The organism is uncultured Polaribacter sp., assembly GCF_947503855.1.
Lineage (GTDB): Bacteria > Bacteroidota > Bacteroidia > Flavobacteriales > Flavobacteriaceae > Polaribacter.
Window position 1 is genome coordinate 1 of the sequence record NZ_CANNFF010000012.1, and the last position, 57,671, is coordinate 57,671.

At 34.5% G+C, this 57,671-nt stretch carries 39 protein-coding genes and 1 pseudogene (1 of these 40 running past the window's edge); 15 read left to right on the plus strand and 25 right to left on the minus strand.

Features of this window, described 5'->3' with window-relative positions; all coding sequences use genetic code 11:
• Positions 1 to 75: 75 nt before the first annotated feature.
• On the minus strand, positions 76 to 459 hold the full coding sequence (locus Q0662_RS10735) for a hypothetical protein (RefSeq protein WP_298949599.1): 384 nt from the start codon (positions 457 to 459) through the stop codon (positions 76 to 78).
• Positions 460 to 929: 470 nt separating this feature from the next.
• Here Q0662_RS10735 and Q0662_RS10740 point away from each other — a divergent pair, with 470 nt between their 5' ends.
• A complete protein-coding gene (locus Q0662_RS10740) occupies positions 930 to 2,219 on the plus strand; it encodes a site-specific integrase (RefSeq protein WP_298949601.1) in 1,290 nt (429 codons plus the stop codon).
• Between the two features lie 37 nt (positions 2,220 to 2,256).
• On the opposite strand, the gene Q0662_RS10745 is transcribed toward Q0662_RS10740, so the two are convergent.
• Both Q0662_RS10745 and Q0662_RS10750 read right to left on the minus strand, forming a co-directional pair.
• On the minus strand, positions 2,257 to 2,790 hold the full coding sequence (locus tag Q0662_RS10745; protein WP_069674113.1) for a hypothetical protein: 534 nt from the start codon (positions 2,788 to 2,790) through the stop codon (positions 2,257 to 2,259).
• A gap of 111 nt (positions 2,791 to 2,901) precedes the next feature.
• Positions 2,902 to 3,126 carry a DUF2892 domain-containing protein gene (locus Q0662_RS10750; protein ID WP_224476890.1) on the minus strand — a complete coding sequence of 75 codons (225 nt, stop codon included), beginning with the start codon at positions 3,124 to 3,126 and terminating at the stop codon, positions 2,902 to 2,904.
• A gap of 363 nt (positions 3,127 to 3,489) precedes the next feature.
• On the opposite strand from Q0662_RS10750, the gene Q0662_RS10755 reads away from it, so the two are divergent.
• Positions 3,490 to 3,693: a hypothetical protein gene (locus Q0662_RS10755; protein WP_298949605.1), complete on the plus strand. Its 204-nt coding sequence runs from the start codon at positions 3,490 to 3,492 to the stop codon at positions 3,691 to 3,693.
• 344 nt (positions 3,694 to 4,037) lie between these two features.
• Here the strand turns inward: Q0662_RS10755 and Q0662_RS10760 are convergent, their stop codons facing one another.
• The 15 genes from Q0662_RS10760 to Q0662_RS10830 all read right to left on the minus strand — a co-directional run bounded on the left by Q0662_RS10760 (position 4,038) and on the right by Q0662_RS10830 (position 23,037).
• Positions 4,038 to 4,493 (minus strand): heme-binding domain-containing protein, encoded by a 456-nt coding sequence (locus Q0662_RS10760; RefSeq protein WP_069674109.1) that lies wholly within the window; start codon positions 4,491 to 4,493, stop codon positions 4,038 to 4,040.
• On the minus strand, positions 4,494 to 5,108 hold the full coding sequence (locus Q0662_RS10765; protein ID WP_069674108.1) for a DUF3347 domain-containing protein: 615 nt from the start codon (positions 5,106 to 5,108) through the stop codon (positions 4,494 to 4,496). It lies immediately after the preceding gene.
• A 32-nt stretch (positions 5,109 to 5,140) separates the two neighbouring features.
• Positions 5,141 to 6,913: an efflux RND transporter periplasmic adaptor subunit gene (locus Q0662_RS10770; protein WP_298949608.1), complete on the minus strand. Its 1,773-nt coding sequence runs from the start codon at positions 6,911 to 6,913 to the stop codon at positions 5,141 to 5,143.
• Complete coding sequence (locus tag Q0662_RS10775) at positions 6,910 to 7,626, minus strand: PepSY domain-containing protein (RefSeq protein ID WP_298949610.1); 717 nt, start codon at positions 7,624 to 7,626, stop codon at positions 6,910 to 6,912. Before Q0662_RS10775 ends, Q0662_RS10770 begins: the two co-directional genes overlap by 4 nt.
• A gap of 6 nt (positions 7,627 to 7,632) precedes the next feature.
• The gene (locus Q0662_RS10780; RefSeq protein ID WP_298949612.1) at positions 7,633 to 8,364 is read right to left on the minus strand and encodes a MauE/DoxX family redox-associated membrane protein; all 732 of its coding nucleotides are present in this window, start codon (positions 8,362 to 8,364) and stop codon (positions 7,633 to 7,635) included.
• The gene (locus Q0662_RS10785; RefSeq protein WP_298949614.1) at positions 8,364 to 9,602 is read right to left on the minus strand and encodes a TolC family protein; all 1,239 of its coding nucleotides are present in this window, start codon (positions 9,600 to 9,602) and stop codon (positions 8,364 to 8,366) included. The genes Q0662_RS10780 and Q0662_RS10785 overlap by 1 nt, the downstream gene beginning before the upstream one ends.
• Positions 9,592 to 13,305, minus strand: coding sequence for an efflux RND transporter permease subunit (locus tag Q0662_RS10790; RefSeq protein ID WP_298949616.1), 3,714 nt, complete (start codon positions 13,303 to 13,305; stop codon positions 9,592 to 9,594). Before Q0662_RS10790 ends, Q0662_RS10785 begins: the two co-directional genes overlap by 11 nt.
• A gap of 109 nt (positions 13,306 to 13,414) precedes the next feature.
• Positions 13,415 to 13,828 carry a hypothetical protein gene (locus Q0662_RS10795; protein ID WP_298949618.1) on the minus strand — a complete coding sequence of 138 codons (414 nt, stop codon included), beginning with the start codon at positions 13,826 to 13,828 and terminating at the stop codon, positions 13,415 to 13,417.
• Positions 13,829 to 13,899: 71 nt separating this feature from the next.
• Positions 13,900 to 15,852 carry a heavy metal translocating P-type ATPase gene (locus tag Q0662_RS10800; RefSeq protein WP_298949620.1) on the minus strand — a complete coding sequence of 651 codons (1,953 nt, stop codon included), beginning with the start codon at positions 15,850 to 15,852 and terminating at the stop codon, positions 13,900 to 13,902.
• The gene (locus tag Q0662_RS10805) at positions 15,849 to 16,211 is read right to left on the minus strand and encodes a DUF3703 domain-containing protein (protein ID WP_249997234.1); all 363 of its coding nucleotides are present in this window, start codon (positions 16,209 to 16,211) and stop codon (positions 15,849 to 15,851) included. Before Q0662_RS10805 ends, Q0662_RS10800 begins: the two co-directional genes overlap by 4 nt.
• 55 nt (positions 16,212 to 16,266) lie before the next feature.
• Positions 16,267 to 16,683, minus strand: coding sequence for a Fur family transcriptional regulator (locus Q0662_RS10810; protein ID WP_249997235.1), 417 nt, complete (start codon positions 16,681 to 16,683; stop codon positions 16,267 to 16,269).
• 2 nt (positions 16,684 to 16,685) lie between these two features.
• The gene (locus Q0662_RS10815; protein WP_298949631.1) at positions 16,686 to 17,891 is read right to left on the minus strand and encodes an efflux RND transporter periplasmic adaptor subunit; all 1,206 of its coding nucleotides are present in this window, start codon (positions 17,889 to 17,891) and stop codon (positions 16,686 to 16,688) included.
• A 4-nt stretch (positions 17,892 to 17,895) separates the two neighbouring features.
• Entirely contained in the window at positions 17,896 to 22,230 is a 4,335-nt protein-coding gene (locus tag Q0662_RS10820) for a CusA/CzcA family heavy metal efflux RND transporter (RefSeq protein ID WP_298949633.1), read from the minus strand.
• A 119-nt stretch (positions 22,231 to 22,349) separates the two neighbouring features.
• Positions 22,350 to 22,682 (minus strand): hypothetical protein, encoded by a 333-nt coding sequence (locus Q0662_RS10825; RefSeq protein ID WP_298949634.1) that lies wholly within the window; start codon positions 22,680 to 22,682, stop codon positions 22,350 to 22,352.
• 127 nt (positions 22,683 to 22,809) lie between these two features.
• On the minus strand, positions 22,810 to 23,037 hold the full coding sequence (locus Q0662_RS10830; RefSeq protein WP_298949636.1) for a hypothetical protein: 228 nt from the start codon (positions 23,035 to 23,037) through the stop codon (positions 22,810 to 22,812).
• 110 nt (positions 23,038 to 23,147) lie between these two features.
• Between Q0662_RS10830 and Q0662_RS10835 the strand changes: the two genes are divergently transcribed.
• Positions 23,148 to 23,537: a hypothetical protein gene (locus tag Q0662_RS10835; protein WP_298949638.1), complete on the plus strand. Its 390-nt coding sequence runs from the start codon at positions 23,148 to 23,150 to the stop codon at positions 23,535 to 23,537.
• 290 nt (positions 23,538 to 23,827) lie between these two features.
• Entirely contained in the window at positions 23,828 to 24,433 is a 606-nt protein-coding gene (locus tag Q0662_RS10840) for a recombinase family protein (RefSeq protein WP_298949640.1), read from the plus strand.
• 776 nt (positions 24,434 to 25,209) lie between these two features.
• Here the strand turns inward: Q0662_RS10840 and Q0662_RS10845 are convergent.
• A complete protein-coding gene (locus Q0662_RS10845) occupies positions 25,210 to 25,386 on the minus strand; it encodes a hypothetical protein (RefSeq protein ID WP_298949642.1) in 177 nt (58 codons plus the stop codon).
• Between the two features lie 106 nt (positions 25,387 to 25,492).
• Here Q0662_RS10845 and Q0662_RS10850 point away from each other — a divergent pair, with 106 nt between their 5' ends.
• The 10 genes and pseudogenes from Q0662_RS10850 (at position 25,493) to Q0662_RS12050 (ending at position 51,992) form a co-directional block, all read left to right on the plus strand.
• Positions 25,493 to 26,581, plus strand: coding sequence for a hypothetical protein (locus Q0662_RS10850; protein WP_298949644.1), 1,089 nt, complete (start codon positions 25,493 to 25,495; stop codon positions 26,579 to 26,581).
• Positions 26,582 to 26,668: 87 nt separating this feature from the next.
• The gene (locus Q0662_RS10855; RefSeq protein WP_298949646.1) at positions 26,669 to 28,294 is read left to right on the plus strand and encodes a DNA modification methylase; all 1,626 of its coding nucleotides are present in this window, start codon (positions 26,669 to 26,671) and stop codon (positions 28,292 to 28,294) included.
• Between the two features lie 4 nt (positions 28,295 to 28,298).
• On the plus strand, positions 28,299 to 29,786 hold the full coding sequence (locus Q0662_RS10860; protein WP_298949648.1) for a hypothetical protein: 1,488 nt from the start codon (positions 28,299 to 28,301) through the stop codon (positions 29,784 to 29,786).
• A 12-nt stretch (positions 29,787 to 29,798) separates the two neighbouring features.
• On the plus strand, positions 29,799 to 30,089 hold the full coding sequence (locus Q0662_RS10865) for a helix-turn-helix domain-containing protein (RefSeq protein ID WP_297814587.1): 291 nt from the start codon (positions 29,799 to 29,801) through the stop codon (positions 30,087 to 30,089).
• 390 nt (positions 30,090 to 30,479) lie between these two features.
• Positions 30,480 to 31,715: a site-specific integrase gene (locus Q0662_RS10870; protein WP_298949650.1), complete on the plus strand. Its 1,236-nt coding sequence runs from the start codon at positions 30,480 to 30,482 to the stop codon at positions 31,713 to 31,715.
• A gap of 656 nt (positions 31,716 to 32,371) precedes the next feature.
• Entirely contained in the window at positions 32,372 to 33,250 is an 879-nt protein-coding gene (locus Q0662_RS10875) for an IS982 family transposase (protein WP_298949652.1), read from the plus strand.
• A gap of 1 nt (position 33,251) precedes the next feature.
• Positions 33,252 to 48,356: an MBG domain-containing protein gene (locus Q0662_RS10880; RefSeq protein ID WP_298949654.1), complete on the plus strand. Its 15,105-nt coding sequence runs from the start codon at positions 33,252 to 33,254 to the stop codon at positions 48,354 to 48,356.
• A gap of 42 nt (positions 48,357 to 48,398) precedes the next feature.
• Positions 48,399 to 49,319: a type IX secretion system membrane protein PorP/SprF gene (locus Q0662_RS10885; RefSeq protein ID WP_298949656.1), complete on the plus strand. Its 921-nt coding sequence runs from the start codon at positions 48,399 to 48,401 to the stop codon at positions 49,317 to 49,319.
• Positions 49,320 to 49,348: 29 nt separating this feature from the next.
• On the plus strand, positions 49,349 to 51,259 hold the full coding sequence (locus Q0662_RS10890) for an OmpA family protein (RefSeq protein WP_298949658.1): 1,911 nt from the start codon (positions 49,349 to 49,351) through the stop codon (positions 51,257 to 51,259).
• 205 nt (positions 51,260 to 51,464) lie between these two features.
• Positions 51,465 to 51,992, plus strand: a pseudogene (locus tag Q0662_RS12050) (DUF2779 domain-containing protein).
• A 419-nt stretch (positions 51,993 to 52,411) separates the two neighbouring features.
• Here the strand turns inward: Q0662_RS12050 and Q0662_RS10900 are convergent.
• Both Q0662_RS10900 and Q0662_RS10905 read right to left on the minus strand, forming a co-directional pair.
• Positions 52,412 to 53,035, minus strand: coding sequence for a tyrosine-type recombinase/integrase (locus Q0662_RS10900; protein ID WP_298949661.1), 624 nt, complete (start codon positions 53,033 to 53,035; stop codon positions 52,412 to 52,414).
• 810 nt (positions 53,036 to 53,845) lie between these two features.
• Complete coding sequence (locus Q0662_RS10905) at positions 53,846 to 55,225, minus strand: winged helix-turn-helix transcriptional regulator (RefSeq protein WP_298949663.1); 1,380 nt, start codon at positions 55,223 to 55,225, stop codon at positions 53,846 to 53,848.
• Positions 55,226 to 55,697: 472 nt separating this feature from the next.
• Between Q0662_RS10905 and Q0662_RS10910 the strand changes: the two genes are divergently transcribed.
• Entirely contained in the window at positions 55,698 to 56,000 is a 303-nt protein-coding gene (locus tag Q0662_RS10910; protein WP_298949665.1) for a helix-turn-helix domain-containing protein, read from the plus strand.
• Between the two features lie 186 nt (positions 56,001 to 56,186).
• Here the strand turns inward: Q0662_RS10910 and Q0662_RS10915 are convergent, their stop codons facing one another.
• The 4 genes in view from Q0662_RS10915 to Q0662_RS10930 are tightly spaced (each overlapping or abutting the next) and all read right to left on the minus strand, a layout consistent with a single transcriptional unit that may run on beyond the window.
• Positions 56,187 to 56,864, minus strand: a complete 678-nt coding sequence (locus Q0662_RS10915; RefSeq protein ID WP_298949667.1) for a GNA1162 family protein — start codon at positions 56,862 to 56,864, stop codon at positions 56,187 to 56,189.
• Positions 56,861 to 57,199, minus strand: a complete 339-nt coding sequence (locus Q0662_RS10920) for a DUF4810 domain-containing protein (protein ID WP_298949669.1) — start codon at positions 57,197 to 57,199, stop codon at positions 56,861 to 56,863. Before Q0662_RS10920 ends, Q0662_RS10915 begins: the two co-directional genes overlap by 4 nt.
• Positions 57,196 to 57,525 carry a hypothetical protein gene (locus Q0662_RS10925; protein ID WP_298949671.1) on the minus strand — a complete coding sequence of 110 codons (330 nt, stop codon included), beginning with the start codon at positions 57,523 to 57,525 and terminating at the stop codon, positions 57,196 to 57,198. Before Q0662_RS10925 ends, Q0662_RS10920 begins: the two co-directional genes overlap by 4 nt.
• Positions 57,522 to 57,671: the end of a CsgG/HfaB family protein gene (locus Q0662_RS10930; protein WP_298949673.1), read on the minus strand. The gene runs 813 nt beyond the window's last position; the window shows 150 of its 963 coding nt (coding positions 814-963); its start codon lies beyond the right edge, outside the window — the gene reads right to left on this strand; the stop codon is at positions 57,522 to 57,524. The genes Q0662_RS10925 and Q0662_RS10930 overlap by 4 nt, the downstream gene beginning before the upstream one ends.

Consider the following 57,671-nt stretch of genomic DNA (forward strand, 5'->3'; position numbering starts at 1 on the left):
AGAAAAAGGCAACTGGATATTAGAGTAATGTTATGAAAGAATTTCATTCTTTTGTTTAAAACTATGGATTTCAAATCAATAGTGGTTTATTTGATAAGAAATTTTAAAATTACCTGTAATTTGTGAATTCCCGAAGTTGCCCACAAAAAGCGAAAGTGTTTCGCTTGAAGTTAGATCTCCTGTTTTATGGTTAGTAATAGAACGTATTCCAATATCAATAGAATCATTAGAGGATGTTTTAAAACTCCTTTTAATTGCTGATTTTTTTTTAGTTAAACGTTTAGCACCAGTATTGGGTTTAAAAGTCCATTGCGCCAAAACATCTATTTCTTTGCTTGGAAAATCTACTTTTACATTGGGAATCTCTATTTCAATTATTTCGTCCTGAGGAAGATTTTCAGGATCTGAACAGGAAATGAAAAATACCAACAAAATAAGTAATAAATTAAAATTTTTCATTAATTTTTTTTAAAATAATTAAATCAAATATAATCTTTTTTCAGTTATTTTTTTTTCTAAAAAACTTTTGGAGCAAACTGTTTTGTTAACAATCAGTCGTGAAGATTTCGAGTACCAAAATCGTTGTTTCATACTTTACTAAAGTAACCAGTAACTTAACTTTTAAGATATAATATAACCACTTTATAATTATCTTTTTATACGTCCCGAGCAACCTCTCGAGCAACCCCAAAAACCAAAAAAACCCGTAAATCATTGTTTATAAATGAGTTACGGGGTAATTTTGTGGTACCTCCAGGAAGAAATTACTTTATTTCATTTAATCTCAAAAACACCTAAATCATTAAAAATTAATGATATAACATCATTTTTATTATAAAGACATAAAATGAAATAAAGACAAATAAACTACAAATAACTAAACTGCGCACACCTTTGAGCACACCCTTTATGCGCTGTATATTAGCCGTATGAAGAAAATAATTAAACCACAATTAGGAACTGTAAGGTACAATTTGAAGGAGTCCAAAGAGACATTAAAACAAAGTAGAAAAGAAAGTCCAATTTCATTGTGGTTTTCCTATGGGAAACGACAAAGATTAAGATATTCAATTGGAATATCAGGAGGTTATGCAGATTGGGATTTTGAAAGACAAAGGGTTAGAAGAAATCGAAGTCTTATAATTAATTCAGCAACAGTTAATAGGTACCTTGACAAGTTACAGAATGAACTCATTCGTGATCATTCGGAATTAGTATTGGAGGGAAAAGAAGTCAATAATGAAGTTTTAAGATCTATTCTCGATAGGTTGACAAATCGAAATATTGAATCAGAAGTAAAAGTAATTCAAGATGATTTTTTTGTTTTTGCAGATGAGTTCATCGAGGAGAAGAGGGGTAGTATTGAAAATGTTACTTTACTACTATATAAACAGTCCTTAAAGAAACTTAAATTGTTTTCAGATTCCACAACATCAATTGATTTCACATCTTTCACAAGACCTATTTTAAACGACTTTAAGAGGTTTTTGGAGGTTGAACAAGGGTTTAAATTAAACACCATTTCAAAACATTTCAAATCAATAAAAACAATTGTGTTGGAGGGGAAGAGGAGAGGTTTAATTGGAGATGTAGATTTCAGGTTGTTTTCAATTCCAACGGAGGAGCCAACAAAGATTTATTTAAGTGAGAATGAAATATGTAAGATGAAGGATTTAGATCTTTCAAATGACAAGACTATGGAGTTGGCAAGAGATATTTTCTTAGTGGGTTGTTATACTGGACAACGAATTAGTGACTACAATAGATTATCTGGTATTGATATTGTAGAAAAGGATGGGGTCCATTTTTTTGAAATTCTTCAAAAGAAAAGTGGTGTTAAGGTTAACTGTCCAATCACACAGGAACTAAAAGAAATTATGCACAGATATAATAACCAACCCCCTCCAAAACTATCAGACCAAAAGATAAACAAGTATCTCAAGTTGATTGGTAGAAGATTAGATATGAATGAAGATGTTTTATGTCATGATACAAAGGGAGGAGTAAAAAGAACCTATATTCGTCCAAAGTGGGAAATGTTGGAGTCACATACTGCACGTAGAAGTTTCTGTACCAATATGTACTTAAAAGGAATGTCAATTCAAGATATCATGCATTTTTCGGGTCATAAAACTGAAAAGGAATTTCTTAAGTATATTAGAATCACATCAGATGAGCGCACCCGACATATACTGAGACAGGGATTTTTTAATGTGTAAATTATAAAGTTATAAGGTGCTTTAGTTACCAGTAACGTTAGTCAACTTCTCTAAAACCTTTAAAAAATCCAATTGTAAAATCTACAATCCATTTAATGGATAAAAAACTAAACCACAAAATAGAGATGAAAATGTGCCAAAATACTTTAATGAAATTAACAAAGAGAATGATCAACATGTAGATCATTTGAAAAGTAGCAGCGTTTTTCCCTCTTACTTGAACACCTCCTAATTTGAAACTGGAGTAATTCGGTTTTAGGATGTTATAAGAACCTCTTTTATTTTTGAGGGAGGTACTAATCCCATTTTTTGAAACATTAAAGTTAAAAGGACCACTATTGTATCTTCCAATGAACTGAAAGTTTCCGTTTTGGAAACCCATTCTTGCTCCCTTAAATAATCGTTTGTGAAGACGAAGTCCGTGTTTAGTGTTTATAGTAGCGCCAACTCCATCTCCTTTAAATGTTTTCGTTGCAGAAACACCACCAGTTCTTGAAACTCGGACATTTTTTCCTCTGTATTCTATTCTTTTTGAAGGGTTGTCTTTATCTTTTGAATTAGTGCTTGACATGAGTCAAAATTAAGAAATTAAAATAAGGAGATTGAGATGTTTGAATTTTGATTTCCCCTCCCCCTATTAATCAAAGTTGCAGCAAAAGTAAATCTATTTGTGACTTAAGTTTTACTTACCATTCTGAATAGGGTCAGTATTTGGCATTAGTTTATTAAGGATGAAATAAACCGGGCAGAATTTTGTCATTGGACTTATAAGTTGAAGTCCGCCAACTGCTACCGCGATCCACACAAAGTTCAAGTTGGATGTGTATAGCGTTAAGCCTGCACTTATTAAATACAAGACTCCTACAATTGCATCATGTGCTCTTACTTTAGAAACATTTTTTTCCATATTGATTTATTTTATTGGTTTAGAGCAAGATAATAATTTTAAAGTAAAAAAACCGCTATACTACAATAGTATAACGGTTTTATCATTATAAGTTGCTCCCCCTATTATTCAAAGATGCAGCCAAGAATTTCTTAATTCACCTTCCTCGCTACATAGAAACCATACCCAAAGTAATCCTTAAACCTTTTGTATAGCTCTATTTCATCTTTGTAAGATTGAACAACTTCTTTTGTCTCTTCGTCTTTGGAAAGATCTTTCTTAAGAGTTGCGAGCTCCTTTTCTAAAGGACTATAGTAATTGCTGAGCCAACTTTCTTCAGATAGAATGAAATGATCAAGGAGTTGGTATCCGGATTTTATAACTATGGGATTGCTTTTAATGCGCAATTTCAAATGGGGAACAACCTTTGTAAATTTTGAAAACTTTACAGACAGAAGACAAAGTAGGTTTTCACCTTTGGTTTTGCCACCACACGACAATCCAGAATTTCCAGAAATTTATGCGCCTACGGACGGTTTTATTTTTAGTGTAGGAGTAATTATTAAACCTTTTGGTCAAAAAAGATGAAAGGTTTGCATTGTCCTGATTTTCGATTTTTTTTATGAGCGCAATTTTTATTTCCTCTATCAAAATTTCTGTTTCATCCTTTATGATTTCAAAACCGTGTTTGCTCAGCACTTTTTCTAATTCTAATGTTTGGATGCCTGTCTTTTTGTTTAGAACAATTTGTCCAAGCTCAACCGTTTTTATGTCACAACCCAATTCTTCCAACTCCCTTAATACAGTTGATTTGCATCTGTCACATACCATATTCTTTATGTTAAGGGTTTGTTTCATAATACTTTTTATAGTGCCTGAAATGGGAAGGGCTATTAACCAACCAACCAGTATTTCCTTCCCATATCAGGGCATTATTTTAATGTTTCTTTTAGGTTCTTCATATAATCAATAATCAAGGTCTTTTCAGAATTGGACAACTTAGCATCCTTGTGAATCAAGGTGTAAGATGCTAGTGGCATCTCATCATCTTTAACCTGACTAATTATTGACTTTAGTTTGCTGTTTTTTCTTCGGTTGGAATACGCATCCCATTCATTGAAATTCAATTCTTCCTTTCCTTCATTAATGTGGTCTTCTAAAAACCAAGCAACAGGTTGTACCTTATTGTACCAAGGGTATTCTGTGTTATTACTATGACAATCATAGCAGGACTCTTGTAATAATGCGCTTATGTTTTCTTGGGTGTTGTTTACCAACAAGAAGTCAGTTTTTGGCACAGTATCACTTTGATTGAGGTCTGTGGGCACAAACTGTATGCCCACAAATCCAACCAATAAAATCAGTGCTATGATTTTTACAATTTTCATTTAGTTAATTTCTCGCTGTACTTTACCACATTTCAACATCTGGCTTCCATAATATGGATTGCGTATTTCTTCCTTTGTACTCAACCAAGCTGTACCGCCATCATACATTGGACAAAATTGCTCGTATAGTTTCACTTGTGTTCCCGTAATAGCTACCATATCAGTAACATCTTTGCTCAAAACTTTAAAATGTTCGCGTTGGTGTTTAATATCACTTTCACTGATATGTTCTGCGTGCTCGATAGCATCTTCCATAATGTCCTTTAATTCTGATTGCTGAGCATCCGTATATTTTGAAATGTCAAGCTTTCCTAATGATGTTGCGAGGGTTGCACCCAATTCTTTAGCTTTGGCATTATCATCTGCCACTAAGGCATCCTTTAAGTTGAAATAGTCATTTAATATTGTTTGGGAATTTCCATCTCCGTTCATTGCCATTTCCTTTTTATCCACATCGTGGTGACCATCGGAATTATCGTGGTTCATTTTTGAATGGTCTTCCTCAGTAATCATTTCAGAATTGGTACTGTTTTCTGTTTTCGCATCTTTACAAGACATTGCTGATAAGCTTATAAATGCCATTACCATAATTGTTGTTAATCTTACTTTTTTCATTGTTTAAAATTTAATTGTTATTACTTGATTTATTATTCTATTACTTGTTTTACTTCTCCACAGGTTAGCATTGCGCTGCCAAAATATGGATTGATTACTTTTTCTTCTTTGCTCAACCAATATGCACCATTGTTGTTATCTGCCATAGGGCAAAATTCCACATAAACCTTTTCATTAACACCAAACAATTGAACAGCATTGATTAGATGTGATGATAAATATTTAAAATGGTCTCTTTGTGCTTTTATATCGGATGTTTCAGAAATTGAGGTCGCTGAAGGTTTTATTTCCTTTTCTAATGACATCCAATGATTATGCGCCTTATTGTTTGATAACAATTTCATATCTACTCTGGTTAAATTGTTTAGTAAACTTATTACACTTTCAGAAGCGCCTTTTGAGTCTTCTTTCACTAAAGCATCTTTTAAATTGATATACGCATTGAAAACAGCTTTTAACTGCTCTTGAAATTTCGCTGATACTTTCAGACGCTCATTCATAATAGTGTGGTCACTTTCTGTGTTGGGTGAATTGTTATCCATACCTAAATGACCCTCGTGACCTGTCATTACTTTACCACCATCTTTATTCATCAAAGACTTTTTGCCTTGTAATTGTGCTGCTGCATCAACCGTAAATGTACCGTTAGTCACTATTTCATTTCCAACAAATAATCCTTCTAAAACTTCATATTCATTACCAATTTGATTGCCTAATTTAATTTCACGCATTTCAAAAATAGTTTGGTCTGGATTTGTTTTAAGGTACACCACAGAACGTTCACCTGTCCATAACACAGAAGATGAAGGAATTGTTAATACTTCGTCATTTTTAGCTGTACTGTCTTCAATATTTGCGATTACAAACATTCCTGGTTTAAATACATCGTCCTTATTGTTTAAAACAACACGCAAGGTAACAGTTCTTGTTTTGGTGTTTAAAACTGGGTCAATGAAATCAACTTTACCTTTAAATTCTTTATTAGGATAGGCATTGGTTGTTATCATCACTTCCTGTCCTTTTTTAAAGCGGTTAATCTGATTTTCATACACATCAAAATTTCCCCAAACTGTGTTGAGATTGGCAATTTTTAATATGGGTTGACCTTGTTTAATGTAATCGCCTTGCTCTACTAATTTTTCTGTAACAGTACCCGAAAAGGTTGCATACACAGGAAAGTTTTCTTTCACTTTTCCTGTTTCTTCAATCTTATTAATTTGATTTTCAGAGAGCTTCCATAATTTCAATTTATTACGGACTGCTTTGTATAAAGCAGGTTGTGATTCTTTTAAAGATGCTGCTGTAATTAATTCTTGTTGTGCTGCATAGAGTTCTGGCGAATAAATGGTTGCCAATAATTGACCTTTACGAACTTCTTCGCCTGTAAAACTCACATTCAAACGTTCAATTCTTCCAGCGAAATAACTTACCTGTACTGCATTTGCTTCTTCGTTTTCAGCAATTTTACCAGATAATTTGATAGTATTGCCTTCAACATTGCCTTTACCAACAATAGATGTTTGAATATTAGCTAAAGCAATTGCGTTTTCAGTCAATTTGAATTGGTCTGCTAATAAACCATCACTTACACCATCAGCAGGAATTAAATCCATACCACAAATAGGGCAATCTCCTGCTTCTGGTTGCATAATCTGTGGATGCATTGAACAGGTCCACATTTGATTGGTTTCTGTAACTGCATCGTGATTATGGTCTGTTTCTTCTTTTGGTGAGCCACCAAACAGTATCCACCCTAAAAGTAGACCAACAGCTAATATTCCGAGATAAACTATATACTTTTTCATTTCTTTATTTTTTTTCGTTTTAATAATTTCCTAATTGAAGGTGACGAGGTGTACCACAACAAAAACCCACTTAAAACGGTTATCAATCCTAAAAGTGAAAAGGCTCTCAAAACAATGGTATTAAAATTGTCTCTGCCTTCATAGTCCATGGTATGTGTCATCCATAAAAAATCAAACCAACGCCAAGAACGATGTCTTACGGTTTGAAATTTTCCGTCGCTTACAGAAACGTATGCTTTTAGTGCTTCATCTGTTTTATATGAGATAACATAAGCAGGTAGTAGTTTTTCTCGATACTCGTGGTGTTTTCCAGTTTCCGTAATTTGCTCAACAGATTCTACCTCTAAACCACTTTTCATATGGTTTTTGGCAATATAGAGTGCCTCTTTCTGCGTAATACTATTTTTTGGCATTCCATCTAAAGCATTATACAATTGCTCTTTATTTATCCAATAGTACGGTGCATTATCAATATCTCTTAATTCAATAGTCTTTATACCATTTGGAACATCCATTTCTGAAGGACTTATTAAACTATTAAATGCTTTGGGTTGATACTTCAAGTTTTTAAATTGGTCTCCGTGTATTTCATCGATGTTCGTCCAACTAAAGTATAAACCACTAATAGTCCAAAACAGGAATTGAATCCCTAAAAAGAGACCCAAATACCTGTGGGTTTTTCTAATTTTTAACGCAGTATGCCTATTTACCATAACAATTTAATTTATAAGCATTAATGTCGCCATTACAATCATAATAGCATTTTCAATAAAAGTGGCTTCTGTCATAGGTAATTTTAAAGCAGTACCTAAACACGCACATCGTATTGATTTTTTGTCCAATAATGTTTTTGTTACTCCAATTGTTGTTATCCCTAATACTATAAGTGTAATTATTAAAGCTATATTAATTTCAAACCGCAATAAAAACATCAGTCCTAAAGCTGTTTCAATAAATGGATAAACTTTCCCATAAAAAGGAACACGTTTAGCTAAAGGGTCGTACATACGAAAGGATTCAGGAAAGCCTTTTAAATCTAACATCTTGAAAAAACTAAACACGATGTAAAATAACCCCATAAAGTCGAGCATAAAAGCGCTCCAAGTCCAATTTTTATAATGTAATAATACACTTGCAGTTGCTATATAAAAAATGATAAGCAATAAAGGTTTTAGCTGTTGTAATTTACTTTTTTCTTCTTCCATAGGCATTGCCGACATACTTGAAGATGCAAACACATTCTTCTCTTTCTTTTCAGATAAAGTATACTTTTCTGGTAATGCTTTTTGTAGTATATCAGTTGAAATATGTTTATTCATTTTCACTTCTGCCTCACCTTTTTCAAGATTAACAGACACCTCTGATACGTGGTCTATTTTACTTAAATATTTCTCGACGGAAGCCTTACAGTTATTGCAAGTCATTCCCGCAATCTTATATGTGTGTTTCATTATTGCTGTGTTAAATAATTAATAATCGTTGATTGAACATAATAAGTTCTAATTGATTCTATTTGGTTCATTTGAAACTTTAGTTGTAGTTCTTGAATATCCAAAACATCATTAAAATCTATCGTTCCTGTTTCGTAGCTTTTGATTAAAATGTCTTCTGCATCTTTAGCTTGCTTTAAGTTTTTTGTTTGAGTAGCATAACTTATTCTTGCAGAAATGCTTTCGTTATTTGCTTTGTCTAAAAGCGTTTCCAATGCATTTAAACGTTCCTGTTTTTGAGCAGTAATTTCCTGCTGCTGCAAATCATTTTGTTTGGTTTGGGATTTATATTTCTTATTGAAAATTGGGATAGATACCGAAACCATTGGCATTACAATATCCTTTCCGTTATCGCTGAAATCCATATTTGGTCTTTCAGCAACATTGATATAATCTAATCCAAAACCAATCATTGGACTGCTTTCTTTTTGATTTAATAATTCTGATTGCTCTATGGATTTATAAAGTTTATCATATTTTAGTAATTCGGGATGTAATGCTAAATTTTCAGAAGTAATATCAAAGTCTTCAGAAGGTATCAGTAAACTATCTACCACATTCACGGTAACATCATTATCTCTATTCAATAGATTATTGAAGTTAGTTTGTTCTGCTAAAAATTGTTGTTGCAATACGTCTTTTAATTGTTGCATTTCGTTCTGACGCATTTGCAATCGCAACACATCTACTGCGGATGCTTTACCAACCTCAACAGATGTTAGTGCTAATGTTTCGTAAGTTTCTAATAGTTTGATGTTTTCAGTTAACACCTCTTGCTTTGCTTTGTTGGCGTATAGATTAAAATAGGATTGTGATACCGAAGCCATTAGTTTTCGCTTTGCGATAACAATGTCCTCGTATTTAGCATCTGCCAATGAACTTACATAGTTTTCTCTCGATGTAATGGTTCCGAACCACGGTAACATTTGTTTAGCAGATACTTTAAAGCGTTGTGCACCTGTTCTGGTTTCCGGTTCACTTACAAAGTAACCAACACCAAATTCGGTATTAGGAATGGTGTTAACCTCGTTTACTTTTTCAGAAGCTCTTTTGTATTGTAACTCAAACTTTTGAATTTCTGGATTTTTTGTTAAAGCTTCATCAATAAATATTTCTAATTGTTGAGCGTTTGTAAAGAAACTCAAGAAGCAAGAAACAAGAATCAAGACGAGTTTAATATTTATTATTTTATTTTTCATTTGATGTTCTTTTAAGTTGAACTTCTGCCTTCCAGCTATACAATACTGGTACAACAAACAAAGTGATTAAGGCAATGAGCATTCCGCCAAAACTTGGAATTGCCATCGGAATCATTATGTCGCTTCCTCGACCTACAGAGGTTAATACTGGTAATAATGCTAAAATGGTTGTAGCTGTAGTCATTAAACACGGTCTGATTCTTTTTTCACCAGCTTCTACAATAGATGCTCTAATTTCCTTTTTATTCTCTGGTATATTTCTATCAAAAGTTTGCGTTAAATAGGTTGCCATTACTACACCATCGTCTGTTGCTATACCGAAGAGTGCAATAAACCCAACCCAAACTGCTACACTTAAATTAATGGGATGCATCTGGAATAAGTCTCGCATATTTTCGCCAGCGACATTGAAGTTTAAAAACCAATCTTGACCATAGAGCCAAATCATTATAAAACCACCTGCAAAGGCTACTGCGATACCTGTGAATACCATTAAGGACGTACCAACCGAACGGAACTGAAAATACAGAATTAAGAAAATGATTGCCAATGCTAACGGTACAACAACCGATAAGGTTTTTTCTGCTCGTAACTGATTTTCATACGTTCCTGTGAATGCATAGTTGATTCCTTTTGGAACTATCAATTCACCAGAATCTATCTTTTCTTGAATTAATGCTTGTGCATTTTTAACAACGCTTACTTCTGCAAAGCCATCTAATTTATCAAACAATACATAGCCAACTAAAAAAGTATCTTCACTTTTAATGACTTGTGGACCTTGTTCGTATCTTATCGTTGCTAATTCGCTTAATGGCAAAGGACTGCCTTTTTCAACTGGCACATAAATCTGTTGTAAGTCTGTTGGGTTTGCTCGTAATTCTCTTGGGTATCGTACTCGAACACCATAGCGTTCTCGACCTTCAACGGTTTGGGTTAATACCATTCCGCCAACTGCTACTTTTAATACATCTTGAACATCTTGTATCGAAATGCCATAACGTGCAATTTTCTCTCTATCAATATCAATTAACAAATAGGGTTTACCAACAATACGGTCTGCAAAAACAGCTTCTTTTTTAACACCTTCAGCTTCCTTGATGATGTTTTCTAATTGCACACCAAACGCTTCAATCTGCTTTAAGTCTTGACCTTTTACTTTAATTCCCATAGGTGCTCGCATTCCTGTTTGAAGCATCACTAATCGGGTTTCAATAGGTTGTAGTTTTGGTGCTGAAGTAACACCTGGTAACTTTGTAACTCTTACGATTTCATTCCAAATATCGTCTGGTGACTGTATTTCTGGTCGCCAATTACGATAGTACTCGCCATCATCATCTTCAATTAATTGAGACCTTTTTATAGTGCTAAAAATGACGTTTTCGGAATTATTAGGATTAGAAACCAAACGACCATCCTTCAATTCAAAGAAGCCATCATCATTTACTTTGTAGCGTTGGCGTACTCCGTTTTCATTCAGCATATATTCTGGTTTATACTGAATCATATTCTCGTACATTGATAGTGGTGCTGGGTCTAAAGCTGATTCTGTTCTTCCTGCCTTACCAACTACGGTTTCAATCTCTGGAATACTGGCTACTGCCATATCTAATTGCTGTAAAACACGTTTGTTTTCTTCTACGCCAGAATGTGGCATCGAGGTTGGCATTAGTAGAAATGAGCCTTCATTTAATGAGGGCATAAACTCTTTGCCTGTATTTTTCATAATGAAAAATCCTGCGATGACAATAGCAGTTGGAACAGATAAAAACAATAGCTTGTTATCTAAACACCACCTTAAAATACGTGTGTAGTATTTTATAAATAATGAGAAAACACCTAATAAACCAAAGCAAATAACACTCACAAAAATGAGATTCCAAAAAATGCTTTTATCAACGCCTAATGGTCTCCAGTATTCGGCTAACAAGAACACAATAGCTGATACGGAAATAATAATATTGATAAGATTAGCTTGTTTCTCTGTTATCTTATTTTGAAGATTGAGAAGTGCTGTAATTCCAAACGCTATCAAAATCAATCCTAACCAATACCCATAAATTATGGCAGCGATTCCTAATGCCATTAAGACACCATTTAAAACATATTTAAAAGTGTTTTTAATGTTTTTCTTTCTGAATAAAAATGCAGCAAACGGTGGAATTAAAAATAACGCCACGATTATAGAAGCTGTTAGTGCAAAAGTCTTTGTGAAGGCTAATGGTCTGAATAGTTTTCCTTCCGCTCCAATCATTGTAAATACAGGAATGAAACTGATAATAGTTGTCATAACTGCGGTCACGATTGCGCCAGATACTTCAGCTGTTGCGTTATAAACTACCGTATTAATGGATTGTGTTCCATCATCTTCATCTAAATGCCGAATGATATTTTCTGATAGTATGACACCAACATCGACCATTGTACCGATAGCAATAGCAATACCTGATAAAGCGACAATGTTGGCATCTACACCAAAGAGTTTCATTGCAATAAATACCATTAAAACTGCAACAGGTAATAGTCCAGAAATTAGTACGGAAGCTCGAAGATTAAACACCATAATAATTATTACTAAAATGGTAATCAATATTTCAAGAGTTAAGGCTTCGTTAAGTGTGCCTAATGTTTCTTGTATCAATTCTGTTCTATCGTAAAAAGGCACTATGGTTACTTGTGAGGTTCTACCATCCGCTAATACTTTTGAAGGTAATCCTGCACTTAATTCATTAATTTTTTCCTTTACGTTATTAATGACTTCCATTGGGTTTGCGCCATAACGAGCCACCACAACAGCACCAACAACCTCTGCACCTTCTTTATCTAATAATCCACGTCTTGTTGCAGGACCTAATGAAACTTTACCAATATCCTTTATCCTAATTGAAGTATAATCTTCTGAAGTGACTACTGCATTTTCGATGTCTGAAATGGATTTCACATAACCCAAACCACGAACTAAATATTCGGCTTGGTTAATTTCCAAAGTCTGTGCACCAATATCCTTATTACTTTCTTTAACTGCTTTTACAACGTGATGTAATCCAATATTATACTGACGCATTAGTTCTGGATTCACGTCCACTTGATATTCTTGAACATAGCCACCAATAGAAGCAACCTCTGAAACACCACTTGCAGAGGACAGCGCATACTTTACATAGTAATCCTGAATACTGCGTAACTCTTGCAAATCCCAACCACCAGTTACATTTCCGTTTTCGTCACGACCTTCAAGCGTGTACCAAAATATTTGTCCTAATCCTGTAGCATCTGGACCCAATGCAGGATTAACACCTTCGGGCAATAAACCACTTGGTAAGGAATTAAGTTTTTCGAGAATACGACTTCTACTCCAGTAAAATTCTATGTCTTCTTCAAAAATGATATAGATACTTGAAAAACCGAACATAGAGGAACTACGAATGGTTTTTACACCTGGAATACCGAGTAAAGATGTTGTGAGTGGATAGGTGATTTGGTCTTCTATATCTTGTGGTGAGCGACCATCCCATTTTGTAAAAACGATTTGTTGGTTTTCGCCTATATCTGGTATGGCATCTACAGCAACTGGATTACTTGGTAAGAAACCTGTATCCCAATTAAAAGGTGCATTAACCGTTCCCCATCCTACAAAAAGGACGAGTAGCAGAACTGCAACGAGTTTGTTTTCTATTAAAAATTTGATGCTTTTATTGAGCATTGGCTTTGATTATTAAACAGTTAGAAATTGATGTTACGACAACACCGAATACAACAAATTATCCTTACGACATTGCAGTCATAGGATAAAAAAGTCTATTGTTTAAAAATCAAATTAAATAAGTCTCGTCAATCTTGTAGAGTTGCCTTATGACGAGTGGTGGTTTGTATTCTTCAAAAGAAGATACATTGTTATCTAAACCTTCAAAAAGGTTACTATAAGTGTAAACAAGTGAAGCTATAAATACTTGTTGCTCAAACGTGATTTTGTCAACTTGCAATTGCAATTCGTCTTGACCTTCAATTGCTAATTGTTTATCATCACAACAATTTTTCTTGGTAATAGAACATCCTTCGGTTGAAGGCTTTTCCATTTCCATTCCGCACCCTTTGGCTTTTTGAAAGATAGCAGTTTCTACTAACGTATCTCCACAATAATGCATATTCAAAGTAAATGACATTGTAGAGAATAACACTACAAAAGCCATTGTTAAAGACATTATTTTATGGAAAAATTGCTTCATATTGATTGCGAAGTTACGAAATTTTAACAACTATTGATTCTGTTTAACAGAAGTTTAATTGACTAATCTGCTTAATCCCAAGTCATTTTCTGCAAGCGAACCGCATTTAATATTGCTAAAAGTGCAACACCAACATCTGCAAAAACTGCTTCCCACATTGTTGCCAAACCTCCTGCTCCTAAAATCAAAACAATCACTTTAACACCAAAAGCTAAAATGATATTCTGCCAAACAATTTTTCGTGTGGAACGACTTATTTTAATCGCCTTTACCACTTTTGAAGGTTGGTCTGTTTGTATGATAACATCTGCTGTTTCAATAGCTACATCACTTCCTAAACCACCCATTGCGATCCCTACATCACTTGCTGCTAAAACTGGTGCGTCATTAATACCATCACCTATAAAAGCTATTTTGTTTGCTGGATTTTGCTTTAAAATTTCAACTTCATTTAATTTATCCTCTGGTAGTAAACCACCTTTAGCCTTTTCAATATTTAATTCTTTTGCGACTTGTTGGGTAATGGAATCTTTATCTCCAGAAAGCATCATTATATTATTAATACCAACTTTATGTAAGGCTGTAATTGTTTCTTTGGCATCTTCTTTTAATTCGTCTGCTATTACCACATAACCAGCGAACTTATTATCTATTGCTACTAAAACTATGGATTCTACAATAGTTTCCGTTTCAGATGGAACACCAATATTATTGGCAGTCATTAAGGCTTTATTTCCTACTAAAACTGTTTTACCATTTACAATGCCTCTTAAACCTTTTCCTGCAATTTCAGAAACGTCTTGTGCTTCAAAATCTTCTCCTTCTGCTTTATACTCTAAAATTGCTTTAGCAATTGGATGCGTGGATTGCTCTTCCATCGCCATTAAATATTGCATAAATTCGGTTTCTTTCCAATCAATTGCTTTTACTTCTTTGATTTTGAAAACTCCTTTGGTAACCGTTCCTGTTTTGTCCATTACCAAGGTGTTTATTTTGGTCATTGCATCTAAAAACGAAGCTCCTTTAAATAAAATTCCGTTTTTTGAAGCTGCTCCCAATCCTCCGAAATAACCCAATGGAATAGAAATTACCAAAGCACAAGGACAAGAAATCACAAGAAAAATTAAAGCTCTGTATAACCAATCTCTAAAGACATAATCATCTACAAAAAAGTATGGTAGAAACGTAACACCTATTGCTAAAAACACAACTATTGGTGTGTAAATTCGAGCAAATTGTCTGATGAATAATTCTGTTTTAGATTTTCGAGCTGTGGCGTTCTGTACCATATCCAAAATTCTTGCAATGGAACTGTCTTTAAATTCTTTGGTGGTTTCTATTTCAATTACACCGTCCAAATTAATGCTGCCTGCAAAAACTTTTTCACCTTTTGCAATCGTATCAGGTTTACTTTCTCCTGTTAATGCAGCTGTGTTGAATGAACCTTTTTTGGAAAGTAGAATACCATCTAAAGGAATTTTTTCTCCCACACGCACTTGCACTTTTTCGCCAATTTCAACCGTTTCTGGACTCACAGACACATAATCATTGTTGCGATATACCAGAGCTTCATTTGGTCTTACATCAAGTAAGGCTTTTATATTTCCTTTTGCTCTGTTAACAGCTGCATTTTGAAATAGTTCCCCAACTGCGTAAAACAACATTACTGCAACACCTTCAGGATATTCGCCAATAATAAACGCACCAATAGTAGCAATGGACATTAAAAAGAACTCTGTAAACACATCTCCTTTTTTAATACTTTCCCATCCTTCTTTTACTACAGGAAGACCTACTGGCAAATATGCTATACCATACCATACAATACGCAACCAATCTTTAAAAAATGCAACATCAAAATAATCTAAAGCAATGCCAATAATTAGCATTGTAAAACTTATGATTGCTGGAATATAGGCTTTAATTTGACTTGAATTGCCACTATGATCGTTACCATCATCGTGACTATGTTGTTCTTCTGAATCTGGTTTTAAATCTCTTAAATTGACTTTCTTTTTTTTCATTTTGAATTGAATAAATTTTTAATATCATTAGGAATAGGCATACGTTTTAATGGTGGTACATTTGCACCTCCTGTATTGCCGATTGGTATGTGATTAATGAACGATTTCCAACCTCCAACAATTAATCTTATTATTTGTCCAAATACTTCTTTGGTATTTTTTTGCATTAAGCCAAACTTTAGCATTAACCAATGTGAATAGGTATGCTCAATAGGATAAGATTGACCTATAATGTGACTTCTTTCTAAATGATACCACGCATTAGTAAAATCACTGTTAGCCAAAGCAACTTCATATAAACCAAGTTCTTTATTATAAGCATCTTTTAAATACTTTGGTATTTTATAATTCAGTTTCATTATTATCTCATTTGATTGTAAAAATATAATACCAATACGTGCAATGGAAGTGCAATTATTGTCCACTACATTTATCACAAATACCTTTTACCACCAAGTTTACGTTTTCTGACACAAAACCATCTGGTACTTTTATTAGAGGGATTTTATGTTCTGTTAAGCAAATAGTTTCATTACAGTTATTGCAATGAAAATGCAAATGCAAATCAGTTTCAATTTCACAATTACATCCGTTTTCACACAGAGCATATTTAGTAATTCCTGTGCCATCGTCTATTTGATGCACTATCGCTTTTTCCTCAAATGTTTTAATAGTTCTGTACAATGTGGTTCTATCTGCTTTTTCAAAAGCATTTTCTATATCACTTAATGTTACTGCTATTTGTTTATTTGCAAGAAACTTATAAATCAATAAACGCATTGCCGTAACCCGTATATCTTTTGACTCTAAAAATTGTTCTATTGTTTGCATAATTAATGTTCGTGTTCTGTTTCGCCTTTTTTCATTTCAGCTATTAAATAATACGCATTATTATAAGCAAATTTTGTGGTTTTATCTTGTTCTTCAGTAAATTGAACTGCTATCCAATTACCCTCTTTTGCCCCTAATAGCACTTCTATAGGTTTAAAACTCCAGTCTTCATTTTCTTTTTCCGCTGAAAACACGAAAAATCTATCGCCTTCTTTTACTATGGCACTTTCGGGTAACGCCATAGTTTTCGTATTTTCTGTTTGGATTTTTCCTTGAATATACATTCCAGGAATAAGAATCCCTTTTTTATTCTCAATTTCTGCGTGTACGTGTACCGCTTTAGGATTGTCTTCGAAAGTTTTACTTACCGAATAAATTTCAGCTGTTAATTCTTCATCTTGCATTGTTTGTACATTAAAGGTTACTTTTTGACCTTTCTTAACTTTATATACATCTTTTTCAAACACCATTAAATCAGCGTGAACGTGATGTGTATTTACTATTTCAAAGAGTTCGGTTTGAGGTTCAACATATTGTCCTGTTTTTACTTCTACCTTTTGCACATAGCCTTCAATAGGACTGCGTAGTGAAATACGTTGTGCAATACTACCATTGCGAACCGACGTTGCACTAATATTTAATAATTGTAATTGAGCTGCCATTCCTTGAACCATTGCCTTTGAGGCTTCATATTCTGCTTCAGCTTTTTGGTAATTTGCACCAGATCCTACACCTGCATCGTACAATTTTTGTTGACGCTCATAATTCTTCTTTAAAAAATTACTATCACTATAGGCATTTAAATAATTGGTTTGCATTTGAATAATATTTGGATGTGAAAGATATGCCACTACTTGACCTTTATTCACTTTGTCCCCTTCAATCACTTCAATAGAAACTACATTAGCACCAATTACTGTTGTTATGGCTGCCTCGTTTTGTGGTGGCACTTCTAAAGTTCCATTGGCTTCCACATAACCACTCATATTGCGTGAAGCAATGGTGTCTATTTTCATTTTTAAGGCTTCAAACTGTTGTTGTGAAAGCATCACTTCTTCGTCTTCGCTATGGTCATCGTTTTCTTCAGTATTTTGTTCTTCGTTATGCGAATTGCCATTGTCTTCTTTGTGGCTTTCTTTATTTCCGCAAGCAGAAACAAAAATGGATAACATTATTATGGCTAAAAATTTATATAATCTATTTTTCATTTTCTTATTGATTAAAATATTGTAATTGAAATGTACTTTCTAAATAGTTTGCTAACGCTGTTTGTGCTTCCAGTTCCGATTGAATAGCTTCTTTTATAAGTTGTGTAAACGCTGTGTAATCAATCTCTCCTTCTCTATAGGCAAACAAAGCTCCTGTTTTTTGTTCTTTAATAAGTGGTAATACTTCATTCTTATAAAACAGCCAAGACGTTTTCCATTTTTGGTAATTTTCTTTAGTTTGATTAAATTTAGATTGTACTTCCTTTTGTTTGAACTGCATTTTTGATTCGGCAATTTGTCTATCAATTTTTGCTGTTCTAACTTGTGCTTTTGTTGTACCAGATAAAAACGGTATGGAAATACCAGCTTGATAGGTGTAAAATCCAGAATTTCCATTTACTTTTTGCAAGCCACCTTGAAGGTTGAATTTTGGTAAATTTTCAGCTTTAGCAGCTCTATAGTTTGCTTCTGCTTCTGTGACTTGAAGTTGAGAAATAGTATACAACGGATGTGCTTCTAAACTAAAGGATTCTACATTTATTTCGCTCTCTATATCAATTTCATCTGAAACTGTATAATATTCATCAGAAACTAACCATAGATTTAATTGTTGTAATGCAATAGCATATTCACTTTTTGATTGCATAAATTTATTCTGAATTTGTAAGGCTTGATTTTTGGCAGCCGAATATTCTAACCGCGAAATAGCTTCTACTTCATAATTTAATGCAACTGCTTTTTCAAAATTGGCATAAATAGAATCTAACTCTTTGTATAAATTATACTTCCTTTTACTTTGTAAGGCATTTGCCCACGCCTTTTTAACTTCCAATTCTAAATCTAATTCTGAAAGCTGAAAGGCTTTTTGGGCTAACTGAATACGTTGCTCCTGTAATTTTCTCTTTGGGGAAATACCAAACACGTCTATATTTGATTGACCAACACCTATAGTTGTATAAATACCTGTGCCATTGTTAATTTCTTCGCCAACAGTAAAAATTTGAGTAGTACCAAAATCGAAAGCAGTTCCTTTTAATTGTTGTTGCTTATCAATTTCAAGCTGTCGTTGTTTTAGACTTGGATAGTTTTCTTTAGCCAATTTCACTGCTTCTTGCATTGAAATAAATGGTAACGAATCTTTTATTTGTTGTGCGTTACCTGTTATTGGCAACAAAAACATAAAAGCTACCATAGCAGTAACTGTTATTACTTTTTTGTCAGTTCTAAGATTGAATGATTTGTTTTCTACCCAATGATATAATATAGGTAAAACGAATAATGTTAATAATGTAGAGGTTAATAAACCACCAATTACAACAGTTGCTAAAGGTCGCTGAACTTCTGCACCAGCTGATGCTGAAATTGCCATAGGTAAAAAGCCTAAAACATCTGTAAAAGCTGTTAACATAATAGGTCTAATTCTTCGCTTTGTACCTTCTATTATTCTATCTTTTAGATTGGTTACTCCTTCTTCTTTTAATTCGTTAAGTCCACTAATCATTACTAATCCGTTTAAAACAGCAACACCAAACAGTACAATAAAACCAACACCTGCCGAAATACTAAAAGGCATATCTCGTAACCATAATGCTACAACACCACCAATGGTTGCCATTGGGATAGCGATGTAAATCATTAAGGTTTGTGGTAACGATTTTAGTGCAAAATATATCAGTATAAAAATGAGCAACAAGGCAATAGGTACAACCGTTTGCAAACGGTTACTGGCACGTTCTAAATTTTCAAAAGCACCACCATAACGAATAAAATAACCAGAAGGTAGTTCTAATTGTGCATCTAATTTAGTTTTAATTTCGCCTACCAACGATTTTACATCACGACCTCTTACATTAATACCTACATAAGTTCTTCTATTGGTGTTATCTCTACTTATTTGCATTGGACCTGCTTTGTAACTTACATCAGCTACTTCGCGAAGTGGAATCTGTGCACCAGAAGGTAAGTTGATAAACAAATTTTGCACATCTGTTATGTCTTTACGATTATGAGAACTTAACCTAACCACCAAATCAAATCGTTTTTCTCCTTCAAAAATAGTTCCTGCTATTCCTCCTGCAAAAGCTGATTGCACAATTTGATTTAACGTGTTTATTTGAAGTCCGTATTGTGCCAATTTACTTCTGTTATAAGTAATTGTCATTTGCGGTAAACCAGTTGTAGCTTCCGCTTTCATATCGCCAATACCTTCTGTACCTGCAATAATTTTAGATATTTCTTCTGCTTTTTGAGACAATACATTTATATCTTCTCCATAAAGTTTAATAGCTATATCTTCTCTAACACCTTCAAGCAATTCGTTAAAACGCATTTCAATTGGTTGCGTAAACTCATAATTCACACCAGGAATTATTTCCACTGCTTCTTTCATTTTTTCGATGAGTTCATCTTTTGTCTCAACGGTTGTCCATTCACCTTTTGGTTTCAGTATTACAAATACATCTGCTAAATCCATTGGCATTGGATCGGTTGGAATTTCGGCAACACCAATTCGACTTACAATTTTTTCAACTTCTGGAAACTTTGCTTTTACAATTTGTTCAATTTTTGTGGTTGTTTCAATCGTTTCTGTAAGTGAGCTTCCGGGTTTTAAAATGGCGTGAAATGCAATGTCACCTTCATCGAGTTGTGGAATAAATTCGCCACCCATTCTTGTAAACATAAAAACTGCAATACCAAATAAGACAACAGAAACGCCAATTATTAATTTTCCTTTCTTTAAAGCTTTTTCTAATAGTGGTTGGTATTTACGTTCTACCCAATGCACGAATTTATCGCCATAAGATTTTTTGTCTGACTTTGGCGCTCTTAAAATAAGTGCAGACATCATTGGAACGTAGGTTAAACAAAGTACCATTGCACCAATCATTGCGAAAATAAAGGTCAATGCCATTGGTTTGAACATTTTTCCTTCAATACCTTCTAATGCCAGTATTGGCAGAAATACAATTAAAATAATCAGCTGACCGAAGAAGGCAGCATTCATCATTTTTTTTGAGGCATCTGCCGCAACACCATCACGTTCTTTAGATGTCAATTTCCTTTTCTTTAGGACTTGCGAAGCAATTAGAAAAACGGTACTTTCTACAATAATCACAGCACCATCGACAATAATTCCGAAATCTATTGCTCCTAAACTCATTAGGTTAGCCCAAACATCAAAAACATTCATTAGTATAAATGCGAATAATAGAGATAATGGAATTGTTGAAGCTACTATTAAACCACCACGCCAGTTACCTAATAAGAAAATAAGAACAAATATCACTATTAATGCCCCTTCAATTAGATTGGTAGCAACCGTTGAGGTCGTTTCTGCTATTAATTTACTTCGGTCTAATAAAGGTTCGATAATGACACCTTCTGGTAATGACTCTTCAATTTGAGCCATTCGCACTTTTACATTCTCAATGACATCGTTTGAATTAGCGCCTTTAAGCATCATAACCAAACCACCAACTACTTCGCCTTCTCCATCTTGGGTTAAAGCTCCATAACGAATAGCGGCACCAAATTGTACCGTAGCAATGTCGCCAACGGTAATTGGAATATTGTTAGTGTTTTTAACCGTAATCTTTTTAATATCCTCTAAACTACGCACCAAACCTTCTCCACGAATAAAATTGGCTTGATGGTTCTTTTCAATATATGCTCCACCTGTATTTTGATTGTTAGCTTCAAGAGCTTCAAAAACATCGGTAATTGTTAAACCAATAGCTTTTAATTCGTTTGGGTCTACAGCTACTTCGTATTGCTTAATTTTTCCACCTATGGCGTTTACCTCAACTACACCTTCTACCATAGCCATTTGACGCTGTACAATCCAATCTTGCATTGTGCGCAAATCAATAACCGAATATTTGTCTTTATACTCTGGTTTTACTTTAAGTGTGTATTGATAAATTTCTCCTAAACCTGAAGAAATAGGACCCATAGTTGGCTCGCCAAAACCACTCGGAATTTGATCTTTGACTTCGTTTAGTTTTTCTGCTACTAATTGACGTGGTAGATACGTTCCCATATCATCGTCAAAAACTATAGTAACCACAGATAAACCAAAACGAGAAATGGAACGGATTTCCTTTACATCAGGCAGGTTGCTCATTGCAACTTCCACAGGGTAGGTTACAAATTGTTCAATATCCTCTGTACCTAAATTGGGGGCTTGCGTAATGACTTGAACTTGGTTATTGGTAATATCTGGAACAGCATCTATTGGTACTTGGGTCATACTCCAAATACCTGCTCCAACAATGGTAAGCGTTAGCAAACCAATAATGAATTTGTTATTGATTGAAAAATCAATGATTTTATTAATCATAGAAAATGTATTAATTCAGTTGAAAACTTGCGGTGCGAATAGGTGCAACGCTTTTATAGAGCAATGCTTACTTTGAGAAGCATCACGTTAGGATATAGCTATCCTTAAAAAAAACTGAATTATACTTTTGGGGGTTGGAAAAGTGATTCCAAATATCTAGAAGTGAAGTTTACTTGATGTAAATTATACTGTTTTTTCTCTTCAAATTTTAGTCGATTGGTTAAAGCCAAATTATTGTTCGCAATAATTAATACCAAAGGGTGACAACACTGATTATGTGAATGGACTGGTGTATTCTCCTTATCTGGGTTATGATGATGCTCTTCATTTTTAGCATCGCTGCCAATGTAGTCTTCAGCTACATATTCAAAGAAAGAGTCTCCATTAACTTTATGGTCTTGATAATGGGTAATAACGTTTGAAATTTCTTTAATTGCGCCACAAAAGTCCATATCTATGCTTATCCCTTGAAAAAAGAATAAAATAGACATTGATATGGAAACGAATATTTTCATATAATTTAGACAAATATACAAATTATTGAATGCAATGGTTGTGCAAAAGATAATGAGTTATTTTTTACAAAAACCATAATTTGTTTTTTGCATCCTCTTGCCCCAAAAACCTATTATCTGTAAATAGCACTTGAAATACTGCTGTTTTAACCTCTTTACGGTTAACAAAGGTTTCACCTAATTCCACACCAAAACGGTGCTCTAAAAACTCATAAAGAGTACCACTCACCACAAGATTTATATACTGGCTAAACTCATTATTCATAAGGATTTTATCAATATCTCCTAACATAATGTAAGAATCAGTATCGTGTACTTTGATATGTGATATATTCAATCTATCATCAATCCTACCATCAACCTCATAATAATTATCATTTATATTATTAAAAGAAGAAATTAATGGGGGGTGAACCTTTAACAAAAGATCAGTTAAGAAAATATGTTTCAGATGGTGATAAATGGATAAAAACATTAGGACGGTTAAATCCAGAATTTTCAAATAGCTATGATGATGCTTTATTAATTGGTAAGAATTTAAATGAAAAAGATGTTCAAAATTTATATTTTGGACAACTAGAACACACTACATATATTGATATAACTGAATGGTTTATTGAGTTTGTAGAGTTATGTTATAAAGTAGCAGATAAAAATATTAAAAACGACTTTGATGAACAGTTTATCGAAGATGTTTTGGATTTTGTGGATAATATAAAAAACAATGGTAGAGAAACTACTTCAGGTGTAAAACTGATTTTTAGAGAAAATTCTGGAAAATTTATTTTTTAAAAAACTTGAGTTTTTACAAAAAATCCAGAAAAATATTCGCTCAGGTCATTGCCCCCCTCTACAGATACCAAAAAAAGAGGTATTTAAGGGGGGATACGGCAGGGAGTGCTGCAGGGAGGTCCCCCACGGTATGATCCTTCACCAATTTTAGTCGGCAAAATCCATTAATCACAATAATAGCGTACACTTTAATTTATGAGTGTTTTGATAGCGATAAAATATAGGTTTTATGCTGCATGAGGGGTGTGGCTGCTATAATTTTAGGGTATAGATAGGTAAACCTTAAAATTATGAGTATTTCAATATTATATACAAGAGTTTCGAGTGTAGATCAGAAAACGGATCGACAAAGAGTAAAAGAGGATGAATTTGATAAAGTTATCGAAGATAAATGTTCGGGAGCCATTCCAATTTTTGAAAGACCCGAGGGTTCAACCCTAAAAACCCTTATAGATCGACAATTGATCAAGTCAATTTCTGTTTGGCAAATTGATCGTTGCGGTCGTGACCTTAGAGATATTATAAATTTTATTCATTACACCACTGAGAGAGGAATCCCTGTAAATTTTTTATCGCAAGGTCTATGCACACTCAATGAAGACAAAGAGGAAAATCCGATCTCTAAAATGATAATCTCAATTCTTGGAGTGGTTGCTGAAATGGAACGAAAACTTTCAAAAGAACGTCAACGTGAGGGTATTGAGTTGGCTAAATTAGATCCAACAAAATATCTTGGAAGAAAACCAGGTTCTAACGAAGATCCAATTAAGTTTTTATCAAAACCACAAAATAAAAAGGCGTTAGACTTACTAAGAAAGGGATATAAAAACATTGAGGTTGCTAAGATCACGGAGCTTCATGTGAATACCATCACTAAAGTTAAACGACATTTATAATGGATACCTTTTTTACTATTTACTTTATTGTTGTTGGGGTATTATTCACTCTAAACCTGATATCTGTGCTAATTAAATTCTTCATTACTGAAGGTGAAGACTGGCAATTTCAGTTGGCAGAGGATGTATTGAACTGGTGCCTTCATCTTTATCCAATACGTAAACAAAAACCACTACTGACTTTAGTTGAGGGTAAATCTCATCTTGCGGGAGAGTATTGTTTCTACAATAACACAATTACCATCTACAGGAACAACAATGTAATACGCAGAGAACTAATCAATACTGTTATCCATGAGTATTTCCATTATTACCTAATTACATCGGAGTCGAAATCTAAACTCTATCATGATCAACTGGATCAATTCTCATTGGAGCAACACCCGCAGGAAATTCTTTGCAATACTATGGGTGAAACTCTTACAAAGGTCTATTTGAAAAATAAATAAAAACGGACGTTATTTCACAAGGAGGACAATAACCCAAGAGATTATACCAATCATATTTAGTGTAATACAATGATCAAATTCACGGATTAAACAGATATAATCGAGAATTAGTTTCAATATCAGTTGGTATTTTATTAGTTCGAACTGTCAAATTTTTCACGACAAAAAAATCCAAATTCGTTCAATAAAATCAACTTTTCAGGATCTAATTCGTGTTCTTTTAGAATATGTAATCGTTCTTCAAAGAAATCATTTAACAACTCCATATTAGATGGATTATTAAACCCACAATTGATCAAATATCGATTGAAATATTCGTAATCTAAATTATTTTTTTCTTTTAGCATCGTCTTTTATTTTTTTTAATTTTTCGATTACAGACTCTCTGATTAGATCTGATGTTGTGTATTTTTTGTTATTTTCTTCAATAACACAATCTATCAAATCTTTGAATTGACTTTCTGTTATTCTTACGATTACCCTTTTTGATTTTTTCTCTTTCATGATTTTGTTTCTATATAAATATCATGAAATTCAAAATTTGTCAGACAAAAAAAAGTAATCTTGCACATCGCTTTTGAGTTTGCTATTTTTACATAAATCTAAGTAAGTGAAAGTTAAAATCTCATATCTAAATTCACAGGGACGTGACAACATAGCTGAAGTTGTTGATATGTTTTCAAAGGATAGAGGTCCATTGACTTTTGAATTACTTGAGAATAATTATTCTTCGGATCACTTTCAATATCATCGAGATTTAACAAAAATATCCATTGATGATTTGAAGGAATTGTCCAGGTTAATTAGGTTAGATCACTCGATAGGAAGTGATGACTTCGTTGTTGTAATCTCTCAAAAAACTATTGATGCCTCAGTAATTAATATTACATCATTAAAAGATTGGTATAGTTTCTATTACGAACAGAATATACTTGTTAAGTCAGGTGGTTGGAGTAATATAACAGAGGGTAAACCATATCTTGCTATTGCTCATCAAATCATTGAAAATATATTTCAATACCTCGGTAAACTGGATTTAAATTCTATTCGTTTACAAGATTCTATTCATATGGAAACAGAAGTTTGTATTAATGATTTTTGTGAAAAACCAAATGAAACTAAGGGGAAAATTAGATCGGGTTACATTTGTAGGAGCTGTATACAATCAGCATTAAATTATACCTCCAATGATTATGTTATTCAAATTAAAAACATCTTAAGTAGAATTAGTAATCGGTTAAGAGAGAACTATGACTTTAACTTTTCCGATAATGAATTGAAAATTCAGGTAACTGAAAATTATAAAATTGAAATTGGTGGGCAACCTTTGGATTTTGGTCATAAAGGTAAATTATCTCATGTTGTTTATCTCTTTTACTTAATCAATCACAAGTCTAAGTTTGGACGTAAGGATCTTTCAATAGGTGGTGTGGCTCACGAAAAATTCATGTTATTATATAATCATATATATAGTAAAATATATGAAGATGAGGTTAATCGGTACGTGAAGAGTATAACATCAGTTCATTCACGGATTTCCACCCGTATAAAAAATCAATTGAATATTGAGGCGTTGGCTCATAAGTATGGTTTTAACTCTTCAAATACAAAACAAGATGTTACAGTGTATTACATTGATATCTCCCCAGAACACCTAAGTATTCCCTCAGATCTTTTGAGTTTTAAAGTGAATTACTGATATCCTAAATTTCAATCGCAGCGCTGCGATTGAGGTATACCTTTTCCTTTCGTGATTTCTTTGTGGTATAATTTAAAACTTTATATCATGAAAAATTCAATGGAACAATTCGAAGTTGTAAAAATCGATCAAATCGTAAAAGTTGAAGAATTTAAAAACTTCTATGAATCACAAACCGATGATTCAGAAAATCAATTAAAATCTTCTTTGGAAAAGGAACAATTATTACCTTTAATTACCTCGAGAGATTTTCAATTAATTGACGGTTATCGTCGACTTAAGTTACTAAGTGCTTTAGGTAAGGAAGATGTAAAAGTCCAATTTGTAGATGTAGAACCATCTATTGGCCTTCGTTTATCCTTTAATATGTATCGACTAAAGACCGCTAACGACCTTACCAAAGAGGTTTTACAAGTTTTTAAATCGGTTGAAAAACGACAAGGTCAAGGGAATAATGGTAAACCTTACGATCGTTACGCGATTATCAGAGAAAAAATTAACTACCGATGGAAATCTCCCAAGGCAATCCGCCAGTTTGATAAAATTATCGAAAATGACTTTGAGAATAATCTGTTATTAAACGGAGTTGTGAACAAAGGGTGGAGTTTATCTGACTGTGAAAAATATCTAAGTGAATTAAAAGAGATTGATTTAACCAAAAATCATGGATTCACAGAACAGTTAACAAAAGGAGACCTAACTATTAATCAAGTCAATAAATTCATCGAAGAGAAAGAAAACCTTCAAAACAATTACAAAGACACTTTTGTAATTCCTAACAAGGCAACCACTTTTAAAATGAATTGTGTTGATATAGTTGATGTGCCGTCGTATACAAAAAGTATAGCAACTTTATTTACTTCCATTCCGTATTATATGTTACGTGGTTACGATAAGAAAAACTTGTCATCAGAATTGGGTCACGAAAAGACCCCCGAGGAGTTTGCGGATATCATTGGGGAGATTTTTGGGAAGGTTGAAGGAGTTCTTAATGAAACTTCCAATGTTTTTGTAAATATTGGTGACACCTACATTAATGGCTGTGCCATGGATATACCGGGTTTGGTGAAAGCAGCGATCTTAAAACATACAAAACTAAAATACAAAGAGTGTATCATCTGGTCCAAACCCAATCCTCATCCACAGGGAGAACAAGTAAAAAGACCGATAAATCAGATTGAATATATTTTATGGTTCGTTGTAGATCCTTCAAAATCGAAGTACAACTTACTAAAATATACGGATCATGAAAAAGAGGTAAGGATTACGACTGGTGCTAAAGATGTTGATAAAAACGGGAATGTATCCAAGAAAACAAAATCACTTTCAAAACCCTATAAGAAGATTTACAACCACATTGCAGCTCAAGATGTGGCTCATATGATTAAGTGTGCCACTGGTAAAAACAAACCTGCGTTCGATGCCTTCCCAACAGGTCATCCTGCATTGATGGCAGAACTTCTTCCTGTAATCCCAATTTTAATGACAACAGACGAGACTGATTTGGTTTACGATCCTTTTGGGGGTGCTAATACCACTGGTAGAATTTCTTTACTACTCAACAGACAATACTTAGGTACCGAACTTTCAACTCACTATCACAGGGTGGGTTGTAAGGTTCTTGAAAATACAATTGAAGAGATCAATCAGAATGATTTAGAGATTATCAATAGTGAGTATAAGGAAGTAGAAGAATTAACTGTAGCAGCATAAAATAATGAAAGTTTTAGTACCAACTAATTTAAACGTACCTGAATTGATTGAAGAATTGAATCTCTCTAATCGAAGACAGAAATATGTTAAAGAGAAAATATATCATTTGATATCCAGAGTTGTAGCAACACATAAAAATATTAAAAAGTTTGATAAAAATGGATACACCGGATTGTGTTCTAAAGAACTCAATATGATCTTAAATAGAGATTATAAATTGATTTTAGATCTATTAAAAGATAAAAATGTGATTGAGTTAGATCTCAATTATTTAAAAGGTGTGAGGTGTAATAAAATCAAGTTAAACGATCAATATCAAAAGACAGATAAGGTATTAAAAACCATAAGAAGAGAACATAAAACAGCACCCTCTAAAAACCAGTTATTAGATAGTTATTTCAACCACAACTTAGAAATACAAAAAGGGTACAAGAATCATGTAAAACACATATACGATACCCTGCGTCAAGAATTAACAAACGACAGTCAGCTACTGGTTCTTAAAAATAAAATTGGAATTTGGTTATTAACAATAAATGATGTTGAAAACAATCAGTATTGGTATAATAAATCTACAGCCAATTGGAGATATAGTTCCACATTAACGAATCTTTCCAAAACACTTAAGAAGTATTTAATTTATGAACAACAATCATTAGTTCAAGTAGATCTTAAATGTAGTCAGGTATATCTATTATCAAGTATATTAAACTATGATTTCTTTAAATCTAATGATGAGTTATCATTTCATCAAATTATGAATTCTTTATTATCTGATAAAATTATAAAAGATGTTATATCATATTTATTTTCTCCATTAATGTTTGCGCACTTTGAGCAAAGAAAGTATTTGGGGAAAGATGAGATAATTATTAGAGATCATCACGAATTCCAAAAATTTAGAGACGCACCATTTCAAGAAGATTTCTATTCACATTTATTTGAATTGGAACATGGAGATCCTCCCACGAATGCTCAACGTAAATCAATCAAAAAGGATATCATGTATGTATTGTTTCAAAACAATAGAAAACATCGAGAATTGGTGGAAGGAGTTCGGTTATTAGAAAAATTTTATCCCTATGTAAATCAATTTATTCTAAAGATTATGGACAGAATAGGTAAAAGGAATTTCTCCCTACTTCTACAGCGTGTGGAGAGTTATCTAATATTGGATTGTGTGGTTCCTGAATTTCATAGACGCTGTTCTGTAGCACCAGTTTTTACAATCCATGATTGTATCATTACAACGGAACAACATAAGTTAGAACTAACGAATGTGATGTTTGAAGTACTTCACGAAAAAACACGAATTAAACCCGGTTTATCGGTTGAAAAGTTAGATCCCTCAGATCTACTTGATGATAATTTTATAAAGGAAATAAGAGATGATATCTATAAGAAATCAACCAAGAGTAGATTTAAAAAAAAGAGTTGGTCGATACTCGACAAACATATTGAGACAACAAATGAATTTCTAAAAAACAACTAAAAAATGAAAATCATGAGAGAAGAAATGATCCAAATATTGAATGTAACAAAAGACGAACTAATCCAAATCGTTAAAGAAGGTGTCAAATTAGAATTGAACCGACAGAAGGCAATAGGTCAGACTACTTTTAATAACTCAGATGAAAAGTATTTAAGTAGAAGTGAAACTGCAAAATTACTTCATGTAACAGAAGTAACTCTTAATAACTGGGAGAAGAAAAATATACTTGTTCCGAGTAGAATAGGTAGACGTGTCTTATATAAAGAGGCTGAAGTTTTGGATAGATTGGACCATGCTGCATAATTAAGGTATAACAGTATAAATGTTATGTAATGTTACAAACTGCGCACACCTTTGAGCACACCCCAAAAACCAAAAAACCCGTAAATCATTGTTTATAAATGAGTTACGGGGTAATTTTGTGGTACCTCCAGGTGAATTTTAGGTTTACCTCATTTTACTACAATTTAATATAAGTAATTGTTAATCAGTAGTATAATGGTTATAATATTATAATAAAGTAAAAAGAAATCAAAAGAAATAACAATGATTTAAACCTGCCGAGCAACCTCTCGAGCAACCCGTATTCTTGCCTTATCTTAGCCAAGATCACTAATTTAGAGAAAGATGTATAAGGTGTTAAGGTCAACAAAATCGGCGGTTCGATTTAGTTTAAAAAAATCAAAGAAGTATTTGTCAGAAAATAGATACCAAGAAAGTTTAATTTTATTGTGGTTCTCTTTTGGAGGTGCAGACAAACGAGTAAGTTATTCAACTGGTTATACCGTTTCTTATGCGGACTGGGATTATCAAAAACAACGCGTTAAAACCAATAAATCAAGAGTTATCAATTCCCATACGGTCAATAACTATTTAAATAAGTTAGAAACTGAATTGATGAACACTTATAGTCGATATATAGATGAAGAAAGAGTAATAACAAAAGAACTTATAAGGGAAACATTAGATATCATAACAGGTAAAATAGAACCTGTAGAGAGAGAAGAAATAGTTCCTGTTGATTTTTTTAAGTTTTCTGAAAATTATTTGAATCAAAAAAAAGATCAAATTGCACAATTATCCTATACATTGTACAAAGGATCCTTAACGAAATTAAAGAAATATAAACGGTCAAGAAATGTTAGAGTTGACTTTAGTTCATTTGACAAACCCTTTTTAGATGATTTTAGAAAGTTTTTAGAGGTTCATGAGAACTTGGCTCTAAACACAATATCAAAACACTTTAAAAACCTTAAAATGTTTGTGATTGAAGCCAAGAATCAAGGATTGATATCGAATCCTCCACTAAAATATTTTAAAGTATCCACAGAAGAAACCACAGCAATTTATTTGAACGATTCTGAAATTGAGAAAATATTGAAATTGGACTTGTCCTTTAATAAAAGGATGGAATTGGCAAGAGATAAATTTTTAATGGGATGTTATACCGGTCAACGAGTTAGTGATTATAATGGAATTACCTCAGAAAATATTATTGATATAAATGGGTTGGAATGTTTTAGAATCAAACAACGTAAAACCAAGAATATTGTGGATTGTCCAATCACATTGGAAATACGAGAGATTATGACAAGGTACAACAATCAACCCCCACCATATCTTCATGACACGGATATTAATGAAAACATTAAGATTGTAGGAAGGATATTAGGATTTAACGAGGTTATAAAAACAGAAATTACCAAAGGAGGGAGGTTAGTAAAAAGAAATAAACTAAAATGGGAGATGATAGAGACACACACTGGTAGAAGAAGTTTCTGTACCAATAATTACAAAAAGGGAATGTCATCATTGTATATCATGCATTTTTCTGGTCATAAATCTGAACGTGAGTTCTTGAAATATATTAGAGATAGAGGAGAGGATAGAACCAAACACATTGTCGATCAAGGGTATTTTAATGTGTAGACTAAAGTTACGAGTAACGTTATTAAATTTCTCTAAAACCACTGAAAAATCCAATTATAAAATCTACAATCCATTTCATACTTTAGAAACCGAACCATAAAATGGAAATAGAAGTATACCAAAGAAACTTGATGAAATTAACAAATAGAATGACCAACATGTAGATTATTTGAAAGGTAGCAGCGTTTTTACCTCTAACTTGTATACCACCTAACTTAAAATTTGAGTAATTGGGTTTAAAGATGTTAAAGGAACCTGGTTTGTTTTTGAGGGAAGTACAAACCAAATTGAAAAATATTTTTTTGACTTTAACCCTTTGTAAAAAAGGGTAGTCTTCAAGGACTCTATGAAGTGCCTCAATTATTTCAGTTCGTTTACAATTATTCCAGAAAAAGATAAATATCGAAATACTTTCAAAAAAAATTAAATTGGCGACTATTATTGTAAAAGAAATTCATATCCATGTATCAAAAATTATTATTTTTGTTTAATTAATTCGGTAAAATAAATGGTCCTTATTTAATCATCAGAAAAATTATTTTGAAAACCAGAAAAATTTTTATTAAACAATACCCGTTGTGCATTATGATTTACAAGAAAAAAGTTGTTCATCTTACTGATAATCAGTAGATTGTTTTAATCAAAAAACATTAACAATGAACAACTTAAATGCAATTTACGAAAGAATATTGAAAGTTTTATCACAAATATCAGAACAACAATTATTGCCTTACCAAAGGCGTCAGCCTAGATTTAGCGATTTGGAATTGATATGTCTTAACCTTACGGCAGAATATTTGGGTATGGATAGTGAAAATGATCTGTTTAGAAAGTTGCCCAAAACATTGTTTTCAAAAATAGAGCGTAGTGTTTATAACATAATGCGTCGAAGGTTAGCAAGCCATATTGATGCCATAAGATTACAATTAGCGTCCTGTTTTAATGAATTTGAAGATTGCTTCATTGTAGATAGTATGCCATTGGAAGTATGCAAACTCTCTCGAAGCAGTCGCTCAAAAATTTGTAAGGAAAACAACTATGCTTATCCTGATAAAGGTTATTGTGCTGCACAGAACTCAACTTACTATGGTTATAAATTACACGCCGTTTGTTCTGTAAAGGGTGTTTTCCAAGCCATTGATTTGTCACCAGCATCGGTACACGATATACACTATTTAAAAGATATCAGAACCCAAATTAAAGATTGTACTTTAATTGGTGATAAAGGCTATCTATCTGCAAAGGTTCCACTTAATCTTTTTGAGAGTTGTAACATACGATTAAATACACCTATGAGAACTAACCAAAATAATTACATAAAGCAACCTTATGTATTCAGAAAATCAAGGAAGCGAATAGAAACGTTGTTCTCGCAGTTGTGTGACCAATTTATGATAAGACGCAACTATGCTAAGTCATTTGAGGGATTTAAAACAAGAATATTATCTAAGATAACTGCTCTAACTGTAGTACAATACATTAACAAGTTTGTCTTTGATAGAAACATAAACAACATTAAAATCAAAATTATTTAAAATGCACAACGGGTTAAACAATATAAAAATGAAATTTTTTAATATTCTTTTTTGTCTATCATTAACATTTATTACATTTAATTCTTTTTCACAAGAAATTGTTGATTTAAGCACCTGGGAGCAAAGAGGGGATCTTAATAATGGTAATTGGGTTTATGACAGCAATGCAAATAGTGTTAAACAAACCACCAATAGTAATCCAACTTTTTATGTAAGTGATCAAAATTTCATAAATAAAACAATCACTGGTGAGATTTATGTTAATACAAGTAGTGATGATGATTTTATAGGTTTTGTTCTTGGATTTGAAGAGCCGACAGCTAGTCTGTTGAATCGCTACAAATTTTTGTTGGTTGATTGGAAACAGCTAGATCAGGATCCTAGTAATAATACTCTTGCCAAGGCAGAGATCAGATTAATTTATTATGATAAAGCAGCAAATGATCCTGGTAATATTTTTTGGTCAACACCTACTCAAACTTCAACTTGGGGAGTAATTGACACTTATGATCCATCTCCAAGTTTTCCTGATGTCAACTCACAAGGTGGCTGGGAAGAGTTTAAAACTATTGAATTTAAAACAGTCTATTCTGAAAATAATGTCAAGATTTTCTTTGATTTTGGAGACGGAAACTTTACGAAGGTTTTTGACGTTGATGCCTCCAGTGTTCCTTTTTTCGAATCGTTTCCTGAGGGTAGAGTAGGGTTTTATAATTACTCTCAGAATGAAGTGATTTATAAAAACTTTACTGTACCTAATGGGAATTTTGAAATTGTGTCAACTGGTGGAGGAATTGAAGGTGTTGATTGGATGCTTTCAGGAAGTACATTAATCCCACTTTCGAGTAATGCAAAAATTAATTCGTCTGATTTTGAAAGCTTGCAAACAGGCGTGTCTACTATTAAAATTTCTGCAGAAAGTGCTTTTACTTTATCCGATGAAATTGACATTACCATCCCGCTAACCATTGAAAGTGAGACAATTACTTTAAATTCCGATATTATTTCTTCTGTTGATATTGGAGAGGCATTGGCTTTAAAATCAGAGAAGTCTATTTCCACAAACACTTCAGGCGTAACAATAATTACCCAAGGGGGTAATGTATTACTAAATTCCAATACAGATGATTCTGAGGGTGGTTCGATTGCTATGGATATTGCAACCATCAATACAAATGGAGGGAATATTACTTTATCAGGCGGTTCAGACCCTTTTACGGGTTATGCGGAAGGTTTAAACGAGCCTAGCATCACAGGATATTCGCTTCAGACTCCATTTAAAGGAATTTTCTTGAATGGAACTACCCTAAATGCTGCAGGAGGAGATATCATACTCCGTGGAAAAGGTGGTGACGTAACTGGTGTTGCCGGTAGTTATTTTGCAATTGGTATTGATATGGTGGGTTATCAGTCAGATGCGCAAGGGAACGCCAATACTCTTGGCACTATTATTACTACTTCGGGGAGCGGTTCAATTTCATTGAATGGTCTAGGAGGAGTGAATAATAATGCTAACACTCATGCAGTAGGAATTAATTTCTTCGAGAATAACGGAGGAGTTAATTCGATTATTACCACAGATGGTTCTATTAGTCTTCATGGATCTGATGGTTCAGGTAATGCGATTGAGCACGTTGGGGTTCTGAACGATGGAGGAGATGTATCGATATATTCTAATTCAGGCTCAATTAAGATTTCTGGTGCGGGAGATACCGCAGCATATGGTTTTAAAGTAGATGGTCCGACAAATATTGGATGGGACGGCGCTAATGCATTTACATCAGGAGATATTGCTATAGATGTTGATAATTTTAGTTTTACATCTTTAGCCAACTTCAAAACTGCAGGTGGCCTTAGCTTTCAACCATATGGAAATTCATTTGTTAGTGGAGGGATCAGTTTCCCTACTTCAAACGGCACTCTTGCAAATACGATTTCGTCACTCACAATAGGGAAATCAACCAACACGGCTGATGTGACTATTTCAGCAGCAATCAGCATGGCTGGACCTATTACGGTGTATGGTGGTAATATCAATATCAACCAAAACCTTAGCTCCACGGCTAATGGGGCGCCTATTTTGTTTAAGGCCTCTGGTAGCATTACTGTGGCTTCTGACAAGTCCATTCAAACGAATAATGGCGATATTATCTATTGGGCCGATAGTGATATAGATAACGAAGGGGCGATTAGCCTTGGAGATAATGTCACCCTAAATTCAGCCAACGGATCTACAACATCAAACCTTTCAGGCGGCGGTAAGATTGTCTTAGCAGGAGGTGCAGATGATGGTGCTAATGATGGAACTGCCTCAGATGGCATTCCAGATGGGTTTGCATCGAGTTCAACTGGAAATGGAATAAAGCTTAGTGCTTCAACTGAAAATCATACACAAATGTATTCTGGAGGAGGCAACATAATTATTAGAGGTCTTAGTAATCATGACTCACCATCTGACAATAGAGATGAGATCGGTATTCAGCATCAAGGTAGTTGGACAGCAAACTCAGGAAACGGATCTATTGATATAATTGGTATAAGTGATAAATTTTATGGTGTTAATTTTGTACGCGTATTGTCTTACAGTATAACAGGTCCTAAACTTTTGTCTCTCATATCAAATAAAGCTGTAGGTGCTGCAATAACTATTTCTGGAACCTCAAGTACTAGTCATGGTGTTGTGTTTAACTATGATAACCCAAAAGAAATATTAGCTACGGGTGGTGGTGATATTGTGATCACAGGTGCTGGTGCAGGTAGTGGTTATGGCATCTTTTTACAAAATCAAGATATTCTAGCTACTACGGGTGCTATTATTTTAAATGCTGGTGCAAAAGGAATCTATACTGCAAATGCCGGAATGAACCTTGGTCGTAAAGTAGGAAGCCCCATTACTATAAGCTCTTCTGATATTCGTTTGATAGCTGATCGCCTTGAATTTGTTAACACAGCTAATCTAAGCACTTCGGGTAAAGTAACTATTGAATCTAATGCAGACAGCTTTACAGGCGTGCTTACTTTTCCAGTCGACAATCTTACGCTTAGCAACGATGTAAGCGGATTGACCCTTGGGAAGGCAACTAATACAGTTGATATAACAGTTTCAAATGCTACTACCATTGCTGGTCCTATAACTATATATGGTAGCGATCTTACTTTTAATGCTGCCCTTACAGCTACAGATGACAACATAAACCTTCATGCAACAGGCAATGTAACACAAAGTGCAGCACTCACAGCCAATGGTTTAGGTTTACACGGCACGGGAACCTTTACTCTTACCAACACTTCAAATAATGTAGCTACCATAGCAGGTGGTGATAACACCACCAAACTGGGAAGCCTAAGCTTTGTAGATGCCACCGGTGGCTTGACCATCGGTACGGTTAACCCAACAGGTATCGCAGCCACAGGAGATGTACTTATCGAAACACTCTCTGGAGATATCTTGCTCAAAGAACCTATTTTTACCACTTCGAGCACGACCACCGCTGCAGGCTACACAGGTGCCATTGTCCTTAATGCAGGAAAGAACAGTGCGATCGGGACGACCACAGGAGGTGATATCATCGTTTCGGATGATGGTGCGGTGAGTGCACCAAATGGTATCACCAAACTATACAGCGGAAAAGAATCCACTAGCACAGGCTTGACTACTTTGGCCGGCGGTACTGCCAACAACAGAAATTCTGTCGATGAGACCACGACAACCTTCTCTCCTGTACTCAATGCGACAGGAGGTAACAACTATGCACTTTATCGAGAAGCTGGAAACAACTCACTCTACACCGATGGTTCAAATGATTTTGTCCAGCTGGCGAGTAGTCCGATTGCAGATGGAGCGACAGATTTTACCATTGAGCTCTGGATTAAGCCAGATGCCAGTAATTTCGATGATACCGAATACCATGGCTTCATTGGCTATTATACCGGTATTACTAATACTCGAAGCCCTTCCTTATGGCTGAAGGAAGGTAAAGTCCATCTGGATTCGTATCGAAACTCAGATAAACAGAGATTTGATTTTCTAACCGATCGTGCACTGATTACTCAGGATGAATGGACTCATGTGGCCTTTGTCAAAGACGCAGAGATATTCCGAGTCTATTTGGATGGGGAATTGGCGATTACCACTGTGGCTCCTGATCAGGTCAACATTGAAGGTGATAGTTATTATATCGGCCGGGTTAACAATTATTTTTCAGGTCAACTTGACGAGGTTCGATTCTGGAATGACGCCCGAACAGAAGCTGAAATCTTGGACTTGATGAATGTGGAGGCTACTGGAACGGAGACAGGCTTGGTAGCTTATTATGACTTCAATCATGGAGTACCTGGTGGCACCAATGCCGGATTGACAACGCTAGAGGATAGAACCATAGGTGTGAATGATGGAATTTTGAATAATGCGGCCTTAAGTGGTTCGAGCAGTAACTGGGTCAGCGGATTCTTCCCTAAGATCTCAGGGGAGGGTTTTGTGTACAAAGGTGAGACGAGCCAGTTAATTCATTTTGCTTCTGGGGGTACTTGGTCTGTTGATAATCCCTCGATTGGTACTATTACCTCTGGTGGTCTCCTCACCGGAGTTACTAGCGGTCAGGTCGTAGTAACCTATACCCAAGGAGGCAACACCAGCTCTAAAACAATTGATGTGGTTGATCCGAATAACTTAGGAGGATTGACCGTTGTGACTTCTGGCGGAACTGCTGCTGGCAACGGCTGGACTTACAGCAATGGTGTAATTCGTCCAACCTCATCCAATGCAGTGAATGTGAATGCTTCGGATGTGTTGGCAAAATTGAATCTAAACCACCTGACCATTGAAGCGAGTACTATTACGATCAATGCTGATGTACTTTCTTCATACAGTAATGATCTAACCTTAAAGGCTACAGGTAATATTACCGTCAACGAAGACCATACCATTCAAACCAATGGTGGTGATATCATACTTTGGTCTAATAATGATGATGAGACTATTAATGGTGGATATATCTATCTTCAAGATAATACAACAATCGATACAAGAACTTCAAGTGATAGAACATCAGCTAATGGTTCTAATGATGATGAAAATGGTGGAGCTATAATCTTAGGTGGAGGAACTGGAACTACAGTACCTGCAGGATATGCCTTAAATAATGCGAATACGCTAAGAGGGGGTATTAGCTTAGGAACTGAGAGTGGTGGCCAAAGACATGATAGTAATATTACATTGATTTCAGGAGGAGGAGATATTTCCCTTAAAGGGAAACAGACATCCTTACTTAATGGAGATGCTGCAGGTATTAATGCCTATGAAGGTTTTGTTCTTGATGCAGGTAAAACCGGAAATATAACTTTAGAGGGTGATGTTAGTGATTCTAACGCTTCATATTCAGACGGTATGAATCTTGGGAATTATGCTACTACTGCTGGTGGTGCAGCTTCACACATAAAAACAGTAGATGGAGACATCGCTTTAATGGGAAGCGCATCAGATGCATCAGTTCATAGCAGAGGGTTAACCTTAGCAGGAGGAGGTGCAGGATTGTTTATTCAAAGTACAGGTACAGGTAGTATCAGTCTTTCAGGTACGCCTGGAGGCACGGGAGTTCAGTATAATATTTTACTGATTGGCGCAAACATTCTAGCCAGTAGTGGTGATATAGATTTAGTTGGAGGCAGTACAGGAAAGATTTTTAATACTTCATTTGCTTCAACCATTGGTTACAAATTAGGTAGTGATGTTTTAAGTTCTACTAGCGACATAACAGTTACTGGAGATGACTTTGATTTAAGTTCTGGATTTAACTTCAATACCGCAGGAACTTTAAAGGTAGAATCATTTGGGAACTCATTTACAAATGCATTTAACACCTCTCAATTGACCTATTCTTCAGATTTGACAGGTCTTACCATTGGTAAATCAACAAATACCTCAAACGTAACGGTAGCTTCTGATATAGATATCAATGGCCCGGTAAGTATTTATGGTGGAAATATCTATGTAAATGAAAACATTGACACCCAAGGAGGTGCCACAAATGGAGATGTATTACTAAAAGTATCGGCAGATATAGTACTTGCTGAATCTAAAACAATTACTACTGATGGAGGTGATGTAATTCTTTGGTCAAATAGTGATAATGAAACTACATCAGGGTCATTAATAACAAGAAAAGGCTCATCAATTACGACAAATAGTGGACATTTATGGATTGGAGGAGGTGCTGAATCAGGTTCTCTTTGGAATGGTCTAACAGTAGGGGATGGTTATGCTGTTGCCGGAACTAGTTTGAATGATTTAGATAGACCAAATACTAATACGGATGCATCTTGGAGAGGTGCTGGTATTTTCTTAGATGGAACTACAATTAATACTTCAGGAGGGCATATTGCTATGTATGGAAAATCAGTTGGAAATTATGATGGGCTTGTAACATATGGCATCAATACTATTAATTCAGGTACTGGAAAAATTTCAATAAATGCTGACGCAAATGATAATTACGCATCACTTTTTGGGGTTCATAATAGTGTTACTCCATCAATAACAAATATCACATCAACAAATAGTGATGCTGACGCCATTACTTTTAATCTAGGCTCTGGCACGGGAACACAAAATTATGGTGCTTGGGTAGAGGGTGATGTAATTGTTTTGGCCGCCAATGGTGGAGGCATAACTTATAATGCTTTATCGAATGTTTCTAATGTTGGACTTAATTTAGGTTATAGTACAACGAGTTCTGGTTATCTGTATTTATTAGCAGATGTTGGTGATATTAATTTAAATACAGGGCTTGGTGGGATTACCTTACAAAATCAATTCACCGATATTTATTTAGGTAAAAATGCTGATAAAGGGGTAAGTAGTTCATCAAGCGACATCACATTTACATCGGATAAAATCAGTTCAAATGGAATATTACATTTTAGTACATCGGGAGCTATAACTATCGAATCTTTAGGCAATTCATTTACCTCTGCATTCGATACAAGTACTTTAGATTATTCTTCTGATGTTACTGGTTTAATAATAGGTAAAGCTACAAATAATCAAGATGTTACAATTGGTGCGGTTGTTATTGATGGTCCGTTAACAGTATATGGGAAAAATATTGCAGTAAGCGGTGCGGTAAACGTCGGAAATAATACAGTTAAACTATCGGGTTCAGGCAATGTAACAGATGGAGTAAATGGATATATAATTGCTGAAAGTTTAGCGCTTTTAGACGGTAATGTAACTTTAGACAATACTTCCAACAATGTATCTTCGATAGCCGGAGGCGATAACGCCACCAAACTAGGTAGCCTTAACTATATAAATTCAGTAAGCTTAACGGTAGGCAGTGTAAATCCTACGGGGATTACTTCCTCAGGAACGATTGAGCTGGCTACGCTTACGGGAGATCTAACGATCACTGAGCCGATAGTTTCTACAAAATCTACGGGTGATGCGGTAAAGTTGTATGCGGACAAGGATGCCACTGCAGGTAATGCAGGCGACGGCAATATCAAAATAACCGATAATGGTTCAATAACCGTTGAATCAGGCGCAAGAGCCTTATTGTATTCGGGTAAGGAATCAGAGAGTACGGGAGTTCAGACAGAGGTAGGTGGAGAGAGCAACACACGTACAAGTGTTGATGCAACTACAGATTTAAGTACAGTTGACCCGGTATTGTCAGCGACAGGCAAGTATGGTTTGTTCCGCATGAAAAATGTGAATGACAATGCTAATCTTGTGAGTTTAACGACATCTTCAGGCGCGTTAAGTCCGGTGTTTGCTTCAGCGACTACGGATTATACGGTGGTTCTTCCGCAGGGGACAACAAGTGTAAACTTCACCCCGACAACCGACGATGGGTCAGCGACGCTAAAGATCAATGAAACAGCTCATACTAGCGGGGTTGCATATACTGCTAGTAATTTGAAGGCTTATCAGCTCTATGAGATAGAGGTAACAGCAAGTGATGGTGTAGCGAAGAAGACCTATAAGCTAGCGGTATTGGTTACCCAAGCTACTGTCCCATCACCTACGGGTGTATGGCGTAATTTATTTGCTGGGGAGAATTTTGATCCGAACGATGATCAGCAGGCAACTGCTGATACGGATTTGGTTGGTAATTCGACCGATGCGATGATGCAAGCACAGCAAGAGACGTATAGTTTTTCAGATGGTCAGGATAAGGTTTATTACTTCCGTGTTCGATTGGGTAATGAGAATGCGCCTAATACGAGTTTTTACTATGGTATGGATGTGGACTCTGATTACAAGATAGACTTTGTGATAGAGGCGAACTTGAAGGACAAGACTCCATATGTGGCTTACCACGCTCATGATCCTAGTAAGGATGGTAGTGGTCCATCACAGACGGCCTGGTTAAACAGCAAGAAAGACAATAATATAGAGCGTCAGTTAGGTGCACGTGATGCACGCATTGTGAGTTATGTTACACAGGGAGAGTCAACGACCAATGTAGATATTGATGGACCCGTAGGTGGTCAGAACAATGGAGATGATACGTGGTTGGAATTTGCCTTTACTGAGTCAAGCTTTAAGTCATGGACTAATGATTATTTAGGCAATGAATTAACTGGTTCAGATGTAAACGGTTTAGTAGCTTTTACATCGACTTCACAGACGGCCAATGGAGACATTGGAGGAATCAATGATAAGACGGCAGACCTTAGTTTGACTTGGCAGGAGTTAGGTAACTTTATAGAGTCTAATCTGGATGATGTGACGACATATTCATTGTTTACCCCGACTGTAGCGAGCCAATTATCAAGAACAACAACACCTACAGTAACTGGTAGTTGGGGAGGTTCAAATGAAGGTGATGATACACTAACAGTAACTATTGACGGAGTCACCTATACGGTAGGAAACGGTTTAACAACAGATGGTTCGTCATGGTCAGTAGAGGTAAGTACACCATTAGCAGAAGGTATTTATGATGTAACAGCTACAGCGAGCAGGGCATCAGATGGATCTAGTAAGACAGACAGCACTGCAGAAGAGCTAGAGGTTAAATTGACTATCCTATTAACAAGTGAGACAATTACAGTTGCTTCTATATCCGACTTAGTGTATACGGGCTCAGGTCAAACTCCAAGCCCAGAGGTTAAGGATGGCACTACGGCTCTTGTACAAGACACGGATTACACGCTATCATATCAAGATAATATCAATGTAGGAGAAGCAACGGTTACCATTACAGGGATCAATGCCTACGAGGGCAGTAGAACAGTAACCTTTAATATTACCCCAGCACCACTGACTATTGTAGCAGAAGATAAGAGTAAGGTATTTGGAGAGGTAGATCCTGAGTTAACGGTAAGTTATGCAGGATTTGTGAACGGCGAGGATAAGGACGACCTAACAGGAACTTTATCTATCAGTAGAGTATCTGGAGAGGCGGTATCAACGTATGCTATTACAGCTTCAGGATTAACATCGACAAACTACGATATAACGTATACTCCAGGAACATTTGCCATTACAAGTAGGCTTATTACTCAGTCTGCTATTACGGTATTACCGATAACGGACTTAGTGTATACGGGCTCAGTTCAAATTCCAAGCCCAGAGGTGAAGGATGGAGCTACGGTTCTTGTAGAAGACACGGATTACACGCTATCATATCAAGATAATATCAATGTAGGTACAGCAACAGTTACTGTTACAGGTACGGGTAATTACAATGGAACAAAAGATGTAACATTTGCAATCACTCCAGCACCACTGACTATTACAGCAGAAGATAAGAGTAAGGTATTTGGAGAAGTAGATCCATCGTTAACGGTAAGCTACACAGGTTTTGTAAACGCAGAAGATCAAGAAGACCTAACAGGTGCCTTATCAATAAGTAGAGTATCTGGAGAGGCGGTATCAACGTATGCTATTACAGCTTCAGGATTAACATCGACAAACTACGATATAACGTATACTCCAGGAACATTTGCCATTACAAGTAGGCTAATTAGTCAGTCTGCTATCACGGTATCTTCGATAACGGACTTAGTGTATACGGGCTTAGGTCAAACTCCAAGCCCAGAGGTGAAGGATGGAGCAATTACTTTGGTACAAGACACGGATTACACGCTGTCTTACCAGGACAACCTCAATGTAGGACAAGCTACAGTTACTGTTACAGGTAAGGGTAATTACAATGGAACAAGAACAGTAACCTTTAACATTCTGAAGAAGACGTTAACCATTAGTGGTCTTAGTGCCGATGATAAGGAATACGATGGTACAACCGAAGCTACTTTATCTGGAACAGCAAGTTTGGTAGGTTTAGTAGATGGTGACGATGTGGTATTATCGGGTACCCCAGAGAGTACTTTTACATCACCTAATGTATCCACAGCGATTACGGTAACAGTAGTTGGCTATGAGCTAACAGGAGCGGCAAAAGACAATTACAGTTTGAGTCAGCCAACGGGGCTTAGTGCAGATATCACTTACCGTGTGATAAGTGTTATCCCTACAAATGGTTTAACAAAGCAATACGGGGAAGTAGATCCTGAGTTTACTTACACCTTCAGTGGATCGATAAGTGGGCAGATGGCAGCTTTTAGAGGTAGCTTAAGCAGAGAGCAAGGAGAAGATGTAGATAGCTACCAGATAACTCAGGGCAGCTTAAGCCTAATAGACAACGGCAACTTCAAAGCGTCGAATTATACGATTACTCTGACAACAAATATTGATTTTGAGATTACAAAAGCACCATTAATAGTCACGGTAAACAATGATGCTAAGTTTGTGACTCAGGCTGATAGACAAGGTTATGCAGGGGTAAGCTACAGTGGCTTTAAGTTTGGTGAGGATCTCACATCACTGAATACCACAAACCTGACTATCACTCGAAGCAATTCGGGAGTTGAAGCAGCAGGTATATATACCGATGTACTAGAAGCTTCAGGTATAACATCACAGAACTATTCGATTAGTTATGAGCCAGCAGATTATCAGATTGTAGCGGCAGATCAGTTATATGTGAAGTTAGCAGATACAGAGGTTGTATATGGAGAGGATCCAGTCTACCGTGTAGAGTTGTCAGGATATTACAGTTCAGACAATACACAAGTAGTTGATTTAACTTCTAGTACGAGTGTAACAGGCAATAAAGTAACGGTAGTAGATGGAGTATCAGGAAGCGCAGAGTTTTTGATAGTTCCAGAGACGCCATTGTATAGTACATCAAATCATCTTTCTGTAGGTGCTTATAATTTAGTTTCAGACCAAGCGGTATTTACTAGTTCAAACTTTAACAACACGTTAATTGAGCAAGGAGTTTTAAGGGTAAATCCTAAGGAATTAGTTGTCAGTTTATCAAGTACAAAGTCAAAGGTTTATGATGGCAACGCGCTATTACCATCGATGATATTTGATTTGAGTACACCTTTTACGGGAGATAAGGTATCAGCATTAGGTACAGGTATTTATGAAAGTGCAAATGCAGGAGAGACAGATTATAGGGTATCAGGCTTATCACTAAGTGGCTCTGATGCGAACAATTATTACATTCAAGGAGGAGCGAATACTCAGATTACAGGGACAGATGGTCAAATTAGCAAACGAACAATTAGCGTTGTTCCAAGAGTTGGACAATCAAAGATATTTGGTACATCGGATCCAATTTTGACTTATGATTACAACGGAGAGGTTAATGGTGAGACACCTGTATTTAATGGTTCTTTAGAGCGTGAAGTAGGAGAATCTCGAGGGCTGTATGCTATTAGCCAAGGGTCTCTTTTATTGACAGATAAAGATAGTTTCATAGCCTCTAATTATGAATTAGCCTTTACAAGCGGGATTGACTTTACAATTACAAATAAGTTACTATCAGATCAGGATATTAATATATTACCGATATCAGAGGTAATTTACAACGGGCAGGCACAGGAGCCTACTCCAGTGGTAAAAGATGGCGGAGTTACACTAACAGAGGGGGTTGATTATGAGTTATCTTATGATAATAATACCGATGTAGGCAAGGCAACTATTACCATTACAGGCTTAGGTAATTATGGAGGAGTCAGAACGGTTACTTTTAACATTCTACCAAGAGTAATTACTGTGACGCCAGATTCAGATCAGAGTAAGGAGTATGGTGAATCGGATCCGTTACTGACTTATACCTTTAGTGGCGAAGTGAGTGGAGAGACCCCAGACTTTGACAACACACTAAGCAGGGAGCTTGGAGAGGATGTAGACAGCTACCAGATTACACAGGGTAGTTTAACCCTTGCAGACAATGGATTGTTCAAGGCCTCTAATTATGAGATTGACTTTACAGCCAATATAGACTTTACGATTAGTAAGGCTTCACTTACAATTACTGTAAATAATGATTCTAAGTTTGTAACACAGGCTGATGTAGCGGGTTATGCAGGAGTGAGCTATAGTGGCTTTAAGTTTGGAGAAGACCAAACAGCTATAGATACTACAAACCTGAGTATTACCCGAAGTAATTTAGGAGTAGAAGCTGTAGGGATTTATCCATCTGTTTTGGAAGCCTCAGGAGTGATATCTCAGAACTATGATATTGTTTATCAGAAAGGAGATTATACAATAATAGGAGCAGATCAGTTGTTAGTTAAGCTAAAAGACAGTGAGGTTGTTTATGCAGATGTTCCAGTCTTTGAGGTTTTAGAAGCGGGATATTATAATTCAAGTAATGAATTGATAGAAGACTTAACATCAAGTGTACAGGTTATTGGAACAGAGGTAACGGTAACTGATGGTACTTCTGGCACGGCAGTCTTTGATATAGTAGTAGTATCACCACAGTTGAGTAGTTCAGGTACTTTACAATCAGGAAGCTATGTATTGGAGTCGGGTAATATTAGTAAGACGAGTCCGAACTTTAGTGATACGATAATACTTCAGGGTAACCTTAATGTAACACCAAAAGAGTTAACAGTCTCCTTGATTAGTAGTGTGATTAAGGAGTATGATGGTAATGATAATCTGTTGAATTTAGAGTTATCTTTAACTACACCTATTGATACAGATATTGTATTGGCAAGTGGGGCTGGTGTTTATGAGAGTAAGGATGTTGGAGTAAGAAATTATACGGTATCAGGGATAACTTTAAGCGGAGCAGATGCAGGGAACTACTTTATCCAGGGAGGTGTAAATGCAAGTATCACGGGTACGGATGGAGAGATTACTAAGCGTGTGCTTACAGTGACTCCTGATGCAAACCAAGGTAAGACTTTTGGAGAGTCAGATCCTAGTTTGACTTATAGTTATAGTGGATTGATAAATGGAGAGATACCACTCTTTAGTGGTACACTTGGCAGAGATCAAGGAGAGGCTGTTGGATCTTATCAGATCACACAAGGAAGTCTTGTATCACAAGACAATGGAGTTTTCTTGAAGGGTAACTACGAGCTTGTGTTTACTGAAGGAGAGTTTACGATCACTGCTAAGTCAATTACGGATGCAGACATCAGTGTAGCACCTATTGAGGACTTTGTTTACACGGGTCAAGGGATTACTCCTCCGTTAACGGTGAAGGATGGAGCAACTACTTTGGTACAGGGAACTGATTATGGATTAGATTACAGTAATAATATCAATGTTGGTATAGCTACAGTTACGATTGTTAGCTATGGCAATTACACTGGTAACAAGGTAGTAACCTTTAACATTACCCGAGCTCCACTGACTATTACGGCAGAAGATAAGACAAAGGAGTTTGGAGAGGATGATCCTGAGTTAACGGTAAGTTATACTGGTTTTGTGAATGGCGAGGATGCTGAAGACCTTACAGGTAGCTTAGCAATCAGCAGAGCTACTGGCGAGTCAGCAGGCACTTATGCGATTACAGCTTCAGGTTTAACGTCAACGAATTATGCGCTTACTTATACAGAAGGAGATTTTACGATCACTAGTAAGTCAATTACGGATACTGACATTACAGTATCTCCGATAACAGATTTGGTATACAACGGATCATTACAAAGACCAAAGCCTATGGTAGAAGATGATTCAAACCTATTAGATGAAGGAATCGATTATAGATTAAGTTATAGTGATAATACCAATGTAGGGCAAGCGAGAGTAACCATTACAGGAATTGGTAATTATAATGGTAGTAGAACCGTAAGGTTTATGATTTTACCAAAGGTTATAGAAATTTTAATACCAGATCAAGAGAAAGATTATGGTGCTCAAGATCCTGTATTGGTATTTACAGCAGATCCTGTACTTTTTGGTTCGGACGAATTTACAGGGGTGTTATCACGAGAATCAGGTGAGGCTGTAGGAGAGTATTTAATATCCTCTGGGACTTTAAGTGCAGGAGATAATTATACTTTAAATATTCAGTCAGATGCTATTTTTAGGATTATTAGAATTGATAGTGACGGAGACGGTGTTGCGGATGATATAGAAGAGACAGATGGAACAGACCCGTTAGATACTTGTGATTTTGTATTGGCAAGTCAAACATTTCCACCGAGTATAGCTTGGGACACAGCAGACTGTGATATTGATGGAGTAACCAATGCCGAAGAATTGATAGATGGTACTGATCCATTGAATTCAGATAGTGATGGAGATGGAGTTGTAGATGGTTATGAGAAAACAGATGGTACAGATCCATTAGATTTTTGTTCATCAGTACCATCTAGAATTACAGAGTCATTATCTGATGAATTTTTGTTTAGTGACTGTGACGGTGATGGTTTGAGTAATGGAGATGAGATTGGATTAGATCCAAAAAATCCAATTGACTCAAATGGTAATGGTGTTTTTGATTATTTAGAGTTCAATAATTATAGACCTTCGGCAGAGGATAATTTAGAGATTTTTAATTTATTGACACCAAATGGAGATGGCCAGAATGATGTATTTGTGATCCGTAATATTGAGTTGTATCCGGAGAATATTTTAGAGATTTACAATCGTTGGGGATCTAAGGTTTATAATGTATCGGGATATGGGCAAAATGGAAATTATTTCACAGGTGTTTCCAATGGAAGAGGAGTAATTTCACCATCATCATTATTACCAACAGGGACATACTTTTATATTTTAAAATATAAATCAAGTTCAGGAGATTTTAAAGAGCGCAAGGGTTATTTATATTTAACTAGATAGATTGTTTTAAGATATAAGATAAATTGTAAAAATTAAAAATAAATGAAAAAAATAGTCACACTTGTTATTATACTTATAAGCGGATTGAGTTACTCTCAGCAAGATGCTCAGTTTAGTAACTATATGTATAACACGCTGAGTTTTAATCCGGCGTATGCTGGTTCCCGTGGTACGACAAGTATTTATTTATCACAACGTTCTCAGTGGATTGGTTTGGATGGAGCACCGACAACGAATGCTCTTTCGTATCATTCCCCTTTAGGTTCTTCTAATTTAGGTATTGGGTTGAGTTTTTTAAATGACGCGATAGGGCCTGTTGAAGAGAATTTAGTTTCTTTAGATATGAGTTATACGATCCAAACGTCATATGATTATAAATTAGCCTTTGGATTACGAGCGAGTGCTCATATGCTGAATGTAGATTTCAACCAGTTAAATATATTTAACCCAGGGGATGTATTGGCGCAGAATAACATTAATAATCGTATTTCTCCGAACTTTGGTTTTGGAGTGTTTTGGTATTCAGATAAGAGTTATTTAGGATTTTCAATTCCTAATTTATTACAGACCAAACATATTAATAAAAACTTAGGAGCATCTGTAAGTTCGATATCTAAGGAGCGTTTGCATTATCATTTTACAGCGGGTTATGTATTTGATTTAAGTCAAGATGTATTATTTAAGCCTGCATTGTTGACAAAGTTTGTTTCGGGTTCTCCATTACAATTGGATGTATCGGGAAATTTTCAGATATATGATAAGTTTACTATAGGAGGGTCATATCGTATAGATGCAGCTGTGAGTTTATTAGCTGGCTTTCAGTTAAGCAGGAATTGGTTTTTAGGTTATGGTTATGATTTTGACACAAATAATCTATCTACGTTTAATTCAGGTTCACACGAGGTTTTCCTACGTTATGAAGTATTTAGGAATAGCAATATAAAAGCACCGCGATTCTTTTAAAAAAAAAAAACAAAAACCACAAAATAGAGATGAAATTACATTTTAATTATATTACACTTTGCTTACTATTAGTAAGTGGATTTATATATGGTCAACAAGAAAGAGAAGTAAGAGCTAATTCAAAGTACAATAGTATGTCTTATACTGAGGCCATATCTCTTTATAAAGGTTTGGTTGCAGATGGTTATGGTTCTCCGGAGTTATTTGAGAATTTAGGGAATTCATATTACTTACAATCTAATTATTCGTTAGCTAGAGTAAGTTACGATTCATTATTTAAAAGAACGAAGGATGTTTCTAAGAGCACGTACTATAGATATATCAATGTGTTGCGAAGTGAGAAAGAAGATAAGAAGGCAGATAAGTTGTACGCTACATTATTAAAGAAATACCCAAAGGAGAAGATAGAAGATAAGCTTAAGAATCGTATTTTTTTAAGTCCAGAAGTACTTGGTGTTTCTTCGGTTACTCTAAAAAACTCAAAGATTAATTCTCCATATTCAGATTACAAGGTTTCATATCTAGGAGAAGATAAGATTGCTTATTCAAGTAGCAAGGAGACAAAGAGTTTTTTATCTACCAAATCTATTTGGAATAATGAGGCTTATACGAACCTATACGAAAGTCGTTTTGATGGAGATAGCCTAATAGGTGAAGTTTCCAAATTAAAAGGTCGCATCAATAGATTTTACAATGAATCTTCAGCCGTTTTCACAAAAGATGGTAAAACGATGTATTTTACTAGAAACAATCATTTAGCAAATCAAGTAAAGACAGATTCTTTAGAAAATGTATTGCTAAAAATATACAAAGCAAAGTATAATGGGAAGCGTTGGGTAGATATAGAAGAGTTACCATTTAATAGCAACCAATACAACTGTGCACATCCGGCCTTGAGTCCTGATGAGGATTATTTATATTTTTCATCAGACATGCCTGGAACGAAAGGAGAATCTGATTTGTATAGAGTATCTATAATTGATAACACTTATGGTACGCCAGAGAATTTAGGAGCTCAAATAAATACGTTAGGTAGAGATACTTTTCCATTTATCACCTCAGACAATGTTTTGATTTTTTCTTCGGATTATAGAAAAGGTCAGGGAGGATTAGATTTGTATTATACAGATTTAAAAAGTACGAATAAAAGAGTCTATACTTTTAGTGCTCCTATCAATTCTTCTTTTGATGATTTTGGTTTGGTTTATAAAGTCTCAGAAGGTACAGGTTTTATGTCTTCAAACCGTAAAGAAGACAATGTAGGTTCAGATGATATTTATGCGTTATCAGGATTATCGATACCGAAATTAGAAGATTTGACAGTAATGATCAAATCGAAGAAAGGGAATGATGTAATAGGAAATACATCAGTAACCTTGTTAAATGAAAATAAGAGTGTTTTAGGGACTATAACAGCAATCAATAACCAAGTATCTCTTTTAGATGTAGATCCTTCGAAGGGGTATAATTTACAGGTGAATAATGAGAATTATCAACCATATGCTTCCTCACTAAAATTTAAAGGCACCAATACAACTACGATTTACCTTACAGAGAAAGCGCCACCACCGGCACCAGTAGACTTGCTGGAGCTTTTAAAGTTAGAGAATATTTACTTTGATTTTGACAAGCATGCAATTAGAAGCGATGCTGCAATTGAGTTAGCTAAGATTGTAGAGATATTAAACAGATATCCAGTAATAAACTTAGAGATCATTGGACACACAGATAGTTTTGGACCTGCTGCATACAATGAGAGGTTGTCTGCTAGAAGAGCAGCGTCAACAAAACAATGGTTGGTAGATAGAGGGATCTCAGCAGATCGAATAACCACCTTCGGTTATGGGGAGAAACAGCCTATCAATGATTGCGAAAGAAATAAATGTACAAAAGAACAACACAATCAAAACCGTAGAACAGAGTTTTTAATCAAACAATAACAGACAACATTTTATAAAACTTCAGAAAAGACTCAAATGGATTGTTTGGGTCTTTTTTTGTTTGAGTTTATAAAATCATTCGTATTACTAAAAAAGATGTTCAAAGGTCATTGCTTTTAAATCCATAATTCTAAAAACCGCTTATTTTAAATTTAGATTTTAAGATTATCGGTTCTGTGGTTCCAAAATATAATGGAAGTAGACTATGCCAACAACAGGTATTTGCAATTTCACTTCACATTCAAAAGATCCCATATCTGAAATAGAACACAGAGAGTATCTTACAGATCCATCTCAAGATCCAAGAATTAGATTCATAGAACAACCCATAGAGGACTGTGGTAGCAGTGGAGACATTTTAGTTTATAATATTGGTTTTTAGAGCGGAAAACTCAATGATCTAATTGATGTATTCCCTCAATATTCTAATGAGTTGAGAGGGATTGTAAATCGTCTGAAAGATCTAATGATTCCGTTCCAACAGAAATGGTACTATACCCCCGAAATGAAGGGGAGTTACTCAATAAAGTATATTCTACCCGCACTTGTTCCTGAACTTTCATATAACGATCTTGATATAAAAGAAGGAGGTAAAGCATCCAACACATTTCTATCAATGGTTAATGAAACCTTTGAAGGTGATGTGCAAAAAACAAGGAGACAACTATTAGAATATTGTGAGTTGGATACCTATGCTATGGTCAAAATCCTTGAGAAACTACTACAGGTATAAAACTGATTTTCTCTAAAAAATCTGAAAAATTTTTTAAATCCAACTTTTAGACTTTCCTCAATTTTATATCAATTTTTGGCAAAATTTTCAGACGACTCTGAGAGGGTGTTTTGATTCATATATATTTATATATTAAGGACGGGTACGGCAGGGAGTCCGGCAGGAAGTACCCCCGGGGGACCTGATCTACCGATAATACTAATCGGCAAACTGAAATTCCAATAATCTTGGAGATTTACCATCAGGTTCCTTCACTAATTCTAATCGGCACCTCTATTATCAATGATAACCTAAAGATAAACTATGGTGATCCATCTAAGATTTTAATTGGCAAAAATAAATTCGATAAAATGTTTGACCGGTTGCCAATTAAAATAGAAAGGATCTCACCGTCTTCTAATTTTAAAAATACATAAGGGTTACAAACTCAAGCTCTCATAGACACCCATTACCTCTTTTTCTCTGATACCAAGATACCTTTTTGTAATCCCCATTGATGAATGTCCGAAGAGTTCCATTAACAGAACTATAGACTGGTTGGAGTAGTTATTTAATTTAAGAACCCTATTTCCAAGTGTTTTTCGAAACATGTGGGTAGATACATTTCCATCTACATGTACTTTATATTTCCTAAATATTTTTTTTAGGGAAACGTTCACCCACGATTTGTCAATGGGTTTGGTGCCATATCTATTTATGAAAATGAATTGACTCTCGTCATCTATCAGTTGTTTTCGTTTGATACGAGATATAATCTCAAGTAAATCCTTATTTAATTTAATTCTTCGAGTCTTTTTTGTCTTTTGTTCTACTATTACTAATATATCTCCCCCCGAAAAGTCGGTGTACCTTAATTTGAGTATATCCCCTATACGTAAACCCGTGAATACCCCAATTGAAATTAAGAGGCAGTACTTAAAATTTTCATCTCTTTCCAATTTAGCAATTAATGATTTAAAATCTTCCCATGGAATTGCACCGGTTGTTGTTCGTTGACCCTGTAGTGACATTTTTATATTTTTAGAAATTAACCCGGCTAACATAAGCGCAAAACTTCGATTTTGCAGCATTATTTAATAAAAGTATAAGTGGGTTGATCTTTGGGAAGTACTGGATTCACTGGGAAGTCCAACCCGGGTTGAGATAGAACTATTTTAGTAAACTTACACTAATGTCAGAAGTCTAAGCAGATAAGTTTTTAAACATATTGTAGGCAGAATAGAATTCTCGCGGTAAATTCCAATTATGGATACCTTTTTTACTATTTACTTTTCTGTTTTGGGAGTAATCCTCATTGTAAATTTAATTTATAGACTATTTGTTTTTTTAAGAATTAGATCTGAAGACTGGCAATTTCAATTGGCACATGAGGTATTAGATTGGTGTTTGGAGATGTATCCGGTTCGCAAACAAAAACCATTCATAAATTTAGTTGAAGGTACATCTGATTTTGGGGGAGAATATTGTTTTGATACTAATACGATCATTATATACCGGTCAAACAATGTATTACTTCGGGATATTGTAAAAACAACTATTCACGAGTATTTTCACTATTATTTGATCACCTCTCAAACTAAAAACAACTTGTATAAAAGACAGTTAGAAGTCTATGGATATGAGAATCATCCGCAGGAAATACTTTGCAATTCACTCTCTAAAACACTAAGTAAAGTATATCAGAATAAATAATTAAAACTTCGTTTTATTTCACAGGAAGGTCAATATCCCTACCCATCATGCCGAATAGAATTTAATGTAATACAGTGATCAAAAACAAAGATCTAACAACTGCAATCGAGAATTTATTTCAATACTAATTTCTGTTTTCTTCGTTTGAACTATCAAAATTTTCACGACAAAAAGTTACCAATCCATTTGGGACACTCAGGGCGGAAAACATTGTCAGTTGACACATTATGTTCATTTGATAGAAAAACAGCATCAACATCTACTATAAGATCTTCATCTGTATAAAGTTCATTAACATCTATCACTAATTTTTCTAAATCTACAGGTTCAGAATTTATATGTCTTTTAATTGTGCTAATAGATAACCCTGTTTTTTCTGCAAGTGCTTTCTGAGTGATTTTTAACCCTTGAGATTTCATCTCTTTTTTTGTAGTAATTATTTTTTCAATTGATGAATTACTTCTTCTTTTTCCATTTATTTTACTTGCTAAATTTCTTTTTTCTCCACCGGTTAATTTGGAGTTACTATTGAAATGCACGTACTTGTACTTTTTATTCTTAAATTCATAGTTTTCATCATTTTTAATACTGGAGTAAACGAAAGTAAACAGTTCTACGAGTTTCTTAAATTCCATTGGTGGTTTTCCAAAATAATTATTAATGAAATTAAGGTAAGAAAACAAATAACTTGCTGGTAACATTGGATTTAAGAAAACAAGTTTATGTATTATAATTGTATAAATGTTATGTTTTTTGGTATCTCTTATCTCTCTAGGAAATGTAATATCCATTTTTTCTGATGCAAATAATTCAACAATTGGGTTATTAACCACTACAGGTGTTTTTGTTACAATTTTATCCATAAATTCTTCAAAATCAATATTGGAAAGTGGCTCAATCAATGTATTAATATATTTTTTATTCAATATAGATTGATTGAGCTGTTTTTTCAGGTGTCTTTTCTCACTATTAAAAGGAATCTCAACTGTAATTTCATTCTCATAATTAACGAATGGTTCAGTGTCGTATGTTAGATACATTGCCCTGCCAAGATTCTTACATTTTATATCAACCTGCTCTTCTTTAAGATATGTAGTTTTTATAATCTCCCATATCTCATAGAAGTTATTGTTATCAATAATATTTGTTATTTTGAACAAAACAGATATGCCACCAGCACCACTTGACAGACATACTAAAGAGACAAGATGACCATATTTTTCAATAAAGTATTCTTTATATTCTTTTGCGTTAACCACATCATCGAAATCAAAATAGATATAAGAAGATGGTGCAATAAAATTTTTTGTATAATCCTCCTTTCGTTTTATATTCCGTTTTTTAACACTACAGTTGGGAGTAATGTAGTTTAGAAATGTTTTCTTTTTCTTGTAGGTCTGGTCTCCCTTTAATCTTAGTTCTCTAATTTCATTTATCAGAGATTTTTTAGGGTTGTTTTTAATGAATTTAACCAATTGTGATAAATCAATTGTTTTAGTTGGGATTAGATTGGTAATTCCTTTTTCAAAGTAGCTGAACATTAAAATAATAATCCCCCAAATTTCGATGTGGTGGCATCTACTTTAAGGAGGATAAACATGCTTTATGTGTAATATAATTATCATCCACCAACGATAATCACACTATCTTAAAAGATATAAATCGAATTAAGTCTTAATAGAATATAACGAAATATTTAGGGAATGTCAAGCCTAAATATAAAGGTGTGAGTTGACACCTTTGTTTTCAAGTTAAATGATCAATATCAAAAAACAGATAATGTGATTAAAACGATAAAAAGAGAACAGAAAACTGTACCCTATAAAACCCGGTTTATCAGTTGAAAAGTTAGATCCCTCAGATCCACTTGATGATAATTTTATAAAGGAAATAAGAGATGATATCTATAAGAAATCAACCAAGAGTAGATTTAAAAAAATGAGTTGGTCAATATTGGACAAACATATTGAGACAACAAATGAATTTTTGAAGAACAACTAAAAAATGAAAATCATGAAAGAACAAATGATACAAATATTGAGTCTAACAAAAGAAGAACTTATTCAAATAGTTAAGGAAGGAGTGAAGTTAGAATTAAACCGACAACGATCTATGGGAAACCCATTAAACCGGTTATCAATTAGTGGTGAGGATACCCAATACATGACCCGAGACGAAGTTTCAAAAGTTTTGAGTGTTACAGTCCAAACACTAAATAATTGGAGACGAGAAGGGATTCTAATTCCCTTAAAAATTGGGAGTAGGGTACTGTATCGAAAAGAAGATGTTTATAACAACTCACGAGTGGTGGCTTGAGTTATTGGTAAAAAAAAACAAATATGAACTAATTGTAGTAAATATTTGTTTTTTTCATTTTCTTTTTACAGAACTTTCCCATTAGATTAATAATTTTATCACTTTGTAAAGTAAAATTAAATCATCCTCATAAAAGTATTGATCATTTTAATTAATATAATTTTTATTTTAAAACTCTACTAATAATTATTTTGGTAATCTTACTTTTATAACCTTAAGTCCAGCTGTCTCTTCTTTATCTAACCCAAACATTGGACTATATTTTCCTTTTGGTAAATCAGTAAAAATATAGTTATTAGCTGCTTTCGCAACATCTACATATTTTGTTACAGCGGTATTTAAAGCTGAAGCCGCTAAATCTAGTAAGAAGCTACCACCTGTTGAGACTGATGTATTGTAAGAGATTGTTCCTTTTCTAGAATACAAGATTTCAGCTGTATGGGTTGATTTAAGTATATATTCCACTTCAACAATTACTCGAGAAGCTAAGCTAGACTTATCCCATTTATTAATTTTGGTAAATAATATAATATCAGCACCAAATATTTTATTAAATATTTTTAATGAAGAGTTTTCAATAAAAAGTTCAGAATCATAAGCACTTTCTCTCTTTAATATTTCCATTGACAAAAATGGAGGAATAACATAATACCCTGCATTTAGGATAGGTACATTTAATGTTGTATGAAAATATTCTTTTGCATCTACGTTTGTACTTCTATTTATTGGAGGCATTATTAAAACAGACAAAGGTTTTTCTTCATACATTCCTTTGTATGCTTGAGCCTTATTTAATTTTGAGGTAGTACCACAACCAACAATTAAAAGTGTTATTGATAATAATAAGTATATTGAGTGCTTCATTTTTCAATTAAATTTAAAATTCGATCTATAAAAATTTTTGATTCAGGATAAAGTGAAATTTCTTTATTTAGATTTTCTTTACCCTTCTTTAAATCACCTCTTTGTATTAAGAAAAAACCATAATCAGCTAACATTCCTGGAGGTATTACTTTTCTTGTACCTTTTTGTTTTGTTATTATCTTTTGGTACTGTTCCATTATTTCATTTATTGATTTTTCATCAGCTTTTTTTAAATAATTATAACTTGATTGTTGATATTTATCAAATGAATACAATCCTTTTGTTGAACTACATGAGTATAAAGCAAGTGAGGCTAGGAATATATATATTTTCATGGAAGTATGATCTTTTTAGTTTGTTGTGATGAAAGAAAAATTATTTTCTCATAAATACGTTTATTATTTTTTGAGATAGAAACTTTATGCTTTCCTGAAGAAATTCCATAGAGTTTAAGATGTTTAACTTTGTCTCTGTTTTTTTGCACTTCAGCATTAAATTTAGTTTTTTCATCGATAACAACCTCAACTCCATTAGGGTAATTAGAAGGTGTTCCTAAAATTAAAAGAAAAGCTTGATTTTCTATACCTCGACTTATGGTCTTAGTTACTCCACAACCGACTAAAAGTGTGGTTAATATTGTAATAAATAGTATTTTTTTCATTTATCTACTTGTTTTATAAAATATTTACTGAGGCTGTTTTTATCAATATTTCCTTCAGTAAAAGAAACTATAGAAAATTCATTTTCAGAAGATTCTCCACCAGAATAATCAATAGTAATTTGACCTACTCTTTTACCTGGTAATTG

What these genes read in the sequence shown, in the direction of transcription:
- Q0662_RS10755 (WP_298949605.1), top strand. Translation starts at nt 3,490, where the DNA reads ATGGGATTGCTTTTAATGCGCAATTTCAAATGGGGAACAACCTTTGTA.
- Q0662_RS10835 (WP_298949638.1), top strand. Translation starts at nt 23,148, where the DNA reads ATGGGGGGTGAACCTTTAACAAAAGATCAGTTAAGAAAATATGTTTCA.
- Q0662_RS10915 (WP_298949667.1), bottom strand. Translation starts at nt 56,864, where the DNA reads ATGAAGCACTCAATATACTTATTATTATCAATAACACTTTTAATTGTT.
- Q0662_RS10825 (WP_298949634.1), bottom strand. Translation starts at nt 22,682, where the DNA reads ATGGACTTTTGTGGCGCAATTAAAGAAATTTCAAACGTTATTACCCAT.
- Q0662_RS10775 (WP_298949610.1), bottom strand. Translation starts at nt 7,626, where the DNA reads ATGGTAAATAGGCATACTGCGTTAAAAATTAGAAAAACCCACAGGTAT.
- Q0662_RS10890 (WP_298949658.1), top strand. Translation starts at nt 49,349, where the DNA reads ATGAAATTACATTTTAATTATATTACACTTTGCTTACTATTAGTAAGT.
- Q0662_RS10815 (WP_298949631.1), bottom strand. Translation starts at nt 17,891, where the DNA reads ATGAAAAATAGATTATATAAATTTTTAGCCATAATAATGTTATCCATT.
- Q0662_RS10885 (WP_298949656.1), top strand. Translation starts at nt 48,399, where the DNA reads ATGAAAAAAATAGTCACACTTGTTATTATACTTATAAGCGGATTGAGT.
- Q0662_RS10860 (WP_298949648.1), top strand. Translation starts at nt 28,299, where the DNA reads ATGAAAGTTTTAGTACCAACTAATTTAAACGTACCTGAATTGATTGAA.
- Q0662_RS10750 (WP_224476890.1), bottom strand. Translation starts at nt 3,126, where the DNA reads ATGGAAAAAAATGTTTCTAAAGTAAGAGCACATGATGCAATTGTAGGA.
- Q0662_RS10780 (WP_298949612.1), bottom strand. Translation starts at nt 8,364, where the DNA reads ATGAAACACACATATAAGATTGCGGGAATGACTTGCAATAACTGTAAG.
- Q0662_RS10845 (WP_298949642.1), bottom strand. Translation starts at nt 25,386, where the DNA reads ATGAAAGAGAAAAAATCAAAAAGGGTAATCGTAAGAATAACAGAAAGT.
- Q0662_RS10865 (WP_297814587.1), top strand. Translation starts at nt 29,799, where the DNA reads ATGAGAGAAGAAATGATCCAAATATTGAATGTAACAAAAGACGAACTA.
- Q0662_RS10875 (WP_298949652.1), top strand. Translation starts at nt 32,372, where the DNA reads ATGAACAACTTAAATGCAATTTACGAAAGAATATTGAAAGTTTTATCA.
- Q0662_RS10905 (WP_298949663.1), bottom strand. Translation starts at nt 55,225, where the DNA reads ATGTTCAGCTACTTTGAAAAAGGAATTACCAATCTAATCCCAACTAAA.
- Q0662_RS10740 (WP_298949601.1), top strand. Translation starts at nt 930, where the DNA reads ATGAAGAAAATAATTAAACCACAATTAGGAACTGTAAGGTACAATTTG.
- Q0662_RS10925 (WP_298949671.1), bottom strand. Translation starts at nt 57,525, where the DNA reads ATGAAAAAAATACTATTTATTACAATATTAACCACACTTTTAGTCGGT.
- Q0662_RS10880 (WP_298949654.1), top strand. Translation starts at nt 33,252, where the DNA reads ATGCACAACGGGTTAAACAATATAAAAATGAAATTTTTTAATATTCTT.
- Q0662_RS10790 (WP_298949616.1), bottom strand. Translation starts at nt 13,305, where the DNA reads ATGCTCAATAAAAGCATCAAATTTTTAATAGAAAACAAACTCGTTGCA.
- Q0662_RS10800 (WP_298949620.1), bottom strand. Translation starts at nt 15,852, where the DNA reads ATGAAAAAAAAGAAAGTCAATTTAAGAGATTTAAAACCAGATTCAGAA.
- Q0662_RS10785 (WP_298949614.1), bottom strand. Translation starts at nt 9,602, where the DNA reads ATGAAAAATAAAATAATAAATATTAAACTCGTCTTGATTCTTGTTTCT.
- Q0662_RS10765 (WP_069674108.1), bottom strand. Translation starts at nt 5,108, where the DNA reads ATGAAAAAAGTAAGATTAACAACAATTATGGTAATGGCATTTATAAGC.
- Q0662_RS10760 (WP_069674109.1), bottom strand. Translation starts at nt 4,493, where the DNA reads ATGAAAATTGTAAAAATCATAGCACTGATTTTATTGGTTGGATTTGTG.
- Q0662_RS10900 (WP_298949661.1), bottom strand. Translation starts at nt 53,035, where the DNA reads ATGTTAGCCGGGTTAATTTCTAAAAATATAAAAATGTCACTACAGGGT.
- Q0662_RS10745 (WP_069674113.1), bottom strand. Translation starts at nt 2,790, where the DNA reads ATGTCAAGCACTAATTCAAAAGATAAAGACAACCCTTCAAAAAGAATA.
- Q0662_RS10810 (WP_249997235.1), bottom strand. Translation starts at nt 16,683, where the DNA reads ATGCAAACAATAGAACAATTTTTAGAGTCAAAAGATATACGGGTTACG.
- Q0662_RS10920 (WP_298949669.1), bottom strand. Translation starts at nt 57,199, where the DNA reads ATGAAAATATATATATTCCTAGCCTCACTTGCTTTATACTCATGTAGT.
- Q0662_RS10735 (WP_298949599.1), bottom strand. Translation starts at nt 459, where the DNA reads ATGAAAAATTTTAATTTATTACTTATTTTGTTGGTATTTTTCATTTCC.
- Q0662_RS10795 (WP_298949618.1), bottom strand. Translation starts at nt 13,828, where the DNA reads ATGAAGCAATTTTTCCATAAAATAATGTCTTTAACAATGGCTTTTGTA.
- Q0662_RS10830 (WP_298949636.1), bottom strand. Translation starts at nt 23,037, where the DNA reads ATGTTAGGAGATATTGATAAAATCCTTATGAATAATGAGTTTAGCCAG.
- Q0662_RS10910 (WP_298949665.1), top strand. Translation starts at nt 55,698, where the DNA reads ATGAAAGAACAAATGATACAAATATTGAGTCTAACAAAAGAAGAACTT.
- Q0662_RS10840 (WP_298949640.1), top strand. Translation starts at nt 23,828, where the DNA reads ATGAGTATTTCAATATTATATACAAGAGTTTCGAGTGTAGATCAGAAA.
- Q0662_RS10805 (WP_249997234.1), bottom strand. Translation starts at nt 16,211, where the DNA reads ATGAAACTGAATTATAAAATACCAAAGTATTTAAAAGATGCTTATAAT.
- Q0662_RS10820 (WP_298949633.1), bottom strand. Translation starts at nt 22,230, where the DNA reads ATGATTAATAAAATCATTGATTTTTCAATCAATAACAAATTCATTATT.
- Q0662_RS10770 (WP_298949608.1), bottom strand. Translation starts at nt 6,913, where the DNA reads ATGAAAAAGTATATAGTTTATCTCGGAATATTAGCTGTTGGTCTACTT.
- Q0662_RS10855 (WP_298949646.1), top strand. Translation starts at nt 26,669, where the DNA reads ATGAAAAATTCAATGGAACAATTCGAAGTTGTAAAAATCGATCAAATC.